Below are 56,202 nucleotides of genomic sequence, written 5' to 3'. Positions count from 1 at the left end.
CGCCGCCGTCACCGGTCTTCCCGGTGGCCAGCACCTCACCGCGCACATCGGTCACGACGACCATCGCCTCGACGACCGGCAGGTTGTCGATCGCGCCCAGCACGGTCCCGGCGAGCCCGCCGGCGCCGCTGAGCACCACGTCGAACGACAGGGGCGCGTCGCCGACCAGCACGGTCGACGCCTGCGGCTGGTGGCCGTCGGCCGCCGCGATCAGGACGTACGAGCCGGCGCCGGGCGCTTCGAGGAGATAGCGGCCGTCGGAGCCGGTGACGGACCTGCCCAACTGCTGTCCCTGGAGCGAGATCAGCGTGACCTTGGCGTGGTTGATGGCCGAGCCGTCGGTGATCCTGACGATGCCGTGCACGGGCGTGCCGCCGTCGCCGAACCCAGCCCCGAACCCGGCCCCGGACCCCGTGCCGGACTCCGCCACCGGCCGGTCGTCGAGTATCGCCACCGGTGTCATGGCGGCCACCTCCTTGGTGAAGGAGGTCGCGGGCATGGTCACCTCGGCGCCACCGGCACTTCCACCGGCGGCGGCAGCCGCTTCCGCTCCCGCGACCTGCTGCAGACCGCTGTTGGTCTTGAGCGCGACCTCCTTGACGAAGATCACCAGCAGCAGGGCGATGAGTGCGAAGGGTGCCGCGTAGAGGAAGACATCGCCGATGCCCCGCCCGTACGCGCTCTCCACGACGCCCTTGACCGGGGCCGGGAGCTTGGCGACGTCCGGGATGCCGCCGCCGTCGCCGCCCTTGATGCCGAGCGCCGCCAGGCCGTCGGACACCAGGCTCGTGACGCGGCTGCCGAGGACGGCGCCGAGCGCCGAGACGCCGACCGCGCCACCGAGCGAGCGGAAGAACGTGACGAGCGAGCTGGCCGCGCCGAGGTCCGCCGGGGTGACCTGGTTCTGCACGGCGAGCACCAGGTTCTGCATCATCATGCCGATGCCGAGACCCAGCAGCGCCATGTAGATCGCGACCTGCCAGTACGGGGTGTCGTAGCGCAGCAGGCCCAGCGTCGCGGCGCCCGCGGTCAGGAAGACCCCGCCGCCGACCAGGAAGCCCTTCCAGCGGCCGGTCCTGGTGATGATCTGGCCCGAGACGGTCGAGGAGATGAACAGGCCCGCGATGAGCGGGATGGTCATCACGCCGGACATGGTCGGGGTCTTGCCGCGCGCCAGCTGGAAGTACTGGCTGAGGAAGACGGTGCCGGCGAACATCGCGACGCCGACGAAGAGGCTGGCGAGCGAGGTGAGGGTGATCGTCTTGTTGCGGAACAGCCGCAGCGGAATGATCGGCTCGGAGGCCCTGGACTCGACGAACAGGAAGACCAGGCCGAGCAGGATGGCGCCGGGCACCATCACATAGGTCTGCCAGGACATCCAGGGGTAGTTGGTGCCGCCGAGCGAGACCCAGATCATCAGCAGGCTGACGGCCGCGGAGATGAAGAACGCTCCGGACCAGTCGATCTTGACCTTCCGCTTGACCACCGGCAGGTGCAGCGTCTTCTGCAGCACGATGAGCGCGATGATCGCGAACGGTACGCCGACGTAGAAGCACCAGCGCCAGCCGAGCCAGTCGGTGTCGACGATGACGCCGCCGACCAGCGGGCCGCCGACGGTCGCGACGGCGAAGACCGCGCCGAGGTAGCCGCTGTAACGGCCGCGCTCCCGCGGGGAGATCATCGCCGCCATGATCACCTGGGTGAGGGCCGACAGACCGCCGGCGCCCACTCCCTGGAGCACCCGGCAGGCGATCAGCATGCCGGGATTGGTGGAGAACCCGGCGATGATCGAGCCGAGTACGTAGATGACCAGGGCTATCTGGATCAGCAGCTTCTTGCTGACCAGGTCGGACATCTTGCCCCAGAGCGGGGTGGTGGCGGTGACCGCGAGCAGGGCGGCGGTGACCACCCAGGTGTACGCGCTCTGCCCGCCGCCGATGTCCGCGAGGATGGTGGGCAGGGCGTTGGAGACGATCGTGGACGACAGGATCGCCACGAACAGGCCGAGCAACAGCCCGGACAGCGCCTCCATGATCTGCCGGTGCGACATGGGGGCCGCGGACCCACCGTGGGCTTCCGCCTCCCGCACACCGGTCGGTGTGGTTGTAGCCATCTTCGTCCTTGTCAGTTCGCGTGTGTACGGGGTGTGTGGGCCGCGGCCGTGCCGACCGTGGTGGCCGGGAGCGCTGCGTGCGCTGCCTGCGCTGCCTGCGCTGCGTGGGCCGTCTGCGCTGCCTGGGCGGTCTGGGCTGAGTGGGCGCGGAGGCCGGGCCGGCAGTCGCCGAAACTCAGGCGCAGCCGGTCCAGCAGGCCGGACAGCAGGTCGACGTCGTCGTCGGACCAGTCGTTCAGATGGGCTGCCAGCACCTCGGCGGCACGGTCGGAAGAGGCGGCCAGCACCTTTTCGCCGTACGGGTTCAGGCGCAGCAGCCGGGACCGCTTGTCCAGGGCGTCGGGAGTGCGGTCGATCCAGCCGCGCTCGGCGAGATAGGCGACATGTCGGCTTGTCACCGATATGTCGATATCGAGATATTCGGCGAGCCGGCTCATCCGCATCTCGCCGTACCGGCCGAGCACGGTGAGCACCGCGACGGTCGAGGGCGGGGTCTCGGGCGGCAGTGCCCGGCCCACTTCCCTGCCGACGCCGACGACGACCCGCAGCTGGCGAGCGAGCTCCGCGCAGTGCTTCTTCGTCGCCACAGCCCCCGCCGATCGTCGAGTCGTACAATTGGTTGCCTTGAGCAACTGTAGAGGTCGTTGGTTGCTACAGGCAAATGAATCTGCGCCTCATGCGGTCAAGAATTCCCAAAGGGATCGCCCGTCTCCAGTCAAGTGAGACGGGCGATCCTCCCGATGGGATATGGGAGTACTACGTCATATTCGCAGGTCAGACGGACGCGGCAGTCAGCCGGTCCAGCTCCTCGGCCGTCAGCTTCAGATCCGCCACCGCCAGCAGCGCCGGCAGCTGCTCCACGGTGCGCGCGCTGGCGATCGGCGCCGCGACGGTCGGCTGCGCCGCCAGCCAGGCCAGCGCCACCGTCGCGACCTCGGCGTCATGCGCCTGCGCGACCTCGTCCAGCGCCACCAGCACCCGCTGTCCGCGCTCGGTCGCCAGGTACTTCCCCGCGCCGCCCGCCCGCGGGCTGTCCACCGTGACGCCGGACCGGTACTTGCCGGTCAGGAAGCCCGAGGCCAGCGCGTAATAGGGGACCGACGACAGGCCGTGCGAGGCGACGACCTCGGCCATCGCCCCCTCGTAGTCCGTGCGCTCCACCAGGTTGTAGAGCTGCTGCAGGGCGACGTACGAGGCCAGCCCCTCCCGCTCGGAGAAGGCCAGCGACTCCGACAGCCGCTCCGGGGAGATGTTGGACGCGGCGATCTGCCGCACCTTGCCCTCGCGCACCAGCTCGTCCAGGGCGCCGAGGATCTCCGCGACGGGGACCTGCGGGTCGTCGAAGTGCGTGTAGTAGAGGTCGATGTGGTCCGTGCCGAGCCGGCGCAGCGATGCCTCCGCGGCGGCCCGGATGTTGCCGGCCCGCAGCCCCTTGAAGTCCGGGTGGCTGCTGACCTTGGTGGCCACCACGATCGCGTCCCGGTTGCCGCGGGAGGCCAGCCACTTCCCGATGAGGGTCTCCGACTCACCGCCCGAGTTGCCCGGGACCCACGCGGAGTAGCCGTCAGCGGTGTCGACGAAGTTGCCGCCGGCCGCCGCGTACGCGTCCAGTACGGCGAAGCTCTGCGCCTCGTCGGCCGTCCAGCCGAACACGTTGCCGCCGAGGGCGAGCGGGAAGACGTCCAGATCAGATGTTCCGATGCGTGCCATGGGCACCTACAACCGGCTGGGAGCCGGCGGTATTCCTGCGGCGGCGTGCCGGGGGAGGCGCCGGCCGAGGTGCCGGCGGGCGGGGCTGGAGACGTGACGGGAGACGTGGCGTCGGTCTCGCAGGCGCACCCGGGGGTGCCCGGGATTCCGCTTGTTCGCTAGGGTCGGGCAGCATGTCGAACCCTGAGAACAACTACGACCCCGCCGGCGACACCCAGATGTTCCGCGCCTTCGTCGAGGAGCCGCAGCAACTGCAGCAGCAGCAGGCCCAGACCGGGTCCGGCAAGCGCACGGGCCTCATCATCGGCATCGTCGTCGCCGTCCTGGTGATCGCCGGAGTCGTCGCGCTCGCGATGCGCTGACGGCACCGCACCACAGCCCCGGCCCGGACCGCGTCGCTCACGTAAGGGTGACGTCCCGGGTCTCGATGTGCATGCCCAGCGGAACCCGCCAGGCGTCCACGCAGACCTCCCAGGTCTGCACCTTGGCGGCACCACCCGCCAGGGGCACCGGCACCGGCTTCGTGGTCTCGATCGTCGCCCAGTCGATGCCGAGGCCGCCGATGATGTGGGTGCCGAAGGTGACGTTGCCGGAAGTCGCCGCTCTGCCGCCGGAATTGGTGAAGGTGACCGTCACCTTCTCGCACCACCGGTCCGCGGCCGGAGCGCGCTTCGGCGTGCTCACGGTCAGCCGCGCGGGCGTTGCGGGCGGCGTCGTGCCCGGTGGGGGCGTGTGCGGCGGGGTCGTTCCCGGCGGTGCGGGTGCCGTCGAGCCGCCGCCTCCCGGCTGCGACGTCCCCGGTGAACCGTTCCCCGGCGTGCCGGTGCCCCCGGGTGTGCTTCCAGGGGTCGTTCCCTGGCCCCCCGCCGAACCGGGAGCCGATCCGGGAGCCGATCCGGGAGAGCTGGGGCCCGATCCGGATCCTGGGGTCGAGCCCGGTGCGGACGGTGTGCCGCTGCCGGGTCCCGGCGGTGCCGGGCCGTCCAGCGGCACCATCACGACCGGACCGACCGGCGGTACGTCCCCCGTCGCGCCGCCCTGCGAGGGACCGACCCCGCCGACCGCCACGTACCCGTCGTCACCGGCCGCTCCGCAGCCGGCCGTCGTCATCGCCAGCAGCAGGGCCACGCCAACCGCCGGGACGGCGAGTGCCGCGCCCCGGCGGCCAGACATCCGTGCTATCGCGACCATCGCGCCAGTCTACTGACGGAACGTCAGCAAGCCAGCGGGCCGGTCTATTCCGCTGTCAGGCCGTCCCGGAGCTGGGCGAGCGTGCGGGTGAGCAGCCGGGAGACGTGCATCTGGGAGATGCCGACCTCCTCGCCGATCTGCGACTGCGTCATGTTCGCGAAGAACCGCAGCATGATGATCTGGCGCTCGCGCGGCGGGAGTTGGGCCAGCAGCGGCTTGAGCGACTCGCGGTACTCCACGCCCTCGAGCGCGGTGTCCTCGTAGCCGAGGCGGTCCGCGAGGGTGCCCTCACCGCTGTCGTCCTCCGGCGGCGGCGAGTCGAGCGAGCTCGCGGTGTAGGCGTTGCCGACCGCGAGGCCGTCGACGACGTCCTCCTCGGACACGCCCAGGCAGACCGCCAGTTCGGCCACCGTCGGCGACCGGTCCAGCTTCTGCGCGAGTTCGTCGCTCGCCTTGGTGAGCGCCAGCCGCAGCTCCTGCAGCCGCCGCGGCACCCGCACCGACCACGACGTATCGCGGAAGAACCGCTTCACCTCGCCGACGATGGTGGGCATCGCGAACGTCGGGAACTCCACGCCGCGGTTGCAGTCGAAGCGGTCGATCGCCTTGATCAGGCCGATCGTGCCCACTTGGACGATGTCTTCCATCGGCTCGTTGCGGCTGCGGAAGCGGGCTGCCGCATACCGAACAAGTGGCAGGTTCAGCTCGATGAGCGTGTCACGCACATAGGTTCGTTCCGGGCTGTCCTGTTCCAGTTCCGCAAGGCGCAGGAACAGCGAACGGGACAGTGTGCGGGTGTCGATGGCTTCGCCGGTGCGTGCATCGATTGGTGCGCTGGTACGGCGCACCTGAGGACTGCCCACCTGAACGGACATGCCACCCCCTTGAGGTCGCGGACGGGTGTCGCGAGCGACGGTTTGTTCCTCCACCTGAATACCGGAGGCCGGGTCGCGACAAACGCGGTTCCTGCAGAATGTCACATGTCGGCAACACGCTGTAGCGCCAAGTCGACATATTTCTGCAGGATGGTTCCTCCTCAAGGGTTACGCTTCGAGCTGGTTTGCGGACCTCAGTCGGGCGAAGCTGCGGGACAGCAGCCGGGACACATGCATCTGCGAGACGCCCAGCTCGGCACTGATCTGGGACTGCGTCAGATTGCCGAAGTACCGCAGCATCAGAATCCGCCGCTCCCGTTCGGGCAGCTGTACGAGCAGATGTCGGACGAGGTCGCGGTGTTCGACTCCGACCAGCGCCGGATCCTCGTACCCGAGCCGGTCCAGCAGCCCCGGAGCGCCGTCGCCCTCCTGCGCGGCCTCCAGCGAGGTCGCGTGGTACGCCCGCCCCGCCTCCAGACAGGCCAGCACCTCCTCCTCGGCCAGCTTCAGCCGCTCGGCGATCTCCCCGGTCGTCGGTGACCGGCCGTGCAGCACCGTCAGGTCCTCGATCGCCCCGCTCACCTGAACCCACAGCTCATGGAGCCGGCGGGGTACGTGAACGGTCCGCACGTTGTCCCTGAAGTAACGTTTGATCTCCCCCACCACGGTGGGCATGGCGAAGGTCGGGAACTGCACCCCGCGCTCCGGATCGAACCGGTCGATCGCGTTGATCAGCCCGATGGTGCCGACCTGGACGACGTCTTCCATCGGCTCGTTGCGGCTGCGGAAGCGGGCCGCCGCGTAGCGGACGAGGGGCAGATTGACCTCGATCAGCGCGGCGCGTACGCGTGCGTGTTCGGGTGTTCCGGGTTCGAGCCCGGAGATCTCCTCGAACAGCACGGTCGTCAGCGCACGCGCTTCCAGGGCATTGGTATTGGGCGTACTCGTCCTACTGCGGGCGAAAGTTGTTGACGCCGTTCGGGCCGACACGGACACACCACCCCTCATCGGTCCACTCATCCGGCAAAAGCGGTCATAGCATCACAATTCATGTGCACTGTACGCAAGCACCTAATAACGCCGTGTTGGGCGGTGAGTTGACCTTGACGGGACACGACAAAGCCCCCTGCCCGGTGGGCGGGGGGCTGAGGCACAGGCCGTGTGACCGGCCAGGGGACCGGCCGGGACGGGTGCGGGGGCTACCGGGCGGACCGGCGGTCCGGCACCGTCAGAAGGGGTAGTCGGCGATCACCCAGGTCGCGAATTCACGCCACTGGCCCGCCGCCGCCTGGTGTGCCGGGTGCTCCAGATACGTCTTCAGACCGGCGGCGTCCGCGACCGACGAGTTGATCGCGAAGTCATACGCGATCGGCCGGTCGGTGACGTTCCAGCCGCACTCCCACGAGGTCAGCTCGGGGATCAGCCCGCCGAGTTCCTCGAACGCCCGCGCTCCGGCGGCGACCCGGGACTCGTCACGGCCGACGCCGTCGTTGAGCTTGAACAGAACCAGATGGCGGATCACGCGGGACTCCTCACCGGCAGCGCGCCGATCAGTTGACCAGCTCGTGCATGAACGTTCCGATGCCTCTTGCGGCGTTCGAAATGCCCTCGAACCCTACCTGCACAAGATCGGCGGCGCGCGCTGGCTGCGTGATGATCGTGTAGAGCACGAAGACCACGAGTATGTACATGGTGACTTTTTTCGCCTGCGCCATGCCCCTTGCCCTCCCCGGCAGCAGTGGCAGCCCCCACCGGCTGTCCCCAGCGTGCGATCGGTGGAGTCTATCCATCGAACGGCCTATTCAGCGGCCCTGCCAGCGGTTCAACCGGCGCTTTAGCACGAAGGTCCCCTTCCTCCTGCCCTCGTCCCGCCGCCCGCCCGGACACGCCGTCAGAAGCCGTGAACGACGAAAGCCCCGGCTCGCATGAGCCGGGGCTTTCGTCGTTACTACGGGTACTGCTCGGTACTGCTCAAGAGCGGTAGCGGTGGGATTTGAACCCACGGTGAAGTTGCCCCCACACACGCTTTCGAGGCGTGCTCCTTAGGCCACTCGGACACGCTACCGAGAGAGAGCTTAGCCCACGTGAGGCCGTGCTCCGAAATCGCCCGAGCGGAAGAAACGCGTGAGGAGGGCTGAGCACTCGTCGGCGAGCACCCCCTGGATGACTTCGGGGCGGTGGTTGAGCCGGCGGTCGCGGACGACGTCCCACAGGGAGCCCACGGCGCCGCCCTTCTCGTCCAGTGCCCCGTACACGACCCGGTCGAGCCGGGAGAGGACGATCGCGCCCGCGCACATGGTGCACGGCTCCAGCGTGACGACGAGCGTGCAGCCGGTCAGCCGCCACGTCCCGACCGCCTTGGCCGCGTCGCGGATCGCGAGCACCTCGGCGTGGGCGGTCGGGTCACCGGTCGCCTCGCGTTCGTTGCGGCCCCGGCCGATGACCACGCCGTCCGGGCCGAGCACGACCGCGCCCACCGGCACATCGCCGGTGCGCGGGGCGAGCCCGGCCTCTTCCAGGGCATGGCGCATCGGCCCGGTCCACGGGTCGCGAAGCGGATCGCGGGGCGGACCGGGCGGGGGTGGCGCGGTGCTCAGCGGACCGCCTCCAGAACGTCGGCACAGCCGATCGCCTCGGCGATCTCACCGAGCGCCTCGCCGGTGAGCGCACCGTCACCGCTGAGGTCCAGCAGCTCCTTGTCGCTCATACCGAGATCGGACAGCAGGCCGGCCTCGCCGAGCGGGCCGGCCGGCACATGGTCCTCGGTGGGGCCGGGGACCACGTCCTCGTCGGCATCGTCGTCGTCGCCGTCCTCGGTGCCGTCGAGGTCGACCAGGTCGTCGAGGGGGTCCTCGGGGTCCCGGCCGAGCAGTTCGTCGGTGAGCAGGATCTCTCCGTACGAACTACGGGCTGCCGCGGCGGCATCGGACACATAGATCCTGGGGTCCTCTTCACCATCGACGCGGATGACGCCGAACCAGGCGTCCTCCTGCTCGATGAAGACCAGAACCGTTTCCTCCTCGGCGATGGCCGCACGGGCCAGGTCGCTCAGGTCGCCGAGGGTTTCCACATCGTCGAGATCAGGTTCGCTCGCTTGCCAACCGTTCTCGTTGCGCGCGAGCAGTGCGGCGAAGTACACCGTGACTCTCCCACAGGTCTCAGGCCGTCCGGACCGGGCGGGGAGGACCCCACCCACTCGGCATCGTGGCAGAAAGCTGGGCTTTGCGAAGGGTCTTCCGCACTCCGACGTGCCAGGTCTTCATCACGTCGGGCTGCGGAGGAGCCTCCAGAGGCGGCTTCCGGCCCGCCCCCGCACCGTTTCCGGACGTTCCGGAGGGCCGGCGGGCTACCAGCGGAAGGTCCGCATTCGCATCGCCTGCCGCATTCGTGCCGCGCGCGCCCTGCGCGGTTGCACGCGCTCGCGCAGCTCCTTGGCCTCGTTCAGTTCGCGCAGGAACATGACCCGGCGTCTGCGGCGCTCCGCGTCGCGTTCTTCCTGGGTCTTGCGTTTGGCCTGCTTGTTCCGCGTTTTCGGCTGACCGGGCTCTTCCGGCTCGTCACCGTTCTCGCTCCGCTCCGGCATGTGGCACCACCCGTGGGGGTCGGGTCACCCGGGGGCGCTCCGGGCGTATGTGCACAGTTTCCCTCTACCGTGCGGTTTGATGCGTGATCGGCGGAGAGTAGGCAGAGCATCGGTGGAGAGATCGGTGGAGGGAGCGAGCGGCGGCGGGGACCCCTGGGACTCGGTTAATGTCGGGTGCATGCGGATCCACGTAGTCGACCACCCGTTGGTCGCGCACAAGCTCACCACCCTGCGCGACGAGCGCACCGACTCGCCGACCTTCCGTCGGCTGGCCGATGAACTCGTCACTCTGCTCGCCTACGAGGCGACCCGTGACGTGCGTACCGAGCAGGTCGACATCCGGACCCCGGTCGCCCCGACCACCGGCGTCCGGCTCTCCTACCCGCGCCCGCTCGTCGTCCCGATCCTGCGGGCCGGACTGGGCATGCTGGACGGCATGGTCCGGCTGCTGCCGACCGCCGAGGTCGGTTTCCTGGGCATGATCCGTGACGAGGAGACCCTGGAGGCGAAGACCTACGCCACCCGGATGCCGCAGGACCTCTCCGGCCGCCAGGTGTACGTCCTCGACCCGATGCTGGCCACCGGCGGCACGCTGGTCGCCGCCATCAACCTGCTCATCGAGCGCGGCGCGGACGACGTCACCGCGATCGTGCTGCTCGCGGCGCCCGAGGGCATCGAGGTCATGGAGCGGGAGCTGGCGGGCAAGCCGGTCACCGTCGTCACCGCGTCGGTCGACGAGGGGCTCAACGAGAGCAGCTACATCGTCCCCGGGCTGGGCGACGCGGGGGACCGGCTGTACGGCACCGCCGGATAGCCGCAGCACGGCCGCGACACGACTGGACGTCGGATGCGAGAAGCCCCGGACCTGGTGGTCCGGGGCTTCTCGGCGTTCTGGGCGTTCTCGGTCTTCCGGTCGCTGTCGTGCCCCTCGCGGCCGGTTCTAGCAGCTGGGCGAGGGCGCCGGGGTCGGGTTGGCCGCGACGGTCAGGGCCTTCGCGGCGTCCTTCGGGTCGGCCAGCTTCGTGTAGGGCGTCCCGATCAGCAGGTCCACGCCCGGTCCTGACCGCTTCGGGTCGATCTTCACCGTGGAGCCCGCGACCTGCGTACCGACGACCCGCGCCGCCCGCTCGCCGGCGGGGCCGGCCACGATCAGCGCCGGGACCGTGACCTTCTTGTCGTACTCGAACGGGGCATTGCTGAACTTAATGACGTGGAAGCCGCGCTTGGCCAGCTCGTCGGCCGTGGTCTTGGCCAGCCCGGCCTTCGCCGTCGCGTTGAAGACGGTGAGCCCGATCGAGGCCGGTGGGGGCAGCGGGGCGGGCTTGCCGGTCGGCTTCGGCGTGGCGGCGGGCGTCGGCTTGCAGCTCGCCGGGGCGGCGTGGGCCTGGGCGGGGCCCTTGTCCTTGCCGCCGGTGAAGACGTCGATGAGTTGTAGCGTGCCCCAGCCGATCAGGCCGAGTACCACCACCGAGGCCACGATGGCCAGGACGGTACGGCCGCGCCTTCGCGGCCGGCCCATTCTCGGGTACTGGTTTCCGGTGATCCGGTACTTCCCGCCCATGCCGGAAGGGGTGAGCATGCTCATGGGCGCAGCGTAGTGCGCTCATCGCCGGAGCGTACTAAATGATCAACGAATGGCGGACAGCCGAACCCGAAAGGGCGAACAGCCGCCTCCGAACAGCCGCCCTCACGGGGCGCGTCCGCAGGCGGGTCCGCGCGGCCGCCTCGGTCAGTCCATCTCCAGGACGCGGGCATGCAGAACCTGGCGCTGCTGGAGCGCCGCCCGGACCGCCCGGTGCAGACCGTCCTCGAGATACAGGTCACCGTGCCACTTCACGACATGCGCGAAGAGGTCGCCGTAGAACGTCGAGTCCTCGGCGAGCAGGGTTTCCAGGTCGAGCTGGCCCTTGGTGGTGACCAGCTGGTCGAGGCGTACCGGACGTGGAGCGACATCCGCCCACTCTCGCGTGCTGACCCGGCCGTGGTCGGGGTACGGCCGCCCGTTTCCGATGCGCTTGAAGATCACACGGAAAGCCTACCGGGCAAGCCCGTGCGGGCGCAGCAGTGGCGGAGGAGTGCAAAGGTGGTATTTACGTCGATAGCCGGACCTAGCGGGAGCCTGCCATGACCGATCCGCAAGCCCAGGCGGCACTTCCGGCCGATCCGCCCGCGGATTCGCCTGTCGGCGCGTCCCCCGCGCAGCCCGCCGGTCCGTCCTCCGAAACGCCGCCCGACGCGTCCGCCGTCCCGTCCCCCGCGCAGCCCGCCCCCGCGGTGGATCTGCCGGGCCCCGCCGCGACGATCCTGGCCGGCTACACCTTCACCGGGCCGGCGCTCGACCTGGGCGCGCTGCTGTGGGACGGCACCTGCCATGCCGACGCGCAGATCCGCATCCCGCTCGGCATGCTCAACCGGCACGGCCTCGTCGCGGGCGCCACCGGCACCGGCAAGACGAAGACGCTGCAGCTCATCGCCGAACAGCTGTCCGCCAACGGGGTGCCGGTGTTCCTCGCCGACGTCAAGGGCGACGTCTCCGGGATCTCCGCGGCCGGTCAGCCGAACGACAAGGTCGCGCAGCGCACCGCCGAGGTCGGGCAGAACTGGGCGGCGTCCGGCTTCCCCGCCGAGTTCTACGCGCTCGGCGGTATCGGCGCCGGCATCCCGCTGCGGGCGACCGTCACCGGCTTCGGCCCGATCCTGATGGCGAAGGTGCTCGGGCTCAACCAGACGCAGGAGCAGTCGCTCGGCCTGATCTTCCACTACGCCGACACCAAGGGCCTGGAGCTGATCGACCTCAAGGACCTGCGGGCCGTCATCGCCTTCCTCACCTCCGACGTCGGCAAGGGCGAGCTCAAGAACATCGGCGGCATCTCGTCCGCCACCGCGGGGGTCCTCATGCGGACCCTGACGGCGTTCGAGGCGCAGGGCGCCGAGCCGTTCTTCGGCGAGCCCGAGTTCGACACCGGTGAACTGCTGCGGACCGCGCCGGACGGGCGCGGGATGGTGTCGGTGCTGGAGCTGCCGGCCGTCCAGGACCGGCCGCAGCTCTTCTCCACCTTCCTGATGTGGCTGCTCGCGGACCTCTTCCAGGACCTTCCGGAGGTCGGCGACATCGACCGGCCCAAGCTGGTGTTCTTCGTCGACGAGGCCCATCTGCTCTTCAACGGCGCGTCGAAGGCGTTCCTCGACGCCATCACCCAGACGGTGCGGTTGATCCGCTCCAAGGGCGTCGGCATCTTCTTCGTCACCCAGACCCCGAAGGACGTGCCCTCGGACGTCCTCGCGCAGCTCGGCAACCGCGTCCAGCACGCCCTGCGCGCCTTCACCCCCGAGGACGCCAAGGCCCTGAAGGCCACCGTCTCGACGTTCCCCAACTCCGCCTACGACCTGGGCGAGCTGCTGACGGCGCTGGGCACCGGCGAGGCCGTCGTCACCGTCCTCAGCGAGAAGGGCGCGCCGACCCCGGTCGCCGCCACCCGGCTGCGGGCCCCGCAGTCCCTGATGGGGCCCATCGAGGCGGCCGCGATGGACACGGCCGTGAAGGCGTCGTCGCTCTACTCCCGCTACGCGCAGGCCGTCGACCGCGAATCGGCCTACGAGAAGCTGAACGCTGCCGCCGGCGCCGCGATGGCGCCGGCCCCCGGCCAGGAAGCCGCTGAGGCGGCCGCGAAGCCCGCGGGAAAGGCGGGCGGGAAGGCGGCGGGGAAAGCGGCCGAGGGGGAGAAGAGCGTCGTGGAGCAGGTCGTCGGCAGCGGCGTCTTCAAATCGCTGACGCGCTCGCTGGGCACCCAGATCGGCCGCGAGATCAGCCGCTCGCTCTTCGGCACGCGCAAGCGCTGACACCAGCTGACACCATCGGCACTCCCGTCGGACGGGCGCCGGCGCCCCCGGAAAAACTTTTCGGCGTTCACTGTCAACCGGACGCGGGGTCCCAGGCGTATGCCTGGTGAGTCCGCGGAGAATCTGGAGTGAGTGTTGACCGTCGAGGAGTTCGAGGAGTTCTACGCGCACGCGGTGGGACGCCTCACGGGTCAGCTCTACGTGATGCTCGGCGACCTGCACGAGGCGCAGGACGTCGTGCAGGAGGCCTTCGTCCGCGGCTGGAGCCGGCGGCGGCAGCTGGACGGCAACGGGGCTCCGGAGGCCTGGATCCGTACGGTCGCCTGGCGGCTCGCGGTGAGCCGGTGGCGCGGCCGCCGGCGCTCCGACGACGCCTGGCAGCGGCACGGCGGCGCGCAGTCCGTCGAGGGACCAGGTCCCGAGCCGGTGGCGCTGGTGTCGGCGCTGCGCGAGCTGTCGCCGCGGCAGCGGCGCACGGTGGTCCTGCACTACGTCTGCGATCTGTCCGTGGACCAGATCGCGGCCGAGACCGGGGTCTCCAGCGGCACCGTCAAGACCCATCTGCACCGGGGCCGGGCGGCGCTCGCCGGCCACCTGACGGATCCGGCCGAGCCGGGCGGGTCCGGTGAGTCCGGCGGTTCCGGCGGTTCCGGTGGTCCGGGCGGTTCCGGCCTTCCGAACGCTTCGCATCGTTCGCACGATTCGCACGCCGAGGAGGCTCCCGGTGCCTGAGCTCCACGACCCCCGCGACCGGCACAGTCCGCACGACCCGGCCAACTCGCACGACCCGGCCAGCTCGGACGATCGACGCGACCCGCACCGTCCGCAGCCGCCGGAGGACGCGCTGACGAGCGCGCTCAAGAACGCCGCCGCCGCCGGGCGGACCGCGGCGGCCCCCGCCCCCGTCGCCGTGATCATGGCGCGCGGCGACCGGGTCCGGCGCCGCCGGACGGCCGCGTACGCGCTCGCCGCCTGCCTGATGGTCGGTGGTACGGGCATCGCGGCGGCAGCCGTCCTGCCGTTCGGCGGCGGAACGGTCGCCCCCGCGACATCGCCCTCCGCTTCGTACCCGGACGGTTCATCCCCGACCCCGCCGCAATCCGGTCCGACGCAGTCGAGGTCCGTCCAGCCCAGCGACACGCCGACCATGACCGGGACGACACACGGCACGGACTCCCACGGCACGGCGACCTTCGGGCCGGGCGGGCCGCCCGCCGGCACGACGCGCTCGACCCTGCAGACCACCTCTCCGCCCGGCTGATCCCGGCCCGGCCGACCGCTGCCCGGCTGATCTCCGCCACCTCCCGCACCACCTCCTGAACGAACCGGTCGCGCCACCGGGCGATCCCGCATGCCCGAAAACGCCCGCACGCGCCCCCCGCCCTCCCGCCCCACCGTCTGGAGCCGAACATGTCCGTCGTACCAGCCCCGCGGACGCGGGAGGCCGAGGCCGAAGTGGGCCCGCACCGGCTGCTGCCGTCCCCCGGACGGGGTGAGAGCCGCCGCCCACGTGAGCACCGTCCACGTGGGCACCGTCCACCGGCGCCGGGACCGGGACCGGCGCGTTCGGCCGCCCACCGGCTGCTCGCCTCGGTCAGCGCCAACGACCGGACGGTGCTCGCGCTCTATCTGCTGACCCGGGCCGGCATCTGGATCACGGCCTACTGCACCGGCTGGCTGTTCACCGGGGACGGCCGCGCCAAGGAGGCACCGCCGCTGCTCTCGCGGTGGGAGCAGTGGGACTGGTCGTACTTCGTCCGCATCGCCCAGTACGGCTACTTCGGCGGCCCCGACGGGTCCGGCTCCGCCCCACCGGACAACCGCGAGGCGTTCTTCCCCGGCCTGCCCCTGCTGCTCCGCGTCGTGCACACCGTCGTGCCCGACTGGACCGTGGCGGGCCTGCTGATCTCGCTCGTCGCCGGGGCCGTCGCGGTCCTGGCCCTCGCCCGAATAGCCCGCCTCCACCTCGCCACCACGGAAGGTGTCCCAGGTCAGGGTGATCCGGGGGAGCACGCGGTGTTCTTCCTGCTGCTGTCGCCCTGCGCGGTGTTCCTGGCCGTCGGCTACACCGAGGCCCTCTTCCTGGCCCTCGCCCTGCCCGCCTGGCTGGCCGCGAAGAAGGGCCGCTGGCCGCTGGCGGCGGTACTGGCCTGCTGCGCCACCACCGTCCGGATCAGCGGACTGTTCGTCGCGGCCGCCCTGGCCGTCGAATTCCTGACCGCCACCGGCCTCCGCGGGCGCCTGCGCGCCCTCCCCTGGCTGGCGCTTCCCGCGGTGCCGGCCCTCGCCTACACCTGGTACCTGCACGCCAGGACCGGTGACTGGATGGCCTGGAAGCACGCCCAGGAACGCGGCTGGTACCGGCAGTTCCACACCCCGTGGGAGGCCTGGCGGAACACCTGGGACTCGGCCTTCTCCCACACCCAGACCACCGGGTACGCCTTGATGTTCCGGGCCGAACTCATCGCGATGGTGGTCGGCCTGCTCCTCCTCGCCCGCCTCCTGCAACGGCGGCGGTGGCCGGAGGCCGTCTACATCGCCCTCACCCTCTGGGCGCTCGGCACCTCGTACTGGTACATGTCCATCCCCCGCGCCACCCTCCTGTGGTGGCCGCTGTGGATCGGACTCGCCCGCTGGACCCTCCACCGCCCCTGGATCCGTACTGCCTACGTCTGCCTGTCCGCCCCCCTGATGACGGTCCTCGCGGTGGCCTTCACCTCCGGCCGCTGGGCCGGCTGAGGGACACGCCCCGGGCCGCCGGCGCCACCTCGTCGCGGCCGATCACCACGAGGTGATCCATCGTCAACTTCCCCAACTCGTAACCGTGGTCGCGGCATCGGCCGTCGCCGATCGAGGGCCCCGGCCGGATTCCCGGTCGGGGCTTTTATCTGTTCGGCCTCAGGATCATCCAGATGAGGACGATCCGTGCCGATGTCCTCTACGATCGCGAATCCGAACGCCCGAGGGCGTCACGGTGCACTGACGGAGTCCGCCGGGCACATTCAGTCCCCGAGCCCGGCCGGCCCGGAGTAGGAGGCAGCTTTGGCGCGAGACACCCCCCTGCTGGCCGTGCGCGGAATCTCCAAACGGTTCGGCGCCGTGCAAGCCCTGAGCGGGGTCGACCTCGAGATCAGGGAAGGCGAGGCGGTCGGCCTGGTCGGCGCCAACGGGGCCGGCAAGTCCACCCTGGTCAAGGTCATCGCCGGGGTGTCGCCGCCGGACAGCGGGGTGATCGAGTGGAAGGGCCGGCCGGTCGACCTCAGGACGCCGCTCGACGCGCAGAACCTGGGCATCGTCGCCGTCCACCAGGACCTGTCGCTCTGCGACAACCTCGACACCGTCGGAAATCTCTTCCTCGGCCGCGAAGTCCGCCGGTTCGGCAGGCTCGACGAGGTCGAGATGGAGAAGCGGTGCCGCGCGCTGCTCAACGTGCTGTCCGTCCGGATCCCCAGCCTGCGCGTCCCGGTCGCCTCGCTCTCCGCCGCGCAGCGCCAGGGCGTCGCCATCGCGCGTGCGCTGCTCGGGGAGCCGCAACTGGTCGTCCTGGACGAGCCCACCGCCGCGCTGGGACCCCAACAGGCCGCCGTGGTCCTCGCCCTGGTCCAGCGGCTGCGGGACCAGCGGCTCGGCGTGCTCCTGGTCAGCCATGAGATGGAGGAGGTCCGTGCGGTCACGGACCGGGTGGCGGTGCTGCGCGTCGGCCGCAACACCGGCTTCTTCGACACGAAGTACACCACCCAGGAGCAGATCGACTCGGCCGTCACCGGCAACCAGGCCATGGCCGTCACCCTCCAGCAGAGCCTGCTGCCGCACGGACTGCCCGAGCAGGACGCCCTCGACGTCGCCACCCGCTATCTGCCCGCGCGGGCGGGAGTCGGCGGCGACTGGTTCGACGTCATCCCGCTGCCGGGCGCCCGCGTCGCGCTGGTCGTCGGGGACATCGTCGGGCACGGCATGCACGCCGCCGCCACCATGGGCCGGCTGCGGACGGCGGTGCACAACTTCTCGATGCTCGACCTGCCGCCCGACGATCTCCTGGCGCACCTCGACGACCTCGTGAGCCGGATGGACAAGGACGACCTGGCGCCGGGCACCGGAACCCCCGCCGCCGGCGCGACCTGCCTGTACGCGATCTACGACCCGGTCTCGCGGCGCTGCGAGCTGGCCCGCGCCGGCCACCTCCCGCCCGCGCTCGTCCACCCCGACGGAACGGTGGAGTACCTCGACGTGCCGGCCGGCCCGCCGCTGGGCCTGGGCGGCCTGCCCTTCGAGGCGGTGGAACACGAACTGCCCGAGGGCAGCAAGCTGGTCCTCTACACGGACGGCCTGGTCGAGGACCGCAGCCGCGACATCGACGTCGGGCTCGACCTCCTCCGCACCGCGCTGGCGGGCGCCGACCGCGATCCGGAGCAGACCTGCGACGCGGTGCTCGACGCACTGCTGCCCGCGGAACCGAAGGACGACGTCGCCCTGCTCGTCGCCCGGGCCCGCGCGCTGCCGGAGGACCGGATCGCCCGCTGGTCCGTACCGTCGGAACCCTCCGCCGTCTCCGCCGTACGGGCCGCGGCCGAGCGGCAGCTGGAGCGGTGGGGACTGGACGAGCTGGCCTTCACCACGGAGCTGATCCTCAGTGAGCTGATCACCAACGCCATCCGCCACGCCGCGGGACCGATCACCGTCCGCCTGCTGCTGGACCGCAGCCTGATCTGCGAGGTCACCGACACCAGCAGCACCTCCCCCCACCTGCGCTACGCGGCCACCACGGACGAGGGCGGCCGCGGCCTGTTCCTCGTCGCCCAACTGGCCGAACACTGGGGTACTCGCTACACCACCGCCGGAAAGATCATCTGGTCCGAACAACGCATCCCCCGGAAGCCGGGTCCTGGCGCGAGCTGGTGACGGAAAGTGATGGACGGTGACCGCCGGCGCCGGCGTCCGCGGGTGGTTCGCCTTGACACCCCTGGTGGGCGGGCGTACAGAGAAGAGATGCGCCAGGGTGTGCCGGCGGACCCGCGAGGGACGCAAGTGACCGGCAGTACCGAGGCGACGCGCACCGGGATCGGTCCCGATGGTGTCCGCCGTTTTCGGCGCGGGCCCGATCCGCCGGAGTCCCGTCAGGCCCCGCCGTCAGCACCGACACCACAGGCCTCGGTGGACGGCGCTGCGACACCGCAGGCCTCGGTGAACGGCGCTGACCGTGCCCGCCCGCCCGCGCCTGCCCAGGAGAGGGACGAGCGGGACGATCTGCTCGCCGCCGCCGTGCGGAAGGTGCTCAGGGACACCGATGCCTACTGCGGCATGGTGTATCTGCGCTCCCGTGACCGGCGCTCGCTCGTGCTGAGCACCGTCGCCGGCGTTCCGGTGTCGGCGCTGGGATCGTTCCGCCGCATCTCCGTGCGCAGTCCGCTGCCCGCTCCGATGGCCTACCGCACCGGCCGCAGTGTGTGCCTGTCGGGGACGGAGGAGACGCTGCGGCGTTTCCCCCAGCTGCTGGTGGGCCTGCCGTACTCGTTCGCCTCCGTCTGCGCGCCGATCGTCGCCGGTCAGGAGACCTTCGGGGTGCTGTGCGGGCTGTGGACGCCCTCCGCCGTCGGGCTGCCGCCGGGCGCCCGCCGGCACCTGCGGACCGCGGCGAACCGGCTGGGCGCCCTGCTGGCGGAGCTGGCCGCCCGGGGGGACCGGGTGGAGGGCGGGGGCGACACGGCGGTGATCGAGCTGCCCACCACGTCGGCCACGGCGATCCGGCTCGGGTTGTTCGACTGGAACCTCGCCACCGGCACCGTCACGGCCGACGACGAGCTGTGCGCGATCTTCGACTGGGCCGCCGGCCAGTTCGACGGCCGGGCCGAGACCCTGGCCGCCCGGATCCACCCGGAGGACCTGCCGGGTTTCTGTTCCGCCGCCCGCAGCGCGCTGGTGGACGGCCGGGGCCTCGCCACGCGGCTGCGGGTGGCGGCCGGACCGAACCGGTCGCGGACCATCGAGGTGCGGGCCAGAACTTCCGAGACCGCTGCTGGTCAAGACCATGATCATTTGTTCGGCACCGTCCTCGACACCGGTACGGGAGTGGCCGCCGCCGAGGCCGTGGAGCGGCTGCGGCAGGGCATCCTCTCGCTCGACCCGGACGGCCGGATCACCTACGCGAACCTCGGCGCCGAGCTGCTGCTGGGCGCCCATCGCGAGGAGATGCTCGGACGGCAGCTGTGGGACTGCCTGAGCTGGCTCTCCGACCCCGCGTACGAGGACAGTCACCGAGCGGCGATGATCTCCCGCCAGTCCACCGCGTACCTCGCCTGCCGCCCGCCCGACCGGTGGCTGGCCTTCGCCTTCTACCCCGACGCGCACGGGGTCACCGGCACCGTCGTCCCGGCGAAGGGGCCCCCCGAGCACGACGGTCCGGCGCCGCAGCCGACCGAGGCCGGGCAGACCCCGGCCGCGGCCTTCGGGCCGTCGACCCCAGCGCGCCGCACCGGGGTCGGGGCCATCTACCGCCTGTTGGAACTGGCCAGCACACTGACCCAGGCCGTCACGGTCCATGAGGTGTGCACGGCCGTCGCGGAGCAGATTCTGCCGGCCTTCGGCGGCCAGGAGCTGGCGATCTACGTCGTCGCCGGGAACCGGCTGAACCTCGCCCACCAGGTGGGCTACCCCGAGGAGTTCCTGGACCGCTTCGAGGGCACGCCGATGGGGGCCCGGCTGCCCGGGGTGGAGACGCTGAGCACCGGTGCGCCGATCTTCTTCGCGTCCGTCGACGAGCTGTCCGGCGCCTACCCCGGCATACCGCTGGACGAGATGTGCGCCTGGGCCTTCCTCCCGCTGATCGCCTCCGGGCACCCCGTCGGCAGCTGCATCCTGGGCTTCGACGAGCCCCACCCGTTCACGTCCGAGGAACGCGGCGTGCTGACCGCCCTCGGCGGCCTGATCGCCCAGGCGCTGGAGCGCGCCCGGCTGTACGACACCGAGTTCGCCCTCGCCCGCGGCCTGCAGAACGCGCTGCTGCCGCACCGGCTGCCCGAGGTGCCCGGTGTCGCCATCGCGGCCCGCTATCTGCCGGGCACGCAGAGCATGGAGATCGGCGGGGACTGGTACGACGCGATCGTCACCGCGCAGGGACTCTGCCTGGTCATCGGTGACGTCGAGGGCCACAGCGTGGCCGCCGCCGCCACCATGGGCCAACTCCGCAGCGCGGTACGGGCCTTCGCCACCAGCGGCTGCGAGCCGAACGAAGTGCTGGTCCGCACCAACCGGCTGCTGGCCGATCTCGACCCCGGCCTGCTCGCCAGCTGCTGTCTGATCCAGCTGGACCGGACCGCGGGCCGGGCCCGTATCGCGCGCGCCGGCCACCTCCCCCCGCTGCTGCGGCACGCCGACGGCCACACCGACGTGCTGGAGTTCGCGGGCGGCGCCCTGCTCGGCGTCGATCCGCAGGCGGAGTACCCGATCAGTGAACTGGTGCCGCCGCCGGGATCGGTGCTCGCCCTGTACACCGACGGCCTGGTCGAGGAGCCGGGGATCCCGATCGACGAGGGCATCGACCGGCTGCGGGTCTCGCTCGCCCACGCCGACGCGAGCTCGCTGGAGGAACTCGCCGACCGGCTGCTGACCGACGCCCGTCTTTCGACGCACCGCGCGGACGACGTGGCACTGCTGCTGACCGCGTTCGACGCCTAGGGCCTGTCGTCTGGATCTCCGCGGCGTCGCGGTGTCCAGCACGCACATCTGCCGCGTTGTCGTCGGTCGACGACGCTCCGCGTCGCCTCCCTCCTCCGCCTTGCAGCTGCACGCACCGGACACCGCTCCTTCCCCCACGGAGATCCAGACGACAGACCCTAGGGCCGCCTGTCCGGCCGATCACGGTCGCATACGGCTGGTCATGGACCGCATGGATCGTACGGATCGCACGGGCGGCCGTACCCGCAGGAATCCCGCGCCGGCAATAACGCTGTCATTAACGCTGGTAATAACACCGCGCAAGCGGGTGAACAGCTCGCTGCAACGTTCGACGACCGGCCTCCGCACGGTATGCCTCCCGGTGCTGCTCAACTGATCAACCGTCAGAATTGGCTGGTGCGCCGGCCCTGCACTGGAGGGTTCATGAGATCGATTCCGCGAGGCCGACGTACCTGGGCCGGCATCGTCACCACGGTGACGGCCACGATGATGGCCACGGTCGCGACGGTCGGTGCGGCGGGCCCGGTACCCGCGCACCATGACGACCTCAGCCCGGAGATCAGGGCGATCATGGACAAGCCCGCCTATGAGCACGCCCAGTGGGGCCTGCTCGAGGTCGAGGGCTCGACCGGACGCGTCGTCCACTCGCAGTACCCGGACCAGTTCTTCATCCCCGGTTCGACGGGCAAGCTGGTCAGCGTGTCGAGCGCCTGGCACGCGCTGGGCGGCGAGCACCGATTCACCACCCCGGTGCAGGCTCTCGGCCGCCGGACCGGCAGCGTCCTGAACGGCTCGCTGGCGCTGGTCGCCCAGGGCGACCTCACCATGGGCGGCCGGACGAAGCCGGACGGCTCCGTCGCCTACACCCCGATCGACCACACCTATGCGAACGACGTTCCGGGCGCCACGCTCACTCCCGAGAACCCGCTCGCGGGCCTGGACATGATCGCCCAACAGGTGCGCAGGTCGGGCCTCACCAAGGTCCAGGGCGACGTCGCCATCGACTCCCGGATCTTCTCCACCGCCTCCGCCCCGCAGCTGGACCCGCTCCCGACCCCGCTCATCATCAACGACAACGTCATCGACCTGCTGACCACCGCGACGACCCCCGGCCGTCCCGCGCAGCTCAGCTGGCGGCCCCAGGTCGCGCCCTACCAGGTGACGTCGACCGTGAAGACGGTCGCGGCGGGCGGCACGACGAACATCGTGGTCAACGCCTCACCGGACGGCACCCGCATCAGCCTGTCGGGGACGATCGCGGCCGGCGCGAAGCCGGAGCTGCGGATCTCCCCCGTCCAGGACCCGGCGGCGTTCGGGCGCACCGCGCTGATCGAGGCACTCGCCAGGGCGGGGGTCACCGTCACCGCACACCCGACAGGACCGAACCCGTCCGGCCTGCTGCCGCGTTCCTACGCCGGCACGCAGCGCGTCGCCGCGTACGTCTCGCCGATCTTCGCCGAGTACACGAAGCTGATCTTCAAGGTCAGCCACAACCTCGGGGCGAACCTCACGATCTGCCTGATGGCCGTCTCGACGGGCAGCCACGCATGCGCGGACGGCTTCGGCGTGATCAACAGCTTCCTGCGCCAGGCCGGCATCGACCCGACCCAGGTCCAGATGCTCGACGGCCGCGGCGGCAACCCCAACGACCGGGTCACCCCGCGCGTGGAGGACGAGATCCTGCACTACTGGCAGGGGACCGAGGAGGCGAAGCGCTTCCGTGAGGCGCTGCCGATCCTCGGGGTGGACGGCTCGCTGACCTCCGTCTGCGAGGGATCCCCCACCTGCCCGGGCAAGGGCAAGGTATGGGGCAAGCCCGGCACCTTCGCCGGCTTCGACGCCGTCAACCAGCGGGCCACCGTCGGCGCCTGGACCCTCGGCGGCTACCTCGCCGCGGGCCACGGAAAGCTGAACACCTTCTACATCGCCATGACCGGCGCCTCCGCCCCGGACATCAACGGAGTCCTCGCCATCGGCAACGACGTGGCCCGGATCGCCGGCCTCCTGCAGCAGGAGGCGGAGGCCAGGAGCCACGCCTGACCGGTTCGCCGGTTCGCTGATCAACCGGTTCACGGTTCACCGGTCACCGGTTCGCCGCGTATCCGGCCGGTAGGGATGCGGCACACGACGAAGGCCCCGGCCGGACACCATCCGGCAGGGGCCTTCGACGCATGGCGCTGCCCATCGACGCGGGTCACAGGCCACGGGCCACGGGGCACGGATTACGGAGTACGGGGTCGCGGGTCGCGGGTCATGCCGGAGGCCGTCCCGTGCCGATGTGGGTGCGGCGTAGCGCGACCAGGCTGCGCCAGCGTTCGCGGGTTCGCTGCTCTCCGTCGATCCACCGGGCTCGCGCGGTGTGCGCGGGGAGCGGGAGACCGGCCATGAAGTGTGCGATTTCGACGTAGTAGGTGTAGTCGCCGCTCCGCGTCAGTTCGCGCAGGCGGACGATCCCGGAAGCGAGGTCGTCCCGGGCGTCGAGAACCGCATGGTGGAAGCACAGGGCCAGCTGGAGTTTGGCCGCGGCGTAGGAAATACCGGAGACATCGATCTCGACGAGAAGAACGGCGGCCCGGTCCGGCAGGTCCGCCGCGTACCCGGCGTCGCGTACCAGTGCGGCGATGCGAGCGGTCATCTCGGTGGAGCGAAGGCTGAGAGGTGCCAGGAGCCGGGTCGCCAGGTCGAGTTCATCGTCGGCCCGGAGGGGGTCGGCGAACGCGACGGCGAAGGCGAGATGGGCCTGGGTCATCGCGGTCTCGCCGGCCGCTCCGTGCTCTTCCGCTTCGCCGCGGTTGGCCAGGTAGGCGGCAGCGGCCTGTTCCATGTCGCCCTGCACCCACCACACGTCCCCCAGCACGCGCCGGCTCCGCCCCTCCCAGCCCAGCCTCCCGGCGGCTTCCACGGCTGCGGGGAAGTCTCCGGACAGTCGGCTGAGATGTGCCAGGCCGCGTCCGGCGGCCAGGACCAGCCGGCCTCCGCCGGAGGCGACGCGCTGCATGCCCCGGCGTGACTCGTCGGTCAGGCCGATGTCCCGCTGGGCCTTCGCCAGGTAGTACGTGGCCAGTTCGACCAGGTCATCGGGGAGCCGTCCCGACGCCAGGACGGCGGTGAGCCGGTCGGCCGTACGTTCCCGGTGCTCAAGATGGCGGCGGGTGATGGTGCTGAGCGTTTCCACCAGGGCGTCCGCGGCACTCTGCCGGCCGCTCAGTGAGGTTTCACCCGTGGCAGGGAAGGCGAGCGGTTCCCACAGGGAATCCGCCACGTACTGGAACGAGGCATCGGCGAGCCAGTCCAGTCCGAGGTCGAAGTCCCGTGCGAGGAGCAACCCCTGCTGGAGGCAGCCGACCAGGACGGCGCGGTCGCGTCGCGGATCCTGGCGCCACTGCGCTCCCAGGGCGCGGAAGGCGCGCCGGGCCGCGCGCCGCCAGTCCTGCTCCGACCAGCGGTCGTCACTGCCGTCGTCCGCGTTGCGGATGGCGGAGCGGATGAGGTCATGGACATGGAAGGGCCATACGCCGGAGGCGGATTCCCGGATGAAGGGCCGCTCGGTCAGCCGCAGGGCGGGCGCGTCGTGGTCCATGCCGGCGACCTCGGTGGCCAGGGACACGGAGAAGGCGCTGAGCAGGCTCACCGACCGCAGTACCTGACGCTCCTCGGCGGTCAGATCGCTGAGCGTGCGGGCGATCAGGGCGGGGAAGTCGTGGTCGAAGTCCGCGACGTGCGGCTGTCGGCCGCCGCGCCGGATTTCCAGGTAGCGCATGACCGACAGATCCAGGTGCAGGGGCAGCCCGTGGGAGCGCTCGGCGATGATCCGGCGGACCGGTTCGTCGATCAGCGGCCGCCCGTCCCGGCTGAGCCTGCGGGCGAGGTAGTCCTCGCAGTCCTCGCGGGAGAAGTCGCCGATCAGGATCTGCCGGGCGGACGCGTCCGCCCGGGGATACGCGGCGTCGCCGGGGACGAGGCCGGGCCAGGCGTTCGGACCGGCCCAGTCGAGTTGCCCTTCCACGGCCGTTTCCGCCCACTGGAGGCGGTTGCGTCCGGTGACGACGAAGAACGCGTTGGGCATCAGCCACACGATGCGCTGGAGCAGGAGCTCGAAGTCACGGTGGGTGCGGTCGCCGGTGTCCTCGAAGGTGTCCAGCAGGATCACGGGCACCGCGCTCTTGTCCGCCGGGAGCTGGGCGAGGTCCCAGGCGAGGAGGTGCGGGTAGAAGCTGAGGGCATCCAGGTCGGGCTCCGCCTCCAGCAGGTCGGCCAGCCGGGCACAGCCGGCGAGGGCGCGCACGGACTGACGCCGCTCACGCAACGCCCCGACCAGTGCGCCGACCCCGTGGCCGAGTGCCCCGCCGACGGTGCCGGGCAGGAGCAGGGCCTGGGCGACGTCGCCCAGGGCCGACTGCATCTGTTGAGGCAGCGCGGCAGCGGCACTGAAGCGGCTGAGCAGCCCGCCCCGGCGCAGATAGTCCTCGATCGGCTCGCCCGGGTGGTTGTGCTCCCAGTAGCGGCGCAGGGCCAGGTCGAAGGCGGGCATCGGCCGGCCGAGCGCGGCGACGGCGAGGCGGATGGTGAGGATGATGCGCTCGAAGTCCGTGCCCGCGGAGCGCGCGAGGTCGATACGGACGGGCAGCGTCCGCTCCTCGGGGTGGAACGGTGAGTCCCACTGCGCGGGGCGGTGCTCGCTGTGGGTGAGCGATGCTTCGATCTTGCGGGAGAGCGTGGACTTCCCGATGCCGCCCACACCGTGGAAGACGAGGACGTTGCGGCGGGGACTCTCCAGGTCCTCCACGTCGAAGCCCGTGCCGCTCACCTGCCGTAGGTGTTCCGCGAGGCAGGTCGTCACCGCCTGCCACTGCGCCTGCCGGTTGGTGAACGCCTCATTCGCGGAGATGCTCCGGTCGTTCGAGGTGAACAGCGTTCGAAGATCCCGCCCTGCCACGGCTCGCCCCCCTGACGATCAACTGGAGCCAATCTATGCTCTCTTGAGGACAGCCTGACAAGGCCTCATTCAGGCCTCAGCCACGCGACCCGCACGACAGCGAAAGCACGACAGCGCGAGTAGGACAGCGCGAGTAGGACAGCACGAGTGCGACCGTTCCCGCAGCGTTCATGAAACGGACTTCCCTCACTGTGCGCCCCATACCCACCTGCGTGTTGAGCAGCAGCGCTCCGCCCTTCGCCGAGGGCGGGCACGACCCGGACCGGTTCGTGGAGATCGGTTCGTTCACCAAGGTCCTGACCGGCACAGTGCTCGCGCGGATGACCGCCGCCGGCCTGCTCGACCTGGACGATCCCGTGGAGCGCCTGCTCAACCGGGTGCCGGCGGGCACCGGAATCACCCTGCGGCAGCTGGCCGAGCACACCTCGGGTCTGCCCCGGCTGCCGCCCGGCCTGTCACGCGGAGACCCGTACGCGCCCTTCGACCAGGACGCGTTGTCGGCGCTCCTGAGCCGTCTCGACTCGCTCACCGTCAGGCCCGCCGGGCAGGCGGAGGAGTACTCCAACTTCGGTTACGCCGTACTCGGTGCGGCACTGGTCGCCGCCGGCGGCCGGCCCTACGAGGAGCTCGTACGGGAGCACGTGCTCGACCCGCTCGGCGTCCACGAGGTGACGGCCCGGCCCCCCGCCGACCGGCGCCTGTGCGCCACCGGGTGGTTCGGCCGGGAACGGGCGCCGTGGACGATGACCGGGGCGATCCTGCCCGCGGGAGGAATGTGGGCCACCCCGCGCGCCACGGCCGGCCTGCTCACCGGCCTGCTCCTGGACCGGACGCTGGGTCCTCCCGCACTGTCATGGCAGTCGGCCGGCCCGCTGAAATGGCACAACGGCGCGACCCGCGATGCCTCCGTCTTCGCCGGAGCCTTCCCCGAGACAGGCCGCTGGGTACTGGTCCACCGACTCGGCGGAAGCTCCGACGGCACCGATGAAGCCGGTGTGGAGCACCTGCGGAAGGCCGAAGCCACGACGTGAGGCCGTGAAGCCGTGAGGCCTGAGGCCGGGCAGGCCGGTCAGGCCGGTCAGGCCAGGAAGCGCTCGACGGCCTCGCGGGCACGGGCGTTCGAGGCCGCGGCGTCGGCCAGCGCCTGGGCCAGGGCGTCGATCCACTCGTCCAGGCCCACCTGGCGCCGCGAGAGCACGATGCCGCGGACCTCCTTGCAGATCTCCCCGACCACCACGGCCCGGTCCACCCGCAGCGCGAGCCGGCGCTCCCCGAGGGTGACGTCCAGTCCGGTGACCGACCCGTCGCGCCCGGCCATCCGGTCCGCGACGGAGCGCTTGCGCTTGACCTGCACCGCGCCGGGCGGCAGCGAGTCCACCAGGTTCACCGACAGCACTTCGGCGTAGAGGTTCAGGTCCGCGCTGTCCCGGCGCAGCGCCGCGGCCAGCAACTCCACTTCCCGTTCAGGCACCTCGGGAATCTCAGGGTTCTCAGGATTCTCAGGCATCGAGGCTCAGCACCATGGTCGGCCGGTCGATGACGTGGTCGTCGCGCAGCGGCCGCACCGCTGTCCCGATCGCGAAGAACTCGGTGGTGTGCGCTCCCCAGGTATGCGAGTGCTGCCGCAGCTGGACCGCCACGATCCCCTCGGCGTCCAGGTCCTCGGCCTCCGCCTGCATCCGGCTCATCGCGAGCTCGCGCGCGTCGTAGAGCGCCTGGGTGAACGGCTCGATCTCGACGTTGCGGCCGGAGTTGCTGAGCACCTGCGCGAAGCGCTGGTGCGCCACGTGATAGACGCACGACCCCATGACCATGTCCAGCGGCGCGTATCCGGCCCGGATCAGGGTCCAGAAATCCTGGCCGGACAGGTCCGAGGTGAACGGCTTGCCCTTGTTGTTGAGCCAGGTCCCGCCGGGCCCCGGGTCCGCGCCGTCCGCCTTCACCGCCGTGCCGATCGCGATGAACTCGGCGACGTCCGAGCCGAACTCCTTGAACTCGATGTCCAGCCGCACCCCCACGATCCCGTCCGCCCCCAACGCGCTCGCCTCCGCCTCCATCCGGCTCATCGCCAGCTCGCGCGCGTGGTACATGGCCTGCGACAGCTTGGTCAGTTCCTGGTTCTTCGACCACCGGCCGAGCTGGATGCCGACGTGGTAGACGGAGGAGCCGAGGACCAGACCGAGCGGGCGGAAGCCGGCCTCGCGCACCAGCAGGAACTCGTTCACCGTCAGGTCCGACGTGAAGATCGAGCCCTTCTGCCCCGGCTGGAGCTGCGCGAGCCGCCGCATGGCGTCCTCCGGCACACCCGCCGCGGCCAGTCGCTCGGCGTCCCCGGCCGTGTCCTGTCTGGGCGACTCAGTCATCTCAGCGCTCCCGCTCCAGTCTCATGATGGTCAGTGGCCTGGGTCCGGCGGGCTGCTTCGCGCGCCCGAACCTGGCGATGGAGGTGCCGGCGAAGACCGCCTCCGCGATGTGATCCTGCGTGTTCCCGTACGTGAAGCACTCGCTCTCCCGCACCCGCAGTTCCATCCCGTCGACCACCACCCCGTCGCCGCCGTGCGACACCACCTCGCGGGCCAGCTGCGTCCGGGCGTCGTGGCGGGCGTGGTTGATCAGCTGGGTGTAGCCGTCGACCTCCTCGTTCCCGGCGGTCCAGCGGACCCGGCGGGAGGTGCGCCAGTCGTCGTGCCGGGACGCGATGGAGATGCCGAAGGCCAGTCCGGTGGGCACCCATCCGGCGTGCAGGAGCTTGGCGAAGTCCTGGCCGCTCAGGTGCGACGTGAACGGCCGGCGCGGCCGGCTGCGCGAGCGGGCCCGCACCGCTGTGCCCAGCGCGGTGAACTCCAGCCCGCCCGCGGGGAACGCGCCGACCCGCAGCGTCACCCCGACGACCCCGTCGCCGCCCAGCGCACCGCACTCGGCCACCGCGCGGGAGAGCGCCAGCCTGCGCGCCGCGTACATCGCCTTCACCAGCGGCGAGAACGGCGCCCACGCGGAGGACGACACCCGCGTACCGCCGCCGCCCCACGCGCCCGGGCAGCCCCACCCGCCGTCGTACCCGATGTTGAAGACGGCCGTACCGAGCACCTGCCCGACCGGCTCGAACCCGACGCCCTTGATCGCCGCGAACTCCTCGGCCGACAGCGCCGAGTCCCAGGCGCCCCCGGCCCGCGCCTTCGCCGTCCGCGGCCGACCGCCGCCGGGCGGGCCGACGTCTTCTCGGTCTCTCATCGGCTCCCGTGCCACCGACCTCTCGGCTCACCGCGCGCACCGCGTCGTCGTTCCGGCGGCAGCGTATGACACCGCAGGAAGCAGCGAAACGGCTTTCAAGAGATCTTGACCGACCCCCGCCGCCCCCGACCGAACACGGCCTTCGTCCCGAGGAACGGTTCTCCGGATCCCCGGGTTCCCGGAAACCGCGGCCGACGCGACCACGGGCTCGGACCCGGCGCGGGGTCGCAGCACTGGTCCTCCGGCCCTCGACGTCACCCGGGTGCCGCGCGTGCCCTGCCCGTAGGGAGGGCCGGGCTGGCCGACGCTGGACGGGAAACTGCCGTCGAGCCGGGAGCAGCCATGAAACGTCAGGTCACCCGATGCGCCTCTGCCGCGCTGGCCGTCATGCTCGGTTGGGCCGGACTGACCGGCTGCTCGTCGGACAGCCCTGCCGCCGCCCCGGCGTCCTCGGCGGCCTCCGCCGTCAGGTCGGGGGCGTCGTCCGCCGCCTCCGCCGCCAGCAGCGCGGCAGCTTCCGCGGCCGCCTCCGCCCAAGCGGCCGCGTCGTCCGCGCTGCAGAACGTCAAGGGCGGACTGGACGCGAAGGCAGACGTCACGCTCGGCCCCGTGGCGACCGGATCCGACGGCCGGACGGACGTCCCGGTGAAGGTCACCAACCACGACTCGAAGCCGCGGCGCTACACCGTCCTGGTCAACTTCAAGAACCAGTCGGGCACCGTGGTCGACGTGAGCGCCCTCAACGTCCCCGAGGTCGCCGCCGGCGCCACCGCCGACGCCACCGCCCGGAGCAACCGGACCCTGACCGGCACGGTCACCACCGAAGTCCTCAGCGCCTTGCGCTACTGACACCCCGCACCACAGCGGAACACCACAGCCGACGCCGGAACCACGGCTGCAACCGCATCACACAGGCCCTGACGCCCTGTTGCTGGTGGAGAAGAAGGCCCGGGTCGGCGACCTGGGCCTTCTCCGGGGCGCGGTCACATGCCGTGGGTGGGCATGCCCTCCGTGCACGCGAGGTGGATGACCAGATCGGCGGGTCCCGTGTGCGGGTGCCGGGGGTCCGCCCCCGGACGGATCTGCTGCTTGCGTACGGTCACGATCCAGCCGGTGGCGTCGTCGTTGGGGCGGCTCTGGAGGACGTCGGTCGGTTCCGGCGCCAGGCTGGAGCCCTCGCTCGCGGAGATGGCGAAGCCGCCGCTGAAGGCGCTCTGGGGTGCGGGGCAGAACAGTTCGTGGGGGCGGCCGTCGGCCCCGCCGGGGATGACCTGGCCGGCGACGTGGAGGGTCTGAGGCGGTTCCAGGGGCAGGGCGGTGGCCTGCGTGGCGGCGGGGCCGAGCAGGGCCGCGACACCTGCAACAGCCGTGACGGCGATACGAGTTCCGGTACGAGTTGACGTGCGCGTTCTCGTGTCCATGGCAGGAGTACTCCTCACAGCGATGAGGTCGGGGTCGGGGCCATTGCAGCAGCGCGGGGACCCGCTTCTTCCCGGACACGCACAGTGACACTCCATTGGCGGAGGGCGAATCGTTCCGGCGAGCGTCTGCCCAGACGTCGCTACGGTGTGTGATCTACTGCCCACGTCCAGTCACTCTGTGTGGTCGCCCCGTGCTGCTCGGGCGGGCGACCGCCATGTCCCCATGAGGAGCCTCATGCACCGCAGAGGAAGGTGGGCGCTCGCGCTCGGCTGTGCCGCGACCGCCCTGTCCGTCACCGCGCCCGCCGGCGCGACCGTTCTGTCCGTCCGCTCGGCGCCGTCCACGGCGCACGCCTCCGATGTCCGCCCGGGCGGAGGCGTGCGCATCACCGAAGCCCAAGTACGCAAGGAGGTGCGGCCCGCCGAGGCCAAGACGCTCGGCCGGGCCGCCGCGGAGCAGTTGGCCCGTGACCGTATCGGTCTGCGCGCCCTCGACTCGGACTATCCGCAGACCACCCGTACCCTGCGCTTCAACAAGCTCACCGAGTCGCAGCGCAGCCTCAACGCCACGTTCGACCCCGCCCGGTTCGGGAAGTTCACCGACTACTTCTCCAGCCCCGACTTCGGCGACCACGTGGCGCTGCTGCCCACCGGGAAGATCCTGGTCTTCTCCTTCGAGTCCATCGAGGAGAACCCGACCAAGGAGCCTGCGCCCACCCAGATCATCGGCAAGGAGAACGCCGGACGGGCCTACGTGTGGGACCCCGCCAGGGGCGAGGGGAGCGACGCCTTCAAGGCCGTGCCGCCGCCCGTGGTGAACATGCCCGACGGCAAGGACGAGCCGCGGCCCGCGCCGGTCTTCTGCTCCGGACACGCCTATCTGCCCAACGGCATGGTCGCCGTCTTCGGCGGCAACCTGGGCGGTAACGGCGGCACCGGAGCCAAGCTCGCGCTCGTCTTCGACCCGTGGACCGAGACCTGGCACCAGCAGCAGGACATGGCGGTCGGCCGCTGGTACCCGAGTGTGGTCACCGGCGCCGACGGGCGGCAGTTCATCACGTCCGGCCAGTCGGAGATCGGCTGGGGGGATCTCTCGATGGAGATCGAGCGCTTCCCGGCCAAGGGCAGCCCCGTCTCGTACGACCCGGCCGATGCGCCCAAGGGTCGGGCGCTCGACCAGTGGAAGACGAACGCCCCTTACATGATGGATTATCCCCATCTGTTCTCCCTGAAGGACGGCCTGATCTACGGCTTCGGCCGCAACTTCGACGAGCAGTTCGCCTTCGACCCGCAGACCGAGACCCGCCGCAAGCTGCCCGACCGTCCCGACGGCGCCATGCGCAACTACGGCTCCGCCGTGGCCCTGCCCAACGGCGCCAGCGGCCCGGACTCCGTTCTGATCCTCGGCGGCAACCGCAACGACCCCAACACCTACAAGTTCTCCGGCGGCCGCTGGACCAAGGACACCCCCGCGCCTTCGGCCGCACCCAGGACGACACCCTGATCCTGCCCGACGGCAAGCTGTTCACCGTCAACGGCGCCTACGACATCCGCGACTACGGCAACGGCCCCTACAACCCCAACGCCGACCTGAAGTACCGCCAGACCGAACTGCGGGACGGCAAGGGCGCGTGGCGGCTCGGACCGGTCCAGCGGCTGCCGCGCGGATACCACTCCAACGCCGTCCTGCTGCCCGACGGCCGCATCATGCTCACCGGTGACGAGCTCCAGCAGATCGCCAACAACCCCGACATCAAGTCCGGGATGAACGGCACCATCGAGATCTACGAACCTTCCTACCTGCACCAGGGCCCCCGGCCGCAGCTGTCCGGCGTCCCGCGGGCCGCGCAGCGCTACGCGTCCACCTTCCAGGTCGCCACCACCACCCCGGGCCGGGTCAGCAAGGCCGTCCTGGTGGCGCCCATCACCTCCACCCACTCGGTGGACACCAGCCAGCGCCGCCTGGAGCTGCCCATCGCCGGCCGTAGCGGCAACAACCTCGTCCTGCGCACCCCGCGGTCCGCCAAGGACGCGCCGCCCGGCTTCTACATGGTCTTCCTCCTCGACGACAAGGGCGTGCCGAGCACCGCGCAGTGGGTGCAGTTGAGCCCCGGCGCCTGACCCCGCCGCCCGTCGCCCGCTCCCCGCGGCCGGACCCGGCCCGGGCACCACCCACGGTGGCGCCCGGGCCGGGCGGGTCACGGGTTGTCGGCGGGTCTTCCGTCACCCATAGCTGAGTCCGTGACCGGCGGCCAGGATCCACACGGCGAGGACGCCCCAGACTCCCGGAGAGGGTTTCCGTTTCTTCACGGCCCCGATGAGAATCCCCAGCACGATGAAAGCCAGGGCCGCGCCCTGGAGTCCCCAGGCCCACATCAGGTAGTCGGCGTGGACCGGCCGGGACGCGATCCGCAGAACTCCTGCGGGAAGCACCAGGAGCGCGCCGAACACGGCAACGGCGTCTTCAGGAGTGCTTCTGCGCTGAGCGGGGGAAAGCGGCATCGAGGTCCTTCCGTCGTACAGGGCCGGTCCGCCCGGTCGGGCGAACCAGCGGGCCGGGTTCAGCTGACCAGCTTGGCAAGCTCGTCGATGACCCAGCTCTGCACGCCGCCGCTGAGGAGCCACCAAGCGGCGCGGATCGCCGCATTCTGCTTGTCCATCCAGTCCTTGAACGCCTTGTGGCCACTCTTCGCCGCCTTGAGGGCCGCCTTGAAGAGGGCCGGGGACTTCTTGAGCAGGGCGATCATCTTCTTGCCCGCTTCGGACTTGCCACTCAGCATCCGCGGAGCGTCCTCGTCGCCGGCCGCGGCGGTCTCGGCCTGGATCTGCGCCGCGATCCGCTGGATCTCGGCGACCTCGCCGGCCGTCAGCCGCACGGTCTGCGAGTCGGTCGAAGCCGCCTCGGCGACCGCAGCCGGTGCGGGGAGGTGAGTCTGTGCCGCTGACGCCGTGGGCCCGGCCACTCCGATCGCGACAGCCGCGACTGCAGTCGCCGATATGTAACGCAGGCTCTTGTGCATGAAAGCTCCTTGGCCCGCGCGAAATGGACGGGCCTCAGGTCGAGGTGAAAGGGATACCGGCCGAATGGCGGCAGAAGGAAACATAGCGTCGCCAGTCGCCACGCTCTGATGTCACTTCGCTATTCACCACTCCCTGAAAAGGTTTAGACCTCTCTCCCAATACCCCTGACCACAAGCCGAGTTGGCGGCCGAAAAGCTCTCCACGAGGCATGCGAAGAAATACCGCATGGCAGAAAAGGTGGGAAACTCGCCCCAGAACACACCCCCACCGCCCTTCCACCGGGCAGCCCCGACGACAATGGCGGCCAGGACGCGCTGGACATGGACCGTGGCCCGGCGAGGCTGTCGCGGACCACTGCCCGGCGATCGGCGCCGTTCTGCCCCGCGGAGACCTGCAGACGGCGCCACCCCTCGTCTTCGCCAACGCCGGCTTTCGACAACTCCGCCGACCCACTCCCGCAGGAGCGTGCGTCAAGGAGCTGATCAGGGCTCCGGGGCGGGACGTTGATCTGGAGGTTCGCGTGCGTGGGCCACACGCCGCGCGATGGACGGCTGTCGAGTGTCGCGGTCTACCACCACCTCATACCCGGCCACCATCGCCAAGGCCCCACGCCCGGTGGAGGAAGCGGTGGTGCCGTACACGGTCGAGGAGGTCCAGCTCCTCCTGGAAGTCGCCAACCGGCAGCGGAACGCGGCGCGGTGAGTCAGCGCCCTGGCTCTGGGTCTCCGGCAGGGTTGGGTCCTCGGGCTCAAGTGGGCGGTCGTCGACTTCGACCTCGGGGTGCTGATCGTCCACCGAGGCCGGTTGCGGCCCCGCTGTCAGCACGACTGCACAGACCTTTGTGGTCGCAAGCCCGGGTACTGCCCGCAGAAGGTCAACATCCGCCGTGAGACCAAGGAGACGAGGCCCCGTGCCGGACGGCGCCCCATCGGTGTCCCCGCCGAGCTGATGAAGCTCCTCGCCCAGCACCGGGACCAGCAGGAACTTGAACGCCGCATCGCCCGTGACCTGTGGGTGGAGAAGGGATACGTCTTCACCTCGCCGACCGGCGAGCCGCTCCATCCCACCACTGATCACCACAAGTGGAGGGAGCTGCTGGAGGCGGAGCGCAGAAGGGCAACTGAGACCGGAGACAACGGAAGCCCGGAGCTTGATCAGGTCCGGGCTTCCGTCTGCCTTGGCGGGCGGGTGTAGAAAAAGGCACTAGACACGAACGGTACTGAACGGAACGGCGACCGAGACGGGCGCGGCCTCCTTAGGAAAAGTACTCTCCAAAGACGGGTGTATTTCCGAGCCAAGCGACGAATGAATTAGCGTATGAATCGATCTGCGGAGTGCCGAAAAAGAACAGCAAAGAGAAACTGGCGAGAGAAATGACGATACCGGAAATAACATAAACTAGCATTCCCGTTCCCTCTGAAAAGGTGCTACCTTTCGATAGGATATCGTCGGCTGTCACAAACCCGTTGAATATGGAAGCGCACAAAGTCAAAAACGAAAAGAAGAACGTAATCATGATCAAGTGCCAACCGGAAGGCCCTGACGTCCAGCAGGCGCGCAATAGCCAGCCGGAAAAAAGTGGGGCCGCGCCGGACAGAGATTCGTAATATGCCTTGCGGAGTTTGTTCTGTAGAGCTCCAATGTCCAGGCCCTGCGTAACGTACTGGTCGCGCCCTGCCATATAAATGCGGGAGTCATCGTGGGCTTCCCCCTGCATTTCAATGCGGTGCTGTTCGGGTTTGTAGTCGGGCGGAAGGGTATATGGATATGTATTGTATCCGGATTGCTGTGGTCCGGTCGCAGGCGGCGCAATGTTCCAGTCGTCATTCTCGTCGGGCAGGTAGTCACTCATTGCCATTGAAGTTCTGGTCGCGTCCTGCCATGAAAATCCGACCATCGCCCGAGGCGCGTCCTGTCTGATGGATGCGTAACTCGACTGCTTGTTCCCGGCCTAGGAGGGCATCTTCCAACGCCTGCCCTGCTGTTGAATCGCACTGCACCAACTGCAGTAGCTCGACGCGCCAACGCAGTATCAAATCGCTCTCAGCTTGACGCCTTTGATCTCTGGGTAAAGCTAGTAGATTGGTCCGGTCGGCTTCTAATCTCCGGCCTGTCTCGTCCGCAGCCTCTGTCCGGAATCGCCGCCAAATCGCAACAACACGTGTGCGTGTTTCCTGCCAGGTATCTGTGGCCATGGCCGATACCAAAGCGCCACTGAACGTACCGGCTATGGCCAACGCTTCTGCATCCACTCCGCCACCTACGGTTTCGCTCTGCCACATACTCGAGAGAAGAATTTTACGCAGTCGACCAACCAAATGACATAGGAAGACTGTCCTCTGTGCTGTCGGTCATAGAGCGCATGTTGCCCTACGCCCAACTATTCCTTCACGATCTTCGTGCGGGCAGCCCTTATCCATCCTTCGAGCTCCCTACTGACGCTAGGAGGTCACGCGGATAGTGGAAATCGCTCGTGGCACGATCGTGATCGTGCCACGTCCGGGCAGGTCAAAAGGGTTGCGGGTTCGGCGGTGGACGGCGGTCGTCAACACACTGGACGCACATTGAGACAACGGGCGGCGGTGCAGGGCCAAGGATCCTTGCACAGGTTGCCCGCGCCTCGTCGGCTGCGGATCGGGGCAACATGCCCACCTGGCGCCCGACCGGGTGATCGACCTCCGCAAGTGGAAGGAGCCGCTGAAGGCTGCCGGCGTCCGGGGCGGGCACACCCATGACGTTCGTCACGCCGTCGGATGGTCCTGCTGATCCTCGGAGTGTCGGACACGATCGTTGACGTGATCACGGCTGGAAGCCGGGAAAGTCCGGACGGATGCGCTCGCGGCACCAGCCCCGATCAAGTGAGCGGTCGCCCGTAAGGGACGACCGGAGGGGCCCGTGTCCGGAGCCCAGAAGGGCAACTGAGACCAAAAGTGAGACCAGAGACGACGGAAGCCCGGACCTTGAACAGGTCCGGGCTTCCGTCTGCCCAGCTGGGCGGGTGCGGAGGATACGAGATTCGAACTCGTGAGGGGTTGCCCCCAACACGCTTTCCAAGTCTGTTTACCCTGGTCAGAGGCCGATTCGCCGGAGTTCATCGGCGTTCAGACCCGTACTGGGGGCCAGGTGCGGCAGCGTTGCGTACGGCCCTGAACCGAGCCGCACGGCAGCGAATGAGACGGAAACTGAGACGGTTCGGATCGTCGGGGCCTCTCGCACGTGGTCAGCGCGACTCGCTCAGGCGGCCTTGGCTCGGCTGGCACTTTCGGGCGCCGTTGGGCTCAGCCCGCCTGCACCACAGCTCTCACCTTTGGCCCAAGCCATGCCCACTCTGAATTCTTCTTGATGCGTTCAAAAACGGCGGTAGGGGCAGAGGATTCCCGAAGTGCGCAAACAACGTATAGCCAGTAGAGAGACTCGGCCAAAAAATGTTTGGAGCCCCCGCCTTGATTGGGTCGCTTGCCGAGATGGTGGCCGATATCATCCCGATTTGACTTGACAATTCGAGACCAGGCATCGGTGTCTCCAACAAGTTCGACGAAAGGATCCCCGGCTAGTCTGCAACAGTGCTCTAGGGCGCCGGAAAGCTTAACGTTTCTATTGCCGATTCGATTTCGCCCGAAAGCCTCAATGGCAACTGCGCGATGAAACAAGCGATCCTCGACAAAGAGTCCGACTCGATATCGACTCGCCATTACGCGACCGAGAGTGTCGCGATGGCGAGACATGCTCTCCATCCAATTGGCAATTCCACCAATTCCACCGAGCTCATCAAATGTGAAGACCATTTCTGCGGCGTGGCGAATTCCGGGCTTCTTGCTGGTGTTTCTTGCGATCCATTCGGCAAAGAAATCAATCTGAATACGGCGGTCTTTCCCGTCGGAATCCGCTACGTCGCCAGGATGCCGGAAACTCAATTGATCATATTCTGCGACGCGTCCGGTTGCTATACTGACCAGGTCTTGCAAGTCACTTACGTGCTCGATGGCCTCTGATGTCGGAATCAATTCGTTGAATTCGAGATGCCATTCGTAGCGCTCGCGAAATGATTGCTCTGTCCCTGTGTGGGGAGGCAATTCGATACGATGCCCCAGTTTGATGGTCAGCCCGTTCGACAGTGCGACGGAGCGTGTGGGTTGCTGCTGTACTTTCAGTGAGGCATAGGGACTTCCTTCTGCGACCTTCTCAGGAGTGTGGCGCTCTGACGTGATTCCTCGGTTCCCAACCCATTGAGTCAGGTAGCGCATGTCAACCATCACGCCATCGGCGCTGGGCTCGTCATCTTCGGTGAACCATATTCCTCTGAAAATTTGCTGTACTGAAATCGTCTCGATATCGCCAGTGTAATTCGTCTGAAAGCAGCCTTCGAGGGTAAAATCTTTGCGATCTGCGCGCCCGTGGATTCGGCTATAAATCCCGTCGCCCGCCATCCGCACTCCCATTGGCATTTCTGGCGGATTGAAGGTGCCGATCAGGTGGAGTTCGGATCCTGTGTCCGGATGATATGAGAGAGTGCCCGATACTTCATTTCCATGGTCGCTCGGCAACCACCATTGACCTTTGATTTCGAAGTCGCGCGAATGTTCGGGCATTTTCGATCTCCTCCGTTCGGAGCTGGGTGAGTGTAAGCCTCGTGCCTGCCATGATGTCATCTAGGCCAGGACGCTGCTCTGATTTCTTTCCGCTCGTCCGAACGCTTAGCTGGGCGTACGAAGTCGATTGATTCTCAACGGCCGGTCAACCGTCGGGTGATCTTGAAAACCGTCGTGGCAGGCGATGCCACCGTGAGTTCGAATCTCATATCGTCCCCAGCCAGAGACACCAAGTCGGCCCCCGACCAGGGATATCGGTCGGGGTCGCTTGCGTACCCACTTGCCACGGTTGTGTCCCCGTCTCCTGCGCTTCTCGCTCGGCCACAACCAGTGGCGTACTTGATGGGTAAAGCACGCGGTCTAGCCTGAGCTGCTGTGGGATCGTTGCGTCGGGAGGGGCACAGATGGATCTTCAAGGCGTCGGCGCGCTTGTCGCGGCCGGCGTGGCAGCGGTCAGTGTCCCTGCCACTCTGCTCATCGGCCGATGGCAGACGAAGGCGGCGGTCCAGACGGCGCGGGCCGCCACAGCGCAGGCAGAGGCCACTTACCGGGCGGCGCTGGACGCTGTTCGCGTACAGGGCCTCAACGAATACGACCAGTGGAGGCGTGGCATCCAGCGAGACGCGTACGCCTCTCTGCTGCAAGCCGTCCTGAACTACACCGAGCACGCGACCAATGTGTTCGGACAAAGCATGACCGATCCCCATCAGTTCCCGGCCCTCATCGCCGCTTCCAAGCCGCTGGCGACCGACATGTCGCACAAGAGGTTGGTGGTAAGACTGGAGGGCCCAGAGGAGGTGTCAGCCGCCGCGCTATCGCTGGTGGACACTGCGGAAGCCCTCATGCAGACATGTCGAGACTGGGCGAGCTCGGGCCTGGCCCGCACGCTGCTCGACGAGCGCGGCTCCGCCCACCGGCGGGAGGTGGACCGCATCAAGGATCTGATAGCTACCTTCCGTATCCGCGGCTACTGGTCTCTAATCGGCACCCCGCAGCTACCGGACGATGCAGCCGCGATACTGAGGGAACTCCGGTCACTGCTGCGCGCTGTCGACATGAGCGGTGGGCACATTGCGTCCCTCTGCAACGAGCAGTCTGCAGGCGCCTACGGGGACGCCGCGTCCACTCTCGACTCCGCTATCGGGCACTTCCTAACGGTGGCCCGAACGACGTTGCACCGCGGACCCCACCCTGTAACTGATCCCCTTAGTCCCGCCGATCCGTCCGGCCCTCGACAGTGACTGGACCTGCGCCGCGACAGCCACAGCCTCGCGCGCCCACCGGCTCGCAGCCGGTGGACCGTTGGGAGGAACACGGTCTGGTTTTCGCTTCGGCTGTCGGCAGGGAGGCAGACGCCTCGCGCGTCCTCGCGCGTTCCGTGCGGCCATCAGGAACGCGCCGGGTGTGGACGCTGCCAACTGGACGCCGCGAGGGCTCCGACACAGCTTCGTGTCGCTCCTGTTGGACAGAGGGGGTGCCGCTGGAGCAGATCTCGCGGTTGGTCAGGCGCTTCGGCACGGCCGTCGCATAGGAGGTCTACCGGAAGCAGATCCGGCCGGTGATCCAGATTGGGACTGTTGCGATGGACGGCATTTCCAAGGTCGATCCGAAGCCGTAGTCGCTCTGCGTGAATCAGGCACGGGTCCCCCGCTGAGGGATTCGGGCCTGACCTGCAGTTTCACCGGGATGGCGGGATCTGAACCCACGGCCTCTTCGTCCCGAAACCATTCGAGCATCCGTTCGACATGCTTGTAGATGGCTGCTGGCCTGCGGGGATAGCCTCCGGGTGCCCGTGGTTGCCTGGCGCAGTACGAGCCCGTAGTACCTCGGTTAGGCACTCGGTCCCGCATAGATCTGAAGGGAAGCCGCCTCCAGCGCCTGCGGCCTACCGTGGCCGACATCACCGACGGGGGTGCAACACCACTGCGGCGCCGTCCCGGAACGATCAAGGTTGCTTGGCTCGCGACCGTACGCGATCACGCAGCCACCTGCGGCCCGTACGACGGGGAAGTGCCGAGTGGCAGCGGAGCTACAGCTGCACCGAAACACTCTAAGGCAGACATATGGGCAAACCGCAACTTGCCTCACGGGCGGGGTTTCCTAACTCCGGCAACCCCTGAAAGTTGAAGAACTTGCTTGATTGGCCAACTTTACTCGATCGGTAAAGTTGGCCATACAGGCAAGTTTCACTAGTTCGGGAGACTTACTCATGTGAGGATGCATACGTGGCTGACGAAGAATTGACCCCTCAGAACCTGCTCGGGCAAGGGTTGGCGGTGCTGTCCGACCTGCTCGGATCCAGCTGGACGGTCACGCCGCGGCCTGAGCGCGAAGGGTCGCGCGGTAGCGACTTCATCGTCGAGGTGAGGGCGGAGGGAGACAGCTCGTTCACCCAGCTGCTGGTGGAGGTAAAGACCTCTGTGACACCTCGCATGGTCCAAGAGGTGCTGGTGCCCAAGATGGACTTGCTGGAGCGGGTGAACCACTACACGAATCTCTTCGTCATGGCGCCGTGGGTCTCGCCGAGAACCCAGGAGCTGCTGCGCAAGTACGGCATCGGCTACCTGGACCTGAACGGCAACGTCTCGCTCCGGGTTCCGAAGCCTGCCATCGTGATCCACACCGAGGGAGCTACAAGAGCTCCTCGCGCGCACGCCCAACAGCAGAGCAAGACGACGCTGGGCGGGGCGAAGGCCGGGCGTTTGGTGCGGATCCTTGCCGATGTCCGCCCGCCGTACGGTGCCACAGAACTCGCTCGGGCGGCGGGCATGAGCCTGCCCTACGTTTCCAGGCTGCTCGACACACTCGAGGATCAGCTACTCGTCCGCCGGGACGGCCGGGCCATCACGGATGTCGACTGGCCGAACCTGCTGCGGGCCCGTGCCGCGCAGACCAACCTGCTGGGGCGTAACTCCTACGCCGGCATGTTGGCGCCCAACGGCGTTGCTGCAGTGATGAACCAAATTCGCGCTCTTCCCCCGGTCGGGTTTGACGGTGTCGTCATCACGGGCTCCTGGGCTGCCCACCGAGTCGCCCCGCTGGCTGTGGGTGGACAACTCACGCTCTACGTAGCTGCAAGGTTGAACGTTGACGATCTCGCTGACGACCTTGGACTGCTACCTGTGCAGGAGAACGCTGATGTTCTGCTGGTCCAGGCACCCGATCTAGTCGTGTTCGAACGGGCTGCGACATACCAAGGTCTCCGGTATGTCGCCTTGAGCCAACTGGTTCTGGACTGTCTCTCCGGTCCGGGCCGCATGCCTGCCGAAGGTGAAGCCGTCCTCCAGTACATGACAGATCATCAGGAGACGTGGCGCGCTTTGAGCATTCACCATGCCCAGGAGAATCTGCAGCTCTAGGATCGGCATCTCCGGCAGTTCCTGGAGAACGTGAGGCATCGTGGCAAAAATCCCTGACGGCGTCGATCTCCAGCAGCTCACAGTCATCGCCCGCCGCGTCCTTCTCGATGGCCTCGACGCGCTGAGCGACCACCTTCCGGCCCTGACTATCGTCGGCGCCCAGGCGGTCTACCTGCGCACTCCCGATGCTGCCATCAGCAACGCCCCCTTCACCTCTGATGGCGATCTCAGCATCGACCCCCAACTACTGGGCGAACAGCCCCACCTAGACGTCGCCTTGCGGGCGGCCGGCTTCGACCTGATAGACGAGAGTCAGCCTGGGCTTTGGAAACGCCATGAGGCCGTAGGTGACAAGATTGTTCCAGTGGAGCTGGACCTGCTCATCCCGCGACAACTCTCGCTGAAAAACGGGAAGCGAAGTGCCCGTGTCCCGCCGCACGGAGCAATGTCTGCCCGCTGGATCGAAGGCCTCGAAGTAGCTGCCGTTGACCGATCTCCGATGGTCGTCCGCAGCCTCGAACCCGGAGACCATCGCAGTGTCACTGTGCACGTCGCCGGTCCGGCTGCACTCCTAGTCGCCAAGGCCTACAAGATCGTTGATCGCCTCAAGCAGGCTGATGTCCGCCCAGACCGGCTCACAGACAAGGACGCCGGGGACGTGCTTCGCATCATGATGACGGTCAGCTCACGCCAATTGGCCCAAACCTTTTCATCCCTTCGCGGGGATGTCCGCGTGGGCGACATCGCCACCCAAGGCCTTGTGAAGCTTTACGAACTCTTCGGCGGGGCCGCAACCCCCGGTGTGGAGATGGCGGTTAGTGCCCTCCGAGGCGACGTACCCGAGGAGCGCATCCGAGCTTTGGCTCCAGCATTCATCGACAGACTTCGATAGGTCCTCCCACATCCAGGCCGATCAGATCCTGTAGAGGCGATCGTAAGCGCTGCACATCTGAGGCCGCTGACGATCGCTTGCTTCCGACGATCGCATCTTCATCGGGAAGTAATTTGATCGCTCATTCGACCTTCCCATATGCGGCCGCTACCTGCGGGGATGGGATTTTTCCCGGCGCTCAGCTTCCTTGGCCGGGGCATCTGAGCGGAACTCCCAACCACCCCGCCGGCTCGCGCACACCCTGGCGGCACCATCGAACACGAAAACCCGCCAAATATCCCCTGCGGGGTTTGATCTGCGGGGGCCTGTGGGATTTGAACCCCAGATCTCTTCGAGGCGAACTATGGTCGGCTCGGGTTGCTGTACTGCTGTGCACGTGCCCTATTTGCCTGGGTTGTCCGCCCAGGTAATGAACCAGGAGGGTCCGTAGAGCAAGACCAAGATCAAGGCAGCGATCCCCGCGGTGAATACGATGATCGCGATCTTCAGTCGTTGGGACATGTCCATCCCTCGGATGTGACTGTCTCCGTCTGAACGGGCGTCTTGAGGAACTCGACCCCCGGAACGGCGGGTTCATGGTTTTCGCAGGTCAGATGATGCTGGGACCACGCTGGCACGATTCTCCAAGCTGGTGTCGTTCCCCCAAGTGCAGAGCGTGTGGTCCCAAATTGGGCCCAGAGCGCCTCAGACCGTGAGGCCCAACGCTTTCAGCCGTCCACGCAGGCCGGACGACATGACCTCGGCGGGTTGCTGGTGGTTGCCAATCGTTGCTGACCTGTGTCTACCGTGATCGAAGATCGTGACAGACGCCGCCCCCGGCGTTGGACCTTCCTCGTAGGCCTGGTGCTATGAGGTGCCACACAGCTTCGATCATGCTCCGTTGGCCCGCGCCCCGGATGAGCGAAATTTCCCTCACTGGAGGTTGGCAACGCAATGTCAAGCATATGTTTACAGAGGGATGGAAGACGGGTACGGCACAGGCACTGTCGATCCATGGGGGGCTCATGCGGGTTTCGGAGTACTACAACCTTGGTCGCCAGCAAGGCACCTTGGATTTCGTCGACGTTGACACGGTCGTTGACGTGCCCGTCTACATCGACCCCAGCACTATTCGCCACCTCTCAGATGACTGGGGCCAGGAGTGCATCGTCATGCTGGCTACATTCTTCGACAGCGTTCTGGACGCCGTCCGTCACGGAGATAAGGGGCGCGCAGCTTATCTTTTGGGCAACCTCGGCGAGCCCAACGAGACTCATCTCGGAATTTCTAAGGGGAAAAGCGCCGGAAGAGGTTTCGGCAAGCAGATGAGCGAGGATTTTGCAGCGAAGCTAGCCGCAAGTCAAGCCGCAAAGTCCGGGCTAATTGAAGACCTGGAAGACACCGCATTCTTTATTGACAAGGTCGATAAGGACATAGTTTCCGACATTACAACGAATATAATCAGAGGGCCACTCATTGCCTACACGCAGCAAATAGCTGCGGTCTTCAAGATTCCACTAGTCGAGGGAGTTGATAGCGGCCCGGTCTGGAATCCACATTCGCTCGAGTGGGAACAGGAGTATATCAAACTTCCTATTGCCGAAGGCGAAAAGCTTCTACTTGTTCCCAAGTTGATCGTCCGACGCGATCTCCACTTGTCGCGCGGGGAGTACTATAAAAATCATCTGGTGCCCGCCCTGCAGGCCGAAGAGGAAGCGGACCCAAGGAGTAAATTGGTTAGAGTCCTAAAGAATGGGACGAAGAAGGTTTATCGACAAGACATCGAGGGGGCATACGGGAGCTCCAAGGCCGATGTGAGGAGGGAGACTCTGAGTAGAGCATCCGTATATCACCATTACAAGGAGCTGAAGAGGGCAGTTGCTCCGCATCCGATTTCGCATGATGAACTGAGCGCAGTAGGAAATACGGAGCCACCAGACTACGGGGCGCTTCTCAAGGAAGTGGTTGATACTCCGACAGGAAAGGCCGATGCCAATCTGTATCACGCGCGCGTCGAAGCTCTAATGAGCGCGCTCTTCTATCCATCTCTGGCAATGCCGGAAATGGAAGAGGAGCTCCACGAGCGTCGAAAGAGGGTTGATATTTCATATACCAACAACGCCACCGATGGATTCTTTCGCTTCCTGTCCAGGCACAAGATTCCGTCTCGATACGTCTTCATTGAATGCAAGAACTACGGAACGGAAGTTGGGAATCCCGAGATTGATCAACTTTCATCCCGATTTTCTCCGCTGCGAGGGAAATTTGGCATCCTGGCCTGCCGGTCTTTCGCCGACAAAGAGCGCTTCTTGAGTCGGTGTCGCGACACTGCGCTAGATCACCGTGGTTTTGTAATTGCCCTGGATGACGGCGACATGAAACAACTTGTAGACGATGTCCTGCTAGTTCTAAATGGGCCTCCTCCCCCGCCCGCCGAACCTGGAGTGCAGCCATATATTCATGAATATCCACTGCTTCATAAGAGGCTCAAGGCTCTGATGAGTTGATATCGCCAGGCGGCATTGTTCCAACGGTTGAAGTGGCTCAATAATTGAGCATCGTGCCTGCGTAGATATCGGCCGATCCCCGACCAGGGAAATCGGTCGGGGACGGGCGGCGACCACTCTCCACCAATTCTGCCTGCAGTGGCAACGCTCGATTACCTAGAGACCGTCCTCCCTGACCTCGATCTCGTATGGAAGCGTAGTCAGCGCGGAGAGTTGCTCCGCCACTGCTTCACGAACGTCGCCAGGCAGCGACGTCACGACCGTGGTGATGTCGTCCGGGTGGTTGGAGCGGTAGACCTCCACGGGACCGAAGGGGCCGGTTACCAGGGCCCATAGAGCCTGACGAGCTTCGTCAAGAACGTCGTTGCGCACGGTCATTGAGACGATGGTGCGAAGGGCCATGATGACTCCTCTTGACAGGGAACTGTCTGTTAAGCGTCGCCCGCCGGCACTCGCACCGCATCTTGACCCCAGGACCATGGCTGTTGCGCAATACTCAGTCACGCCTAGTGACCTGAGTCAGAGATTCGGTGGCAGTAGGCGGCGACCTTGTCGAGGATCTCGTCAGCGGTCTTCGTCCAAATGAAGGGCCGGGGTTGGTCGTTCCAGTCGGCCAGCCAGGTTCGGACGTCGCGTTCGAGGGCTTGGACGGAGCGGTGGACTCCGCGCTTGAGTTTCTTCTGTGTGAGCTCGGCGAACCACCGCTCGACCAGGTTCAGCCACGACGCACTTGTGGGTGTGAAGTGCAGGTGGAAGCGCGGGTGGGCCAGCAGCCACTTCTTGATCTCGGGTGTTTTGTGGGTCGCGTAGTTGTCGAGGATCAGATGCACCTGGAGCCCGGCCGGGACTTCCTTGTCGAGCTTGGCCAGGAACTTCTTGAACTCGATGGCCCGGTGGCGGCGGTGCAGTGATCCGATCACCTTGCCGGTCGCGACCTCGAGTGCCGCGAAGAGCGTCGTGGTGCCGGCGCGAATGTAGTCGTGGCTGCGGCGTTCTGGAACGCCGGGCATCATCGGCAGCACCGGTTGTGACCGGTCCAGGGCCTGGATCTGCGACTTCTCGTCCACGCAGAGGACCAGGGCCTTCTCCGGCGGATCGAGATAGAGGCCGACGACATCGCGGACCTTGTCGATGAAGAACGGGTCCGTCGAAAGCTTGAAGGTCTGCGAGCGGTGCGGGGCCAGGGCGAACGCCCGCCAGATCCTTGAGACCGTCGACTGCGACATGCCCGTGGCTGCGGCCATGGAACGGGTCGACCAGTGCGTTGCGTTCTTCGGCGTCTCCTCGAGCGTCCTGACGATCACTCGTTCCACATCCGCGTCGGTAATCTTCCGCGGGACACCCGGCCTGGGCTCGTCACACAGGCCGTCCAAGCCGTTCTCCAGGAAGCGCCACCGCCAGGTGCGGACCGTGTCCGGAGCGATCCGCAGACGACGGGACACCTCCATGATCGAGTGACCGTCCGCGCACTCCAGCACGATCCGCGACCGTTGAGCCAACGCTTGCGCGGTTGTGCGCCGACGCACCCAGCCCTCCAGCACGGCCCGCTGGGGCTCAGTCAGTAACAACGGCGGAATCTTCGGACCCGGACGGCTCATACCGAACTAACGCCAAACCTCCGACTCAGGTCACTAGTGGCACGTTGTCGGATCGACACAGTCGGACCATCCGAGAAGTCCTCTTGCTTCCCCCACCACAGGGTTTCTGGCTGCTATCCCGTCTGCCGTCGTCCCACACTCTGTGGAGCGGGCGTGGTTCAGGGCGTCAAGGTGGAGCGCCCCGCTGGACGAACGACCTTGACGCCCTGGGCCGCGGCTGCTCGGCTCTGCCTGGGACGTCGGCAGGCGGGATGGCAGCACCCCACCCCCACCACGAACTGCCGGCAGACGCCAACCGAGTTGCCGCTATCCCAGAGTCTGAGCGCCCCCGCCGGAGGCATCGTCCGCACCTTCATGGTTGGCAATCCGCGTCACCGCTCCTGACCCAGCCCGGACCTGTGTTTCCCCCACCTTGTGGGCGCGGACGGCGACCGGCGCGGCCAGCCGGTGGCGCAGACATGGAGGCGGGCCGCGCCGGGCGACGGCCGGCGCCGCCGCGCTGTGCGCGGCCCTTTCTCTCTCTGAGAGAAGACTGCCTTACAAACCTGAGAGGCCCGAGGCTACGGGCCAGCGGCGAGCGCAGCGAGTCGCCTTGAACCCGTAGAGAAGGTTGTTACTCGGTCAGCGATGCAGTTGCCACAAGGGCGCTGCGTACTGCTCGGGTCGGCTGGTGATGAGAAGGTCGCGCAGACCGGAGCGCTGGTTGCCGTTGAGGCCGAGGGCTTCGGTGAGACGGCGGAAGGTGGTGTGGGTGATTCCGCGGCTGGTGGCGGCTTCCTCGAAGGCGTCTAGCTGGGGGAGGACTTCGGCGGCGTCCAGCGTGCCCGCGGTCTGGGTCGTGAGCCACGCAGCCTTGTTGCGCTCGTAATCGATCTCTGAGTACCCGCAGATTTCCCGACTCTGCTGCTCGGCTTCTTCGAGGCTGCTCGTTGCCAGGATCGCTCGGGCCAGCCTGTTCCGGTTCAGGGCGTCGTCCAGGTCGGCCATGTAGACGTTCGGGCCGTCGTCCGTGAGCGGAACCGCGACCCCCGCATCCCGGACTTCACAGCGCCCGCGGATTCCTCGCGCAGTGGCCGCGAGCATCGCGGTTGCTTCGGAGGGGTGCCAGTCCAGGACGCTGCTGATGGGCTCGACGTCCTTGGCGCTCAACGAGTGGACGCACGGCCCAAGGCGGTCGCGCAGATCGGTGGCGGGGATCTCTCCGTCCAGGCCGGGGCCGGCGACCAGTAGACGGATCGGAGCGTTTACCTGGGCGCTAGCGGCGAGTGTGAGGGCATCTCCGAGCGGGCTGCGGAGGGTGGGTTCGTCGCCCTGGGCGAGGATGTCGCCTCCGACGTCCAGGAGGTCGATCGACTCGGGGGCCAGGTGCTCGATCAGCTCTTCGAGCTGGCGGGTGATGCCTTGGGCGCCGTGGTGGGGGTCGATCAGTGCGAACGTGTGCGGGAGTTCGGCCGCTAGCCGGGGGAGTGTCGACCCGGCCGGCGCGACCGGTTGCGAATCCGCGGCGACGCTCCACACGTGAGGGGTCAGGGGTCGCAGCGCCGTGAAGTTGGCCGGCCCTCGCGGTCCCGGTACCGGGTCGACCAGGAGACGGTCCCACGCGTAAGTGAGGATCACGGCCGGTTCCCCGTGGCCGTACAGGGCCGAGTCCAGCATTGCGGCGGCGACTGCGTCGCCCCCTCCTCCAGCTGCCACGATCAACCGCGTCACGCCGCCAGCGTACGGGGTGGGCACCTGGCCACTGACCCTATAGTGGCTAGAGGTAATAGCCACTTTGACGGGAGGCTGCGATGCCGAAGATCGAGGAGGCCCAGCCCAAGTACTTGCAGATCGCGCACTTCATCCGCGATCAGATCCTGCGAGGAGACTTGCGGCCTGGGGACGAAGTTCCGTCCGAACGGCAACTGGCGGCCAGTTGGAGCGTGTCGCGGCCGACCGCGGCTCGGTCGCTGTTGGCGTTGAGTCATCAGGGCCTGGTCGAGAAGCGCCAAGGTTCGGGAACCTACGTGCGGAGCCTTGAGGTCAACCGCCGCGCTCGGGAGCTCTACGGGCGGGCGCGTCAGACCGGCAACATCTACACCCCCGGTGAATACGCCGTGATCACCTCTGCGGGCTGGCTCGATGCGCCTGAGCACGTTGCCGCAGCGCTCAGTCTGGGCAAGGACCGCAAGGCTGTGCACCGTCGGCGGATCACCAACAACGAGTCTGGTCCGATCACCCTGTCGACCTCGTGGTTCGCCCCGGACGTGGGGAGGTTGGCGCCGAAGCTCATGGATCCTGACCGCATCCGTGAAGGCACTTTGATGTACGTCGAGCAGATGACGGGACGTCAAGGCAGCTACGCGGAGGACCGGATGTGCGCCCGGCAGGCAACGGACGAGGAGACCGCTGACCTGTCTCTGCGCCCGTCGTCGGCTGTCCTGATTGTCCATCACGTGGTCTACGACATGCAGGATCAGCCGCTGGAGTTTGCCGAAGCGACCTACCCGCCGGACCGTTGGGCCTTCGAGCAGGGCTACCCGTTGGCATGACATTTGGGCTGGAGGTCGCCGAATCGCTTGCACCCACAAGTGGCTAATGCCACTATCCATCAAGTGGCTAATGCCACTTGATGGAAGGGGGCACGGCGTGAGCAGTGAGCCGTTAGGCGACGGAGCACGTGTTGGCTGTCGCGGGTGTCGTGGGCGGGGCTGGAAGCGCGTCAGCTCGCGCACTGATCTGGCGCTTTCCACTGCCAACGACCGTGCCCGTCCGACAGTCAAGCGGCGCTGCCTGGACTGCGACGGAACCGGTAAGGAGTAGACGCGTATGAACGACGCCACCGAGGGATGCGGCTCGCCTGATCAGGAACTCCTGGGAGCCATGACCCTCTACCCGCTGGCGGAGTCCGTTCCCCGGGCCCGTCGGTGGTTCCTCAAGTTCATCGAACCGCACGGCATCGCCTGCCCGCTGGACGACTGCCTGTTGATGATCTCGGAACTGGTGACCAACGCGATCCTCTACGGGCGGGCCGAGGAACCCTGGCTTGTCCGGGTCGAGTGGTCGCGGGTGGGGACGAGGCTCCGCGTCGATGTGCACAATGCGGGCTTGCCCGCCTGCGTCCGTATGCGGCGGCCGGCTGCGGATGTCGCTCATGGTCGGGGCCTGTGTTTGGTGAACGCTCTGGCTGACTCGTGGCATGTCGGGCCGAGTCTGTTCGGCGGAACGGTCGTCTCCTTCGTTGTGGCTGATGCCTGGCAATCCTGACGCCCGGCTACATCTACACGGAGAACGTGGATTAGTCTGGTTGACCAGTTGACTTGACTGATTCCGACAGGCGGCGTCCATGGCGTATGAAGTGGCGGCACCGAAGTACGTGCGGCTCGCGCAAACGATCCAGGGTCGGATCGAGGACGGATCCTATCCGCCGGGTTCGCTGGTGCCGAGCGAGAATCAGCTCGTCCAAGCCTTCGGGATGTCCCGACCGACCGTCGTGCGGGCCTTGGAACTGCTGAAGCGGGATGGATGGCTGGAGTCCCGTCAGGGGTACGGCACGATCGTCCGCCGCCGCCCTGAGGTTGTCGAGCGGAAGGACCGCCGAGGGCAAGAGGCGCTGGAGCGCGACGAGTCGCAAGTCGGCCGGCTCGTCCAGGTTGACATGGTGCCCGTCCCGGCCCGCGTCGCGTCGTTCCTCGGTGTTCCTGGGCGGACCAAGGTGCTGATGCGCCGCCTCGTGGTCGAGGAGGACGGTGAGCCGATCGAGCTGGTCTCGGCCTATTTCCCTGCCGGCCTGGCCGAAGGGACGGAACTGAGCGCGTCCGAGCCCTTGAGCGGTAGCTCGCGGGAGCACCTGGAAACGCGCAAGCGCGTGCGCTTCGACCACGTCACCGAGCGTGTGTCTGCGCGCTTGCCTGCCGCTGAAGAGTCGGAGCTGCTCGGCCTGGCTGTCGGCGTCCCTGTGCTGAGCGTCCTGGTCGTGGCGTGCGACGTCTCGGGGCAGGCCCTGCAGGTGGTTGACGTCGTGATGCCGGCGGACGGACAAGAGCTTGAGGACACCTACCGGCTCCACTGACAGGGCTACCGATGACCTGTCTCAGCGAAGTTTGTCGACCGAGTCGCACTGAACTGCATGGACTGGTTTGGGTGAGACAGGGTTCCCGGGTTGATCGCCCAGTTCAGACTCGGCGCGAGGCACTGTCGACGGTCGGCGCATGATGGCCGTCATGGAGAACGCAGTCGAGAAGATCAAGGTCTGGTTTCGGTTCGTCCCTCGCGAGGGCTGGTTCCCGCAGGACACCGAGGGCTTGTGGGCACGGAAGATCGGTGTCGATACGGCCAGTGTGCAGAACGCCCCCTTTCTCCAGGATGGGGTGGCCGAGGGCGACGTTGTACGGTTCCAGACCGACTCCAACGGGATCCACTGGGCTGTCGGCCGTGTCAGTGCCTCCGGCAACTGCACGATTCGCATAGTGCCCGTCCCTGCCGGCCCCCTGGGATGCAGCCCTCAGGCAGTGCATCAGCGCATTGCAGTGTTCGGCCTCGGAGGCGAGGTCTTCAGCGAGGAGTTCCCCATGGTGGCCTTCACCGCACCGGCCGACGCGGACTTCGCCGCGATCAAGGCACTCCTGATTCAAGGAGAAGAGCAAGGATGGTGGCACCATGAAGTTGGCTGCGGCACCGACGAGTGGTGGAACGCCTGAGCTCTGGCGAGGTCTCAGCCTCGGAAGACCCACCACGGCCGGTACAGCCGCCCAGCACCCCCAGCGCGATGAACCACACGACTAGGTCAGCTGAGACGAATCGCGAAACGACTGGGTCGCTGAGTAAACGCCTAGATTGGATGAGAGCGGTCAACCGACGAAACTGACCTGTCTCGGCGAAGTTTGGTGAGTCTCATCGAAGTTGACCATCAGGGTGGAGCGGTTTGTCCTGGCCGAGTACAGACGCCATGATCGCGGGATGGCTGAGGAGACGGTTGTCGAGAAGACCTGGCGGCTCATGCTGGAGGGGCATCCCACGGCGCGACGGGGAGAGCCCGTAGTCATAGAGGCTGCCTACGCTGAACCTCGGCTGCGGGCCTTGTTCCCGTTTCCGGGCCACGGGGCGCTCACCTTTCACCGCAACACGCAGTTCCCATGGAGCAACGACCTGCCGTTCATCGTCGGCGACGCGCAATCGTGCATCGTGTACGCGCCACTGGGTGCGTCGCCGCGTGTCTTGGGCGAGTCACTCACACCTAATGAGGCGGCCGCTTTGGTGGTGGCCCACCTGCCGCACGACTGTGGGCCGGCCTTCGAGGGGCCGTGGCCCCCAGCGGAGAGCTCCACCGACTGAACCAGCCGCAGAGCAGCAGCCGCCGTTCCGGTCAAGCTTCGCTGAGACTGGTCAAGCTTCGATGAGATGGGTCAGAAACTCGCTCACCTGCGGTCCGTTCTGGGTTGGTGCGCCGAAACCCGCGCCTTCTGGTGGGTCTTCCCGACGGGCGAGTCTCTGCCCGAGCAGTCGGTCGAGCACCCAGGCGCTTGCCGCAAGCACCCGGTGTCGGCCAGCACCTGTCTCGTCGGCGAATGCGGTCACTCAGCACCTACAGAACTACGCGTATCAATGTCAGTCCTCGTTCATAGGATCACGGCATGTCTGATGCCTTCACGGTCCTGTGGACCCATGAGACCTGCCGCTCCCTGCGTAAGGCTGGCCGCGTGGGCGAGCGGCCGGCGGTTGCCTTCAGCGGCGTCCATTCCTCCCTGCCCGCTTGGTCTGGTGCCCGCGTTGGGGATGAGGTGTATGCGCTGCACGTCAACCAGCGCGAGGTGTTCGTGGTGAGCCGGATGCGGGTGATCGACATGGAACGGCGCGACTGCTGCGGCACCGCGGCCGAGACGTGGCAGGATCCAGCCTTTCCCGGGCACGGCGACTGGTCGATGCTCGGCGCCGGTGGCTGCGGCGCCGCAGCCGTGCACGTGGACTCCACGCCCGTACGTTTCGATGTGCCGATCCCCGGCGACCTTCTGGTGAGACTTACCTGGCGTAACCGCCGGGGGCAGACCCGCGGTCTGAAATACGTGGTGGACGGACGTCTCGGGCGCTCGATCAGTCTCCAGGGGTTTTACCGTCTGACCCCCGAGTCCGCCGGCGATTTGGCGGAGATCGTCGGCAAAGCCTTGCGTACGACGGCCTGAAGCGGCGTCATGTCGGCTCAACTGACAGTCCGGGATACGTAGTTAGCATCTTCGTCACTTGACAAGTCAACCTGGCTTCCTTATTTTTGAACTTGCTAAGTCAACCTGTCAGGTTGATTGATTGGCTCAACTAGAGGAGAAGCACTGTGCGTTCCATCCGAGTGGAGACCGCGTCGGCGACGATCCTGCTGACCGAGGCTCCGGAGAAGAAGGTCAAGGACCGGCAGACCGGGGAGATCGCGGTGGACGCGGTCTCGGGGGAGGTGCTGATGAAGCTGAGCGTCGTCTACATCTGCGAGGGCGAATCGGCGCTGGTCCAGGTGACGGTGCCGCAGAGTGGCGTCACCGAGGGCCTGGCGCTGGGCTCGCCGGTGTCGCTGCCCGGGTTGGTGGCACGGCCGTGGGAGTCCGTGTTCAACGGGCAGTCGCGGCACGGCATCGCCTTCCGGGCCGCCGCCGTCGTCCCGGGTGTGCTGGCAGTCGAAGCGGACGGGGCTGCGGCCTGATGACGGACCTGGTGACGCTGCTGGAGGTGGGCGGTCCGATCGTGGCCGTCGGTGGTGGGGCCGCGTATGCCCGCGCCCAGCACCCGGCTGTGTACTGGTCGGCGGTCGGCCTGCCGGTCTCCACGGCCCGGCTGCTCGCTTCATACGGGTCGGTCATGGAGGCGTGCGGGCTGACTGTGGCCCCGTCCCGGCTCCGCATGCTGGCGGTGCGGGCGGCCACGCGACGGGAGGTTCGGCCGGTGCCTCCCCGCCGGGGGATCATTCGCCCGGCCTCGACCGGGCTGCGGCTTCGGTTGCGGCTGGCCCCGGGGCAGGAGCCGGCGGACGTAGCAGCCTCGGCGGAACGGCTGCGGCATGCCTGGGGCGTGCACGCGGTGTACGTGTCGGAGATCAAGCCCGGGGTGGTGGAACTGCGGCTCGTCGGCTTCGACGTGCTGCGGAAGGTGCGGATGCCCCGTAAGACCGAGGGCGGGTTCCTCAAGGTGCCGGTGGCGCTGCGGGAGGACGCGACCGCGTTTGTGCGGGACTACCGGGCCATCCCGCACCAACTCACCCTCGGCGCAACGTTGTCGGGCAAGTCCATGTTCCTGCGCCATCTGGTCGCGGGGCTGGCTCCTCAGCTGGTGGCGTTGGTGGGGATCGACTGCAAGCGGGGGGTGGAGCTGGCGCCGTTCGCGTCCCGGCTGTCGGCTCTGGCCACCGATCCCGATCAGGCGGCCCGGCTGCTGCCGGTGCTGGTGCAGGAGATGGAGGACCGCTACGACCTGATCAAGGCCCGGCAGGGCATCGCGCCGGGTATCCCGGACGAGGAGATCACGTCCGACATCTGGGGCCTGCCGGAGCACGAACGCCCGGTGCCGGTGGTGCTGTTCGTCGACGAGGTGGCTGAGCTCTTCATGGTCGCCACGCGCAAGGACGAGGAACGGCGGGACGAGATGGTCACCCAGCTCATCCGGCTTGCCCAACTCGGCCGCGCCGCCGGGATCTACCTGGAGGTGTGCGGGCAGCGCTTCGGCGCCGAACTGGGCAAGGGCGCCACCATGCTCCGGGCCCAGTTGACGGGACGTGTCTGCCACCGCGTCAACGACGAAGCCTCGGCCAAGATGGCGCTGGGGGACATCGCCCCCGAAGCGGTCGGCGCCGCCTGCTCCATCGCTCCCGAACGGCCCGGCCTGGCCGTCGCCGGAGACACTTCCGGCGGCTGGTCCCGCATCCGCACCCCGTATCTCTCCCTGAGCGATGCCGCGGCCGTCTGCAACGACACGGCGGACCTGGTGCCGGACCTGCCCGCGCTCACGCCCTTCCGGCCTGAGGTGCCCATACGGCCGGTCAAGGGCCCGGTCCCGGTGGTCAAAGCCCACCCGGTAACCGACTGATCGGCTCTTCGCCACGGTCGGCGTGACCGCATCGCGCCAGGTCCCTACCCCCGCCATGCCCGAAACCGAAGGAGGGAACCCGTGCGCGCCCTGCTGGCCCGTGTCGACGCTGTGCTCGTGCAGGCAGCCATCGCCGCCGCACTGTCCTTCGCCCACCTGCACGACATCGCCTCCGCCGCCGGGCAAGACGGCTGGAAAGCCTGGGCCTACCCCGTATCGGTCGACCTGCTGCTCGTCGCGGCCTGGCGCCGCCTGCGCTCCGGATCCGCCAAAGCCTCGGGGTGGTGCTGGTTCCTCATCGCACTCACCGCATCCCTCGGCGCGAACGTCGCCACCGCCGGGCTGCTGGACGTAACCGACACTCCGGCCTGGCTGCGCATCCTCGTCGCGGGTTGGCCGGCCATCGCCTTTCTCGGCGGAACCCTCCTCGCCCACAACCCCTCAACCGCTGCTGAAAGCGACTCCACCTCATCCGACCCCGTGCAGGAGGCGAAGGTGACCCGCGTCGATCAGACCGGGCCGGCGCCCGAACTTCCCGCGCCGCCTGCGCCATCCGCCACTCCCGCACCGGCGGCGCCGAACGTCCCGGCCGCCCTGGTGGAGCACGCCCGCAAGGTGGCCGCCGAGCACCGCACGCGCACCGGTAGGCCCATCGACACTCCGACCCTGCGGGTCCGCTTGGGCGTCCCGGCTCCGCTGGCCGAAGCCATCGCCGCCCGCCTTTGAGAGGAGAAATTCCATGCCCGCGAACCGACGATTTCGCCAGGTGATCCGGATCGGCCCCGTCCAGGTCGGCACCGCCTACGACGGCCGGGGCCGGGAGAGGCACACCGCCGCGTGCACTGCTCCGCGCTGCGGCTTCTCCACCGACTACGACAGCCGCGCCGCCGCCGAACTGGCTGCCCGCACCCACCGCTGCTCCGCCCGCTGAAGGGGCTCGCCCTATGACCGTCACGCTTGCGCTGGTCTTCGTCCTGGGCGTCATCGCCTGGGCCGCAATCAAGTTCCTCGGGGTCCGTATGTGGGTCGCCGTCGTCATCGCGCTGTTCGGCTTCTGGCTTTCCCACACCGTCCTCGCCCCCGCCGTCGAGTCCGGCACCCGTACGGGCGTCGACGTCGTCAACGGCACCCACGACTGAAAGGAGATCCACCCCATGCTCCGCCCCAAGCTCCCCGACGCCCCGCCCGCTCCGGCCGCATTCGTGGCCCGTAGGGACGAACAAGCGGCGGCCTGCACCTGCCACCAGTCGTCGACCCATGCGCCTGCGAGGGCTGACCACTGGCGGATCTCGCCCCACGTCGCCCAAGGAATCGGGGCCGTCGCGGCCGTGCTCGTGGTCGGCGTCGTTCTCACCGCGCTCCTGGCCACGGTCGCCATTACGGCCCTGGCGGTCGCCATCGCGGCCGTGGTCCTGCGCTCGCTGGTGAACGGCCGGCGAACGCGCTGATCGGCCTACCGGGGCGGCAATACGCCGCCAAGCATCCCGCCGTCCCGGTAGGTCCCGCCCTCCTCAACCGAAGTCGAAAGGACTCCACCATCATCACCCGCGACACCCCACCGCCGGTGGGTGAACTCGGCACGCTCGCTTCCCTGGGCACCCTTCCCGCGCTCCTGCGTCAGCTGTCCGGTCTGGGCGGCTGCACGC

At 68.0% G+C, this 56,202-nt stretch carries 56 protein-coding genes, 1 tRNA gene and 2 pseudogenes (2 of these 59 running past the window's edge); 32 read left to right on the top strand and 27 right to left on the bottom strand.

Translation table 11 applies throughout. The features are described from left to right. From LNW72_RS19825 to LNW72_RS19815, 3 genes are all read right to left on the bottom strand, one after another. Window positions 1–2,113, bottom strand: the 5' portion of a protein-coding gene (locus LNW72_RS19825; RefSeq protein WP_250976625.1) for an MFS transporter. Its footprint begins 392 nt before the window's first position; 2,113 of the gene's 2,505 nt are visible here — the first part of the coding sequence; the start codon lies at window positions 2,111–2,113; its stop codon lies off the left edge, out of view. Window positions 2,114–2,124: 11 nt separating this feature from the next. Then, complete coding sequence (locus tag LNW72_RS19820; protein WP_308401989.1) at window positions 2,125–2,700, bottom strand: MarR family transcriptional regulator; 576 nt, start codon at window positions 2,698–2,700, stop codon at window positions 2,125–2,127. Window positions 2,701–2,887: 187 nt separating this feature from the next. After that, entirely contained in the window at window positions 2,888–3,823 is a 936-nt protein-coding gene (locus LNW72_RS19815) for an aldo/keto reductase (RefSeq protein WP_250976624.1), read from the bottom strand. A gap of 173 nt (window positions 3,824–3,996) precedes the next feature. On the opposite strand from LNW72_RS19815, the gene LNW72_RS19810 reads away from it, so the two are divergent. Further along, window positions 3,997–4,185: a hypothetical protein gene (locus LNW72_RS19810; RefSeq protein ID WP_138356277.1), complete on the top strand. Its 189-nt coding sequence runs from the start codon at window positions 3,997–3,999 to the stop codon at window positions 4,183–4,185. Window positions 4,186–4,222: 37 nt separating this feature from the next. Here LNW72_RS19810 and LNW72_RS19805 read toward each other — a convergent pair whose 3' ends face one another. The 9 genes from LNW72_RS19805 to LNW72_RS19765 form a co-directional block, all read right to left on the bottom strand. After that, window positions 4,223–5,014 carry a hypothetical protein gene (locus LNW72_RS19805; RefSeq protein WP_250976623.1) on the bottom strand — a complete coding sequence of 264 codons (792 nt, stop codon included), beginning with the start codon at window positions 5,012–5,014 and terminating at the stop codon, window positions 4,223–4,225. A 44-nt stretch (window positions 5,015–5,058) separates the two neighbouring features. Continuing rightward, window positions 5,059–5,889, bottom strand: coding sequence for an RNA polymerase sigma factor SigF (locus LNW72_RS19800; protein WP_138356276.1), 831 nt, complete (start codon window positions 5,887–5,889; stop codon window positions 5,059–5,061). Window positions 5,890–6,057: 168 nt separating this feature from the next. Beyond that, a complete protein-coding gene (locus tag LNW72_RS19795; RefSeq protein WP_138356275.1) occupies window positions 6,058–6,885 on the bottom strand; it encodes an RNA polymerase sigma factor SigF in 828 nt (275 codons plus the stop codon). Window positions 6,886–7,117: 232 nt separating this feature from the next. After that, entirely contained in the window at window positions 7,118–7,411 is a 294-nt protein-coding gene (locus LNW72_RS19790) for a Dabb family protein (RefSeq protein ID WP_250976622.1), read from the bottom strand. A gap of 28 nt (window positions 7,412–7,439) precedes the next feature. Next, on the bottom strand, window positions 7,440–7,604 hold the full coding sequence (locus LNW72_RS19785) for a hypothetical protein (RefSeq protein WP_250976621.1): 165 nt from the start codon (window positions 7,602–7,604) through the stop codon (window positions 7,440–7,442). Between the two features lie 263 nt (window positions 7,605–7,867). Continuing rightward, window positions 7,868–7,954, bottom strand: a tRNA-Ser gene (locus LNW72_RS19780). A 10-nt stretch (window positions 7,955–7,964) separates the two neighbouring features. Continuing rightward, window positions 7,965–8,420 carry a tRNA adenosine(34) deaminase TadA gene (tadA, locus tag LNW72_RS19775; protein WP_250976620.1) on the bottom strand — a complete coding sequence of 152 codons (456 nt, stop codon included), beginning with the start codon at window positions 8,418–8,420 and terminating at the stop codon, window positions 7,965–7,967. 62 nt (window positions 8,421–8,482) lie between these two features. After that, window positions 8,483–9,028: a hypothetical protein gene (locus tag LNW72_RS19770; protein WP_250976619.1), complete on the bottom strand. Its 546-nt coding sequence runs from the start codon at window positions 9,026–9,028 to the stop codon at window positions 8,483–8,485. Window positions 9,029–9,235: 207 nt separating this feature from the next. After that, the gene (locus LNW72_RS19765) at window positions 9,236–9,472 is read right to left on the bottom strand and encodes a hypothetical protein (RefSeq protein WP_250976618.1); all 237 of its coding nucleotides are present in this window, start codon (window positions 9,470–9,472) and stop codon (window positions 9,236–9,238) included. A gap of 178 nt (window positions 9,473–9,650) precedes the next feature. Between LNW72_RS19765 and upp the strand changes: the two genes are divergently transcribed. Next, window positions 9,651–10,286, top strand: a complete 636-nt coding sequence (gene upp, locus LNW72_RS19760; RefSeq protein WP_250976617.1) for a uracil phosphoribosyltransferase — start codon at window positions 9,651–9,653, stop codon at window positions 10,284–10,286. Between the two features lie 126 nt (window positions 10,287–10,412). Here the strand turns inward: upp and LNW72_RS19755 are convergent, their stop codons facing one another. Together LNW72_RS19755 and LNW72_RS19750 are read right to left on the bottom strand one after the other, a co-directional pair. After that, window positions 10,413–11,057 carry a LytR C-terminal domain-containing protein gene (locus LNW72_RS19755; RefSeq protein WP_250976616.1) on the bottom strand — a complete coding sequence of 215 codons (645 nt, stop codon included), beginning with the start codon at window positions 11,055–11,057 and terminating at the stop codon, window positions 10,413–10,415. A gap of 144 nt (window positions 11,058–11,201) precedes the next feature. Further along, window positions 11,202–11,498, bottom strand: a complete 297-nt coding sequence (locus LNW72_RS19750; RefSeq protein ID WP_138356234.1) for a type II toxin-antitoxin system VapB family antitoxin — start codon at window positions 11,496–11,498, stop codon at window positions 11,202–11,204. A 98-nt stretch (window positions 11,499–11,596) separates the two neighbouring features. Here LNW72_RS19750 and LNW72_RS19745 point away from each other — a divergent pair, with 98 nt between their 5' ends. From LNW72_RS19745 to dacB, 7 genes and pseudogenes are all read left to right on the top strand, one after another. Then, window positions 11,597–13,312, top strand: a complete 1,716-nt coding sequence (locus LNW72_RS19745) for a helicase HerA-like domain-containing protein (protein WP_250976615.1) — start codon at window positions 11,597–11,599, stop codon at window positions 13,310–13,312. 135 nt (window positions 13,313–13,447) lie between these two features. Next, window positions 13,448–13,918, top strand: a pseudogene (locus LNW72_RS19740) (SigE family RNA polymerase sigma factor); the annotation flags it as partial. Between the two features lie 118 nt (window positions 13,919–14,036). Further along, window positions 14,037–14,573 (top strand): hypothetical protein, encoded by a 537-nt coding sequence (locus LNW72_RS19735; RefSeq protein WP_250976613.1) that lies wholly within the window; start codon window positions 14,037–14,039, stop codon window positions 14,571–14,573. 149 nt (window positions 14,574–14,722) lie between these two features. After that, on the top strand, window positions 14,723–16,051 hold the full coding sequence (locus LNW72_RS19730) for a mannosyltransferase family protein (protein WP_250976612.1): 1,329 nt from the start codon (window positions 14,723–14,725) through the stop codon (window positions 16,049–16,051). A gap of 330 nt (window positions 16,052–16,381) precedes the next feature. Next, complete coding sequence (locus LNW72_RS42095) at window positions 16,382–18,211, top strand: SpoIIE family protein phosphatase (RefSeq protein ID WP_374117414.1); 1,830 nt, start codon at window positions 16,382–16,384, stop codon at window positions 18,209–18,211. 252 nt (window positions 18,212–18,463) lie between these two features. Then, complete coding sequence (locus LNW72_RS19715; RefSeq protein ID WP_250976611.1) at window positions 18,464–20,983, top strand: SpoIIE family protein phosphatase; 2,520 nt, start codon at window positions 18,464–18,466, stop codon at window positions 20,981–20,983. Between the two features lie 423 nt (window positions 20,984–21,406). Next, complete coding sequence (dacB, locus tag LNW72_RS19710) at window positions 21,407–23,023, top strand: D-alanyl-D-alanine carboxypeptidase/D-alanyl-D-alanine-endopeptidase (RefSeq protein ID WP_250976610.1); 1,617 nt, start codon at window positions 21,407–21,409, stop codon at window positions 23,021–23,023. A 211-nt stretch (window positions 23,024–23,234) separates the two neighbouring features. Here the strand turns inward: dacB and LNW72_RS19705 are convergent, their stop codons facing one another. Beyond that, a complete protein-coding gene (locus LNW72_RS19705; protein WP_250976609.1) occupies window positions 23,235–25,919 on the bottom strand; it encodes an ATP/GTP-binding protein in 2,685 nt (894 codons plus the stop codon). Between the two features lie 212 nt (window positions 25,920–26,131). On the opposite strand from LNW72_RS19705, the gene LNW72_RS19700 reads away from it, so the two are divergent. Next, a complete protein-coding gene (locus LNW72_RS19700) occupies window positions 26,132–26,950 on the top strand; it encodes a serine hydrolase (protein WP_308401988.1) in 819 nt (272 codons plus the stop codon). A gap of 47 nt (window positions 26,951–26,997) precedes the next feature. Here LNW72_RS19700 and LNW72_RS19695 read toward each other — a convergent pair whose 3' ends face one another. The 3 genes from LNW72_RS19695 to LNW72_RS19685 are packed head-to-tail and all read right to left on the bottom strand — an operon-like array spanning window position 26,998 to window position 29,150. Further along, on the bottom strand, window positions 26,998–27,390 hold the full coding sequence (locus tag LNW72_RS19695) for a hypothetical protein (protein ID WP_250976608.1): 393 nt from the start codon (window positions 27,388–27,390) through the stop codon (window positions 26,998–27,000). 28 nt (window positions 27,391–27,418) lie between these two features. Next, complete coding sequence (locus tag LNW72_RS19690; RefSeq protein WP_250976607.1) at window positions 27,419–28,282, bottom strand: heavy metal-binding domain-containing protein; 864 nt, start codon at window positions 28,280–28,282, stop codon at window positions 27,419–27,421. Between the two features lies 1 nt (window position 28,283). Next, on the bottom strand, window positions 28,284–29,150 hold the full coding sequence (locus tag LNW72_RS19685; RefSeq protein ID WP_250976606.1) for a heavy metal-binding domain-containing protein: 867 nt from the start codon (window positions 29,148–29,150) through the stop codon (window positions 28,284–28,286). A gap of 342 nt (window positions 29,151–29,492) precedes the next feature. Here LNW72_RS19685 and LNW72_RS19680 point away from each other — a divergent pair, with 342 nt between their 5' ends. Beyond that, entirely contained in the window at window positions 29,493–29,999 is a 507-nt protein-coding gene (locus LNW72_RS19680) for a hypothetical protein (protein ID WP_250976605.1), read from the top strand. Between the two features lie 134 nt (window positions 30,000–30,133). On the opposite strand, the gene LNW72_RS19675 is transcribed toward LNW72_RS19680, so the two are convergent. Further along, window positions 30,134–30,571 (bottom strand): hypothetical protein, encoded by a 438-nt coding sequence (locus LNW72_RS19675; RefSeq protein WP_250976604.1) that lies wholly within the window; start codon window positions 30,569–30,571, stop codon window positions 30,134–30,136. A gap of 235 nt (window positions 30,572–30,806) precedes the next feature. Here LNW72_RS19675 and LNW72_RS19670 point away from each other — a divergent pair, with 235 nt between their 5' ends. Both LNW72_RS19670 and LNW72_RS19665 read left to right on the top strand, forming a co-directional pair. Then, a complete protein-coding gene (locus LNW72_RS19670; RefSeq protein WP_250976603.1) occupies window positions 30,807–32,075 on the top strand; it encodes a hypothetical protein in 1,269 nt (422 codons plus the stop codon). Window positions 32,076–32,278: 203 nt separating this feature from the next. Then, window positions 32,279–32,692 carry a galactose oxidase early set domain-containing protein gene (locus LNW72_RS19665; RefSeq protein WP_250976602.1) on the top strand — a complete coding sequence of 138 codons (414 nt, stop codon included), beginning with the start codon at window positions 32,279–32,281 and terminating at the stop codon, window positions 32,690–32,692. A gap of 102 nt (window positions 32,693–32,794) precedes the next feature. Here the strand turns inward: LNW72_RS19665 and LNW72_RS19660 are convergent, their stop codons facing one another. Together LNW72_RS19660 and LNW72_RS19655 are read right to left on the bottom strand one after the other, a co-directional pair. Further along, window positions 32,795–33,022 (bottom strand): hypothetical protein, encoded by a 228-nt coding sequence (locus tag LNW72_RS19660; protein ID WP_250976601.1) that lies wholly within the window; start codon window positions 33,020–33,022, stop codon window positions 32,795–32,797. A gap of 110 nt (window positions 33,023–33,132) precedes the next feature. After that, window positions 33,133–33,591: a hypothetical protein gene (locus tag LNW72_RS19655; protein WP_250976600.1), complete on the bottom strand. Its 459-nt coding sequence runs from the start codon at window positions 33,589–33,591 to the stop codon at window positions 33,133–33,135. Window positions 33,592–34,150: 559 nt separating this feature from the next. Between LNW72_RS19655 and LNW72_RS19650 the strand changes: the two genes are divergently transcribed. Together LNW72_RS19650 and LNW72_RS19645 are read left to right on the top strand one after the other, a co-directional pair. Continuing rightward, the gene (locus tag LNW72_RS19650; protein ID WP_250976599.1) at window positions 34,151–34,294 is read left to right on the top strand and encodes a hypothetical protein; all 144 of its coding nucleotides are present in this window, start codon (window positions 34,151–34,153) and stop codon (window positions 34,292–34,294) included. A gap of 246 nt (window positions 34,295–34,540) precedes the next feature. After that, window positions 34,541–34,786 carry a hypothetical protein gene (locus LNW72_RS19645; protein ID WP_250976598.1) on the top strand — a complete coding sequence of 82 codons (246 nt, stop codon included), beginning with the start codon at window positions 34,541–34,543 and terminating at the stop codon, window positions 34,784–34,786. Between the two features lie 61 nt (window positions 34,787–34,847). Here LNW72_RS19645 and LNW72_RS19640 read toward each other — a convergent pair whose 3' ends face one another. From LNW72_RS19640 to LNW72_RS19630, 3 genes are all read right to left on the bottom strand, one after another. Beyond that, window positions 34,848–35,444: a hypothetical protein gene (locus tag LNW72_RS19640; protein ID WP_250976597.1), complete on the bottom strand. Its 597-nt coding sequence runs from the start codon at window positions 35,442–35,444 to the stop codon at window positions 34,848–34,850. Further along, window positions 35,437–35,874 carry a hypothetical protein gene (locus LNW72_RS19635; RefSeq protein WP_250976596.1) on the bottom strand — a complete coding sequence of 146 codons (438 nt, stop codon included), beginning with the start codon at window positions 35,872–35,874 and terminating at the stop codon, window positions 35,437–35,439. Before LNW72_RS19635 ends, LNW72_RS19640 begins: the two co-directional genes overlap by 8 nt. Window positions 35,875–36,870: 996 nt before the next feature. Then, window positions 36,871–38,181 (bottom strand): hypothetical protein, encoded by a 1,311-nt coding sequence (locus LNW72_RS19630; RefSeq protein WP_250976595.1) that lies wholly within the window; start codon window positions 38,179–38,181, stop codon window positions 36,871–36,873. A gap of 404 nt (window positions 38,182–38,585) precedes the next feature. Here LNW72_RS19630 and LNW72_RS19625 point away from each other — a divergent pair, with 404 nt between their 5' ends. From LNW72_RS19625 to LNW72_RS19605, 4 genes are all read left to right on the top strand, one after another. Further along, complete coding sequence (locus LNW72_RS19625; protein ID WP_250976594.1) at window positions 38,586–39,422, top strand: hypothetical protein; 837 nt, start codon at window positions 38,586–38,588, stop codon at window positions 39,420–39,422. Window positions 39,423–40,406: 984 nt separating this feature from the next. After that, complete coding sequence (locus LNW72_RS19615) at window positions 40,407–41,540, top strand: helix-turn-helix domain-containing protein (RefSeq protein ID WP_250976593.1); 1,134 nt, start codon at window positions 40,407–40,409, stop codon at window positions 41,538–41,540. 40 nt (window positions 41,541–41,580) lie between these two features. Then, window positions 41,581–42,432, top strand: coding sequence for a hypothetical protein (locus LNW72_RS19610; protein ID WP_250976592.1), 852 nt, complete (start codon window positions 41,581–41,583; stop codon window positions 42,430–42,432). Between the two features lie 944 nt (window positions 42,433–43,376). Beyond that, a complete protein-coding gene (locus tag LNW72_RS19605; RefSeq protein ID WP_250976591.1) occupies window positions 43,377–44,918 on the top strand; it encodes a hypothetical protein in 1,542 nt (513 codons plus the stop codon). Window positions 44,919–45,074: 156 nt separating this feature from the next. Here the strand turns inward: LNW72_RS19605 and LNW72_RS19600 are convergent, their stop codons facing one another. The 3 genes from LNW72_RS19600 to LNW72_RS19590 form a co-directional block, all read right to left on the bottom strand. Then, window positions 45,075–45,320 (bottom strand): hypothetical protein, encoded by a 246-nt coding sequence (locus LNW72_RS19600; protein ID WP_250976590.1) that lies wholly within the window; start codon window positions 45,318–45,320, stop codon window positions 45,075–45,077. Between the two features lie 104 nt (window positions 45,321–45,424). Further along, window positions 45,425–46,516 carry an IS630 family transposase gene (locus tag LNW72_RS19595; RefSeq protein WP_250976589.1) on the bottom strand — a complete coding sequence of 364 codons (1,092 nt, stop codon included), beginning with the start codon at window positions 46,514–46,516 and terminating at the stop codon, window positions 45,425–45,427. Between the two features lie 621 nt (window positions 46,517–47,137). After that, window positions 47,138–48,226 carry a DUF1152 domain-containing protein gene (locus LNW72_RS19590; protein ID WP_308401986.1) on the bottom strand — a complete coding sequence of 363 codons (1,089 nt, stop codon included), beginning with the start codon at window positions 48,224–48,226 and terminating at the stop codon, window positions 47,138–47,140. Window positions 48,227–48,306: 80 nt separating this feature from the next. Between LNW72_RS19590 and LNW72_RS19585 the strand changes: the two genes are divergently transcribed. From LNW72_RS19585 to LNW72_RS19525, 13 genes and pseudogenes are all read left to right on the top strand, one after another. Further along, on the top strand, window positions 48,307–49,047 hold the full coding sequence (locus LNW72_RS19585) for a GntR family transcriptional regulator (RefSeq protein WP_250976588.1): 741 nt from the start codon (window positions 48,307–48,309) through the stop codon (window positions 49,045–49,047). A 277-nt stretch (window positions 49,048–49,324) separates the two neighbouring features. Further along, window positions 49,325–49,762, top strand: coding sequence for an ATP-binding protein (locus tag LNW72_RS19580; protein ID WP_250976587.1), 438 nt, complete (start codon window positions 49,325–49,327; stop codon window positions 49,760–49,762). Window positions 49,763–49,841: 79 nt separating this feature from the next. Next, a complete protein-coding gene (locus LNW72_RS19575; protein WP_250976586.1) occupies window positions 49,842–50,567 on the top strand; it encodes a GntR family transcriptional regulator in 726 nt (241 codons plus the stop codon). A 139-nt stretch (window positions 50,568–50,706) separates the two neighbouring features. Continuing rightward, window positions 50,707–51,195, top strand: coding sequence for a DUF4265 domain-containing protein (locus tag LNW72_RS19570; protein WP_250976585.1), 489 nt, complete (start codon window positions 50,707–50,709; stop codon window positions 51,193–51,195). Window positions 51,196–51,454: 259 nt separating this feature from the next. Next, window positions 51,455–51,829 carry a DUF6193 family natural product biosynthesis protein gene (locus LNW72_RS19565; protein ID WP_250976584.1) on the top strand — a complete coding sequence of 125 codons (375 nt, stop codon included), beginning with the start codon at window positions 51,455–51,457 and terminating at the stop codon, window positions 51,827–51,829. Between the two features lie 299 nt (window positions 51,830–52,128). Then, window positions 52,129–52,674 carry a hypothetical protein gene (locus LNW72_RS19560; RefSeq protein WP_250976583.1) on the top strand — a complete coding sequence of 182 codons (546 nt, stop codon included), beginning with the start codon at window positions 52,129–52,131 and terminating at the stop codon, window positions 52,672–52,674. Between the two features lie 146 nt (window positions 52,675–52,820). Beyond that, window positions 52,821–53,180, top strand: coding sequence for a hypothetical protein (locus tag LNW72_RS19555; protein ID WP_250976582.1), 360 nt, complete (start codon window positions 52,821–52,823; stop codon window positions 53,178–53,180). Then, a complete protein-coding gene (locus LNW72_RS19550; protein WP_250976581.1) occupies window positions 53,180–54,556 on the top strand; it encodes an FtsK/SpoIIIE domain-containing protein in 1,377 nt (458 codons plus the stop codon). The genes LNW72_RS19555 and LNW72_RS19550 overlap by 1 nt, the downstream gene beginning before the upstream one ends. A gap of 81 nt (window positions 54,557–54,637) precedes the next feature. Continuing rightward, window positions 54,638–55,282 carry a DUF2637 domain-containing protein gene (locus tag LNW72_RS19545; RefSeq protein WP_250976580.1) on the top strand — a complete coding sequence of 215 codons (645 nt, stop codon included), beginning with the start codon at window positions 54,638–54,640 and terminating at the stop codon, window positions 55,280–55,282. 13 nt (window positions 55,283–55,295) lie between these two features. After that, a complete protein-coding gene (locus LNW72_RS19540; RefSeq protein ID WP_250976579.1) occupies window positions 55,296–55,487 on the top strand; it encodes a mobile element transfer protein in 192 nt (63 codons plus the stop codon). Between the two features lie 13 nt (window positions 55,488–55,500). Beyond that, window positions 55,501–55,695 (top strand): hypothetical protein, encoded by a 195-nt coding sequence (locus tag LNW72_RS19535; RefSeq protein ID WP_250976578.1) that lies wholly within the window; start codon window positions 55,501–55,503, stop codon window positions 55,693–55,695. Between the two features lie 15 nt (window positions 55,696–55,710). Next, the gene (locus LNW72_RS19530; protein ID WP_250976577.1) at window positions 55,711–56,004 is read left to right on the top strand and encodes a SpdD protein; all 294 of its coding nucleotides are present in this window, start codon (window positions 55,711–55,713) and stop codon (window positions 56,002–56,004) included. 116 nt (window positions 56,005–56,120) lie between these two features. Next, a pseudogene (locus LNW72_RS19525) lies at window positions 56,121–56,202 on the top strand (replication initiator); it runs 1,255 nt beyond the window's last position.

The sequence above is a fragment of the Streptomyces sp. RKAG293 genome (assembly GCF_023701745.1).
Taxonomy (GTDB): Bacteria; Actinomycetota; Actinomycetes; order Streptomycetales; family Streptomycetaceae; genus Actinacidiphila.
The sequence above is the reverse complement of the archived record's forward strand: the minus strand, read 5'-3'. Positions and strand labels throughout refer to the sequence as shown.

Excerpts from the sequence above, each read along its gene's own strand:
- LNW72_RS19815 (WP_250976624.1), bottom strand. The coding sequence starts at position 3,823 with ATGGCACGCATCGGAACATCTGATCTGGACGTCTTCCCGCTCGCCCTC.
- LNW72_RS19810 (WP_138356277.1), top strand. The coding sequence starts at position 3,997 with ATGTCGAACCCTGAGAACAACTACGACCCCGCCGGCGACACCCAGATG.
- LNW72_RS19805 (WP_250976623.1), bottom strand. The coding sequence starts at position 5,014 with ATGGTCGCGATAGCACGGATGTCTGGCCGCCGGGGCGCGGCACTCGCC.
- LNW72_RS19800 (WP_138356276.1), bottom strand. The coding sequence starts at position 5,889 with ATGTCCGTTCAGGTGGGCAGTCCTCAGGTGCGCCGTACCAGCGCACCA.
- LNW72_RS19785 (WP_250976621.1), bottom strand. The coding sequence starts at position 7,604 with ATGGCGCAGGCGAAAAAAGTCACCATGTACATACTCGTGGTCTTCGTG.
- tadA (WP_250976620.1), bottom strand. The coding sequence starts at position 8,420 with ATGCGCCATGCCCTGGAAGAGGCCGGGCTCGCCCCGCGCACCGGCGAT.
- LNW72_RS19765 (WP_250976618.1), bottom strand. The coding sequence starts at position 9,472 with ATGCCGGAGCGGAGCGAGAACGGTGACGAGCCGGAAGAGCCCGGTCAG.
- upp (WP_250976617.1), top strand. The coding sequence starts at position 9,651 with ATGCGGATCCACGTAGTCGACCACCCGTTGGTCGCGCACAAGCTCACC.
- LNW72_RS19755 (WP_250976616.1), bottom strand. The coding sequence starts at position 11,057 with ATGAGCATGCTCACCCCTTCCGGCATGGGCGGGAAGTACCGGATCACC.
- LNW72_RS19745 (WP_250976615.1), top strand. The coding sequence starts at position 11,597 with ATGACCGATCCGCAAGCCCAGGCGGCACTTCCGGCCGATCCGCCCGCG.
- LNW72_RS19730 (WP_250976612.1), top strand. The coding sequence starts at position 14,723 with ATGTCCGTCGTACCAGCCCCGCGGACGCGGGAGGCCGAGGCCGAAGTG.
- dacB (WP_250976610.1), top strand. The coding sequence starts at position 21,407 with ATGAGATCGATTCCGCGAGGCCGACGTACCTGGGCCGGCATCGTCACC.
- LNW72_RS19690 (WP_250976607.1), bottom strand. The coding sequence starts at position 28,282 with ATGACTGAGTCGCCCAGACAGGACACGGCCGGGGACGCCGAGCGACTG.
- LNW72_RS19685 (WP_250976606.1), bottom strand. The coding sequence starts at position 29,150 with ATGAGAGACCGAGAAGACGTCGGCCCGCCCGGCGGCGGTCGGCCGCGG.
- LNW72_RS19680 (WP_250976605.1), top strand. The coding sequence starts at position 29,493 with ATGAAACGTCAGGTCACCCGATGCGCCTCTGCCGCGCTGGCCGTCATG.
- LNW72_RS19675 (WP_250976604.1), bottom strand. The coding sequence starts at position 30,571 with ATGGACACGAGAACGCGCACGTCAACTCGTACCGGAACTCGTATCGCC.
- LNW72_RS19670 (WP_250976603.1), top strand. The coding sequence starts at position 30,807 with ATGCACCGCAGAGGAAGGTGGGCGCTCGCGCTCGGCTGTGCCGCGACC.
- LNW72_RS19665 (WP_250976602.1), top strand. The coding sequence starts at position 32,279 with ATGCTCACCGGTGACGAGCTCCAGCAGATCGCCAACAACCCCGACATC.
- LNW72_RS19655 (WP_250976600.1), bottom strand. The coding sequence starts at position 33,591 with ATGCACAAGAGCCTGCGTTACATATCGGCGACTGCAGTCGCGGCTGTC.
- LNW72_RS19645 (WP_250976598.1), top strand. The coding sequence starts at position 34,541 with ATGAAGCTCCTCGCCCAGCACCGGGACCAGCAGGAACTTGAACGCCGC.
- LNW72_RS19640 (WP_250976597.1), bottom strand. The coding sequence starts at position 35,444 with ATGAGTGACTACCTGCCCGACGAGAATGACGACTGGAACATTGCGCCG.
- LNW72_RS19635 (WP_250976596.1), bottom strand. The coding sequence starts at position 35,874 with ATGTGGCAGAGCGAAACCGTAGGTGGCGGAGTGGATGCAGAAGCGTTG.
- LNW72_RS19630 (WP_250976595.1), bottom strand. The coding sequence starts at position 38,181 with ATGCCCGAACATTCGCGCGACTTCGAAATCAAAGGTCAATGGTGGTTG.
- LNW72_RS19625 (WP_250976594.1), top strand. The coding sequence starts at position 38,586 with ATGGATCTTCAAGGCGTCGGCGCGCTTGTCGCGGCCGGCGTGGCAGCG.
- LNW72_RS19605 (WP_250976591.1), top strand. The coding sequence starts at position 43,377 with ATGTTTACAGAGGGATGGAAGACGGGTACGGCACAGGCACTGTCGATC.
- LNW72_RS19600 (WP_250976590.1), bottom strand. The coding sequence starts at position 45,320 with ATGGCCCTTCGCACCATCGTCTCAATGACCGTGCGCAACGACGTTCTT.
- LNW72_RS19595 (WP_250976589.1), bottom strand. The coding sequence starts at position 46,516 with ATGAGCCGTCCGGGTCCGAAGATTCCGCCGTTGTTACTGACTGAGCCC.
- LNW72_RS19585 (WP_250976588.1), top strand. The coding sequence starts at position 48,307 with ATGCCGAAGATCGAGGAGGCCCAGCCCAAGTACTTGCAGATCGCGCAC.
- LNW72_RS19580 (WP_250976587.1), top strand. The coding sequence starts at position 49,325 with ATGAACGACGCCACCGAGGGATGCGGCTCGCCTGATCAGGAACTCCTG.
- LNW72_RS19575 (WP_250976586.1), top strand. The coding sequence starts at position 49,842 with ATGGCGTATGAAGTGGCGGCACCGAAGTACGTGCGGCTCGCGCAAACG.
- LNW72_RS19570 (WP_250976585.1), top strand. The coding sequence starts at position 50,707 with ATGATGGCCGTCATGGAGAACGCAGTCGAGAAGATCAAGGTCTGGTTT.
- LNW72_RS19565 (WP_250976584.1), top strand. The coding sequence starts at position 51,455 with ATGGCTGAGGAGACGGTTGTCGAGAAGACCTGGCGGCTCATGCTGGAG.
- LNW72_RS19560 (WP_250976583.1), top strand. The coding sequence starts at position 52,129 with ATGTCTGATGCCTTCACGGTCCTGTGGACCCATGAGACCTGCCGCTCC.
- LNW72_RS19550 (WP_250976581.1), top strand. The coding sequence starts at position 53,180 with ATGACGGACCTGGTGACGCTGCTGGAGGTGGGCGGTCCGATCGTGGCC.
- LNW72_RS19540 (WP_250976579.1), top strand. The coding sequence starts at position 55,296 with ATGCCCGCGAACCGACGATTTCGCCAGGTGATCCGGATCGGCCCCGTC.
- LNW72_RS19535 (WP_250976578.1), top strand. The coding sequence starts at position 55,501 with ATGACCGTCACGCTTGCGCTGGTCTTCGTCCTGGGCGTCATCGCCTGG.
- LNW72_RS19530 (WP_250976577.1), top strand. The coding sequence starts at position 55,711 with ATGCTCCGCCCCAAGCTCCCCGACGCCCCGCCCGCTCCGGCCGCATTC.